Annotated in this window: 42 protein-coding genes and 1 tRNA gene (1 of these 43 running past the window's edge); 30 read left to right on the top strand and 13 right to left on the bottom strand. The window is 63.3% G+C overall.

Going from position 1 to position 46,887, the window contains the following annotated elements; all coding sequences use genetic code 11:
- The 6 genes from MU848_RS10515 to MU848_RS10490 form a co-directional block, all read left to right on the top strand.
- The coding region (locus tag MU848_RS10515) for a beta strand repeat-containing protein (RefSeq protein ID WP_247231634.1) at positions 1 to 3,000 on the top strand (3,000 nt) is incomplete at its 5' end.
- Positions 3,001 to 3,095: 95 nt separating this feature from the next.
- A complete protein-coding gene (locus tag MU848_RS10510; protein ID WP_247231632.1) occupies positions 3,096 to 3,755 on the top strand; it encodes an OmpA family protein in 660 nt (219 codons plus the stop codon).
- A gap of 13 nt (positions 3,756 to 3,768) precedes the next feature.
- Complete coding sequence (locus MU848_RS10505) at positions 3,769 to 5,163, top strand: TolC family protein (RefSeq protein ID WP_247231630.1); 1,395 nt, start codon at positions 3,769 to 3,771, stop codon at positions 5,161 to 5,163.
- A gap of 54 nt (positions 5,164 to 5,217) precedes the next feature.
- A complete protein-coding gene (locus tag MU848_RS10500; protein ID WP_247231628.1) occupies positions 5,218 to 7,377 on the top strand; it encodes a type I secretion system permease/ATPase in 2,160 nt (719 codons plus the stop codon).
- Positions 7,374 to 8,381 (top strand): cell wall hydrolase, encoded by a 1,008-nt coding sequence (locus MU848_RS10495; protein WP_315862455.1) that lies wholly within the window; start codon positions 7,374 to 7,376, stop codon positions 8,379 to 8,381. Before MU848_RS10500 ends, MU848_RS10495 begins: the two co-directional genes overlap by 4 nt.
- Positions 8,378 to 9,652 (top strand): HlyD family type I secretion periplasmic adaptor subunit, encoded by a 1,275-nt coding sequence (locus MU848_RS10490; protein ID WP_097091217.1) that lies wholly within the window; start codon positions 8,378 to 8,380, stop codon positions 9,650 to 9,652. The genes MU848_RS10495 and MU848_RS10490 overlap by 4 nt, the downstream gene beginning before the upstream one ends.
- Before the next feature lie 14 nt (positions 9,653 to 9,666).
- Here MU848_RS10490 and MU848_RS10485 read toward each other — a convergent pair whose 3' ends face one another.
- The 3 genes from MU848_RS10485 to MU848_RS10475 form a co-directional block, all read right to left on the bottom strand.
- Complete coding sequence (locus tag MU848_RS10485; RefSeq protein ID WP_247231626.1) at positions 9,667 to 10,692, bottom strand: transglutaminase-like cysteine peptidase; 1,026 nt, start codon at positions 10,690 to 10,692, stop codon at positions 9,667 to 9,669.
- Between the two features lie 113 nt (positions 10,693 to 10,805).
- The gene (gene parE / locus MU848_RS10480; RefSeq protein WP_247231624.1) at positions 10,806 to 12,779 is read right to left on the bottom strand and encodes a DNA topoisomerase IV subunit B; all 1,974 of its coding nucleotides are present in this window, start codon (positions 12,777 to 12,779) and stop codon (positions 10,806 to 10,808) included.
- 103 nt (positions 12,780 to 12,882) lie between these two features.
- Positions 12,883 to 13,566 carry a GcrA family cell cycle regulator gene (locus MU848_RS10475; protein WP_247231622.1) on the bottom strand — a complete coding sequence of 228 codons (684 nt, stop codon included), beginning with the start codon at positions 13,564 to 13,566 and terminating at the stop codon, positions 12,883 to 12,885.
- A 115-nt stretch (positions 13,567 to 13,681) separates the two neighbouring features.
- Between MU848_RS10475 and MU848_RS10470 the strand changes: the two genes are divergently transcribed.
- Positions 13,682 to 14,530 (top strand): ABC transporter permease, encoded by an 849-nt coding sequence (locus tag MU848_RS10470; protein ID WP_201513480.1) that lies wholly within the window; start codon positions 13,682 to 13,684, stop codon positions 14,528 to 14,530.
- A gap of 140 nt (positions 14,531 to 14,670) precedes the next feature.
- Here the strand turns inward: MU848_RS10470 and MU848_RS10465 are convergent, their stop codons facing one another.
- Positions 14,671 to 15,987 carry a UDP-glucose dehydrogenase family protein gene (locus MU848_RS10465; RefSeq protein WP_097091222.1) on the bottom strand — a complete coding sequence of 439 codons (1,317 nt, stop codon included), beginning with the start codon at positions 15,985 to 15,987 and terminating at the stop codon, positions 14,671 to 14,673.
- Between the two features lie 160 nt (positions 15,988 to 16,147).
- Between MU848_RS10465 and wecB the strand changes: the two genes are divergently transcribed.
- Complete coding sequence (gene wecB, locus MU848_RS10460; RefSeq protein ID WP_247231620.1) at positions 16,148 to 17,293, top strand: non-hydrolyzing UDP-N-acetylglucosamine 2-epimerase; 1,146 nt, start codon at positions 16,148 to 16,150, stop codon at positions 17,291 to 17,293.
- A gap of 32 nt (positions 17,294 to 17,325) precedes the next feature.
- Here the strand turns inward: wecB and MU848_RS10455 are convergent, their stop codons facing one another.
- Entirely contained in the window at positions 17,326 to 18,207 is an 882-nt protein-coding gene (locus MU848_RS10455; RefSeq protein WP_247231618.1) for a metallophosphoesterase family protein, read from the bottom strand.
- A gap of 72 nt (positions 18,208 to 18,279) precedes the next feature.
- Between MU848_RS10455 and MU848_RS10450 the strand changes: the two genes are divergently transcribed.
- Complete coding sequence (locus MU848_RS10450; RefSeq protein ID WP_247231616.1) at positions 18,280 to 19,170, top strand: diacylglycerol/lipid kinase family protein; 891 nt, start codon at positions 18,280 to 18,282, stop codon at positions 19,168 to 19,170.
- Here MU848_RS10450 and MU848_RS10445 read toward each other — a convergent pair.
- Positions 19,167 to 20,333 carry a GNAT family N-acetyltransferase gene (locus tag MU848_RS10445; protein ID WP_247231614.1) on the bottom strand — a complete coding sequence of 389 codons (1,167 nt, stop codon included), beginning with the start codon at positions 20,331 to 20,333 and terminating at the stop codon, positions 19,167 to 19,169. The two genes, MU848_RS10450 and MU848_RS10445, sit on opposite strands and share 4 nt — an antisense overlap.
- A gap of 142 nt (positions 20,334 to 20,475) precedes the next feature.
- Here MU848_RS10445 and MU848_RS10440 point away from each other — a divergent pair, with 142 nt between their 5' ends.
- Positions 20,476 to 21,543, top strand: a complete 1,068-nt coding sequence (locus MU848_RS10440) for a fatty acid desaturase family protein (RefSeq protein WP_201513485.1) — start codon at positions 20,476 to 20,478, stop codon at positions 21,541 to 21,543.
- Between the two features lie 56 nt (positions 21,544 to 21,599).
- On the opposite strand, the gene lptG is transcribed toward MU848_RS10440, so the two are convergent.
- Positions 21,600 to 22,700 (bottom strand): LPS export ABC transporter permease LptG, encoded by a 1,101-nt coding sequence (lptG, locus tag MU848_RS10435; protein WP_247231612.1) that lies wholly within the window; start codon positions 22,698 to 22,700, stop codon positions 21,600 to 21,602.
- Positions 22,701 to 22,703: 3 nt separating this feature from the next.
- Entirely contained in the window at positions 22,704 to 23,915 is a 1,212-nt protein-coding gene (lptF, locus tag MU848_RS10430; protein ID WP_247231610.1) for an LPS export ABC transporter permease LptF, read from the bottom strand.
- A gap of 136 nt (positions 23,916 to 24,051) precedes the next feature.
- Between lptF and MU848_RS10425 the strand changes: the two genes are divergently transcribed.
- A complete protein-coding gene (locus tag MU848_RS10425; RefSeq protein ID WP_097091230.1) occupies positions 24,052 to 24,546 on the top strand; it encodes a DUF2141 domain-containing protein in 495 nt (164 codons plus the stop codon).
- Between the two features lie 6 nt (positions 24,547 to 24,552).
- Positions 24,553 to 25,521, top strand: coding sequence for a diacylglycerol/lipid kinase family protein (locus MU848_RS10420; RefSeq protein WP_201513487.1), 969 nt, complete (start codon positions 24,553 to 24,555; stop codon positions 25,519 to 25,521).
- Positions 25,522 to 25,599: 78 nt separating this feature from the next.
- Here MU848_RS10420 and MU848_RS10415 read toward each other — a convergent pair whose 3' ends face one another.
- On the bottom strand, positions 25,600 to 26,448 hold the full coding sequence (locus tag MU848_RS10415; RefSeq protein WP_247231608.1) for a class I SAM-dependent methyltransferase: 849 nt from the start codon (positions 26,446 to 26,448) through the stop codon (positions 25,600 to 25,602).
- 45 nt (positions 26,449 to 26,493) lie between these two features.
- On the opposite strand from MU848_RS10415, the gene MU848_RS10410 reads away from it, so the two are divergent.
- From MU848_RS10410 to MU848_RS10390, 5 genes are all read left to right on the top strand, one after another.
- Positions 26,494 to 27,243 (top strand): ComF family protein, encoded by a 750-nt coding sequence (locus tag MU848_RS10410; RefSeq protein WP_247231606.1) that lies wholly within the window; start codon positions 26,494 to 26,496, stop codon positions 27,241 to 27,243.
- Between the two features lie 44 nt (positions 27,244 to 27,287).
- On the top strand, positions 27,288 to 27,545 hold the full coding sequence (gene grxC, locus MU848_RS10405) for a glutaredoxin 3 (protein WP_097091234.1): 258 nt from the start codon (positions 27,288 to 27,290) through the stop codon (positions 27,543 to 27,545).
- Positions 27,546 to 27,550: 5 nt separating this feature from the next.
- Positions 27,551 to 28,381, top strand: coding sequence for a carbon-nitrogen hydrolase family protein (locus tag MU848_RS10400; RefSeq protein WP_097091235.1), 831 nt, complete (start codon positions 27,551 to 27,553; stop codon positions 28,379 to 28,381).
- Positions 28,378 to 28,854: a DUF1178 family protein gene (locus tag MU848_RS10395; RefSeq protein ID WP_097091236.1), complete on the top strand. Its 477-nt coding sequence runs from the start codon at positions 28,378 to 28,380 to the stop codon at positions 28,852 to 28,854. The genes MU848_RS10400 and MU848_RS10395 overlap by 4 nt, the downstream gene beginning before the upstream one ends.
- 34 nt (positions 28,855 to 28,888) lie before the next feature.
- A tRNA-Arg gene (locus MU848_RS10390) sits at positions 28,889 to 28,965 on the top strand.
- An 87-nt stretch (positions 28,966 to 29,052) separates the two neighbouring features.
- Here MU848_RS10390 and MU848_RS10385 read toward each other — a convergent pair.
- The 3 genes from MU848_RS10385 to MU848_RS10375 all read right to left on the bottom strand — a co-directional run bounded on the left by MU848_RS10385 (position 29,053) and on the right by MU848_RS10375 (position 32,817).
- Complete coding sequence (locus MU848_RS10385) at positions 29,053 to 29,388, bottom strand: TM2 domain-containing protein (protein WP_247231604.1); 336 nt, start codon at positions 29,386 to 29,388, stop codon at positions 29,053 to 29,055.
- 98 nt (positions 29,389 to 29,486) lie between these two features.
- Positions 29,487 to 31,706, bottom strand: coding sequence for an amylo-alpha-1,6-glucosidase (locus tag MU848_RS10380; RefSeq protein WP_247231602.1), 2,220 nt, complete (start codon positions 31,704 to 31,706; stop codon positions 29,487 to 29,489).
- Positions 31,707 to 31,716: 10 nt separating this feature from the next.
- Positions 31,717 to 32,817: a glycosyltransferase family 4 protein gene (locus tag MU848_RS10375; protein ID WP_247231600.1), complete on the bottom strand. Its 1,101-nt coding sequence runs from the start codon at positions 32,815 to 32,817 to the stop codon at positions 31,717 to 31,719.
- A 264-nt stretch (positions 32,818 to 33,081) separates the two neighbouring features.
- On the opposite strand from MU848_RS10375, the gene MU848_RS10370 reads away from it, so the two are divergent.
- The 8 genes from MU848_RS10370 (at position 33,082) to epsC (ending at position 41,036) form a co-directional block, all read left to right on the top strand.
- A complete protein-coding gene (locus MU848_RS10370; protein ID WP_247231598.1) occupies positions 33,082 to 33,519 on the top strand; it encodes a hypothetical protein in 438 nt (145 codons plus the stop codon).
- Complete coding sequence (locus MU848_RS10365; RefSeq protein ID WP_247231596.1) at positions 33,516 to 34,226, top strand: response regulator; 711 nt, start codon at positions 33,516 to 33,518, stop codon at positions 34,224 to 34,226. Before MU848_RS10370 ends, MU848_RS10365 begins: the two co-directional genes overlap by 4 nt.
- Before the next feature lie 126 nt (positions 34,227 to 34,352).
- Positions 34,353 to 35,051 carry a carbonic anhydrase gene (locus MU848_RS10360; RefSeq protein WP_097091249.1) on the top strand — a complete coding sequence of 233 codons (699 nt, stop codon included), beginning with the start codon at positions 34,353 to 34,355 and terminating at the stop codon, positions 35,049 to 35,051.
- Between the two features lie 3 nt (positions 35,052 to 35,054).
- Positions 35,055 to 36,551, top strand: coding sequence for a SulP family inorganic anion transporter (locus MU848_RS10355; protein ID WP_247231594.1), 1,497 nt, complete (start codon positions 35,055 to 35,057; stop codon positions 36,549 to 36,551).
- Positions 36,552 to 36,840: 289 nt separating this feature from the next.
- Positions 36,841 to 37,683, top strand: a complete 843-nt coding sequence (locus MU848_RS10350; protein WP_247231592.1) for a TorF family putative porin — start codon at positions 36,841 to 36,843, stop codon at positions 37,681 to 37,683.
- A gap of 195 nt (positions 37,684 to 37,878) precedes the next feature.
- Positions 37,879 to 38,589, top strand: coding sequence for a response regulator (locus MU848_RS10345; protein ID WP_097091252.1), 711 nt, complete (start codon positions 37,879 to 37,881; stop codon positions 38,587 to 38,589).
- A gap of 8 nt (positions 38,590 to 38,597) precedes the next feature.
- Positions 38,598 to 39,899, top strand: a complete 1,302-nt coding sequence (locus MU848_RS10340; RefSeq protein WP_247231590.1) for an ATP-binding protein — start codon at positions 38,598 to 38,600, stop codon at positions 39,897 to 39,899.
- 129 nt (positions 39,900 to 40,028) lie between these two features.
- Positions 40,029 to 41,036 (top strand): serine O-acetyltransferase EpsC, encoded by a 1,008-nt coding sequence (gene epsC / locus MU848_RS10335; RefSeq protein ID WP_201513500.1) that lies wholly within the window; start codon positions 40,029 to 40,031, stop codon positions 41,034 to 41,036.
- Between the two features lie 2 nt (positions 41,037 to 41,038).
- Here epsC and MU848_RS10330 read toward each other — a convergent pair whose 3' ends face one another.
- Positions 41,039 to 42,685, bottom strand: a complete 1,647-nt coding sequence (locus tag MU848_RS10330) for an alkaline phosphatase family protein (protein WP_247231588.1) — start codon at positions 42,683 to 42,685, stop codon at positions 41,039 to 41,041.
- Between the two features lie 79 nt (positions 42,686 to 42,764).
- On the opposite strand from MU848_RS10330, the gene MU848_RS10325 reads away from it, so the two are divergent.
- From MU848_RS10325 to MU848_RS10305, 5 genes are all read left to right on the top strand, one after another.
- Positions 42,765 to 44,786 carry a protein-disulfide reductase DsbD family protein gene (locus MU848_RS10325; protein ID WP_247231586.1) on the top strand — a complete coding sequence of 674 codons (2,022 nt, stop codon included), beginning with the start codon at positions 42,765 to 42,767 and terminating at the stop codon, positions 44,784 to 44,786.
- Complete coding sequence (locus MU848_RS10320) at positions 44,786 to 45,523, top strand: TlyA family RNA methyltransferase (protein ID WP_247231584.1); 738 nt, start codon at positions 44,786 to 44,788, stop codon at positions 45,521 to 45,523. The genes MU848_RS10325 and MU848_RS10320 overlap by 1 nt, the downstream gene beginning before the upstream one ends.
- A gap of 164 nt (positions 45,524 to 45,687) precedes the next feature.
- Positions 45,688 to 46,236, top strand: a complete 549-nt coding sequence (locus tag MU848_RS10315) for a TspO/MBR family protein (RefSeq protein ID WP_097092725.1) — start codon at positions 45,688 to 45,690, stop codon at positions 46,234 to 46,236.
- Positions 46,237 to 46,282: 46 nt separating this feature from the next.
- Complete coding sequence (locus tag MU848_RS10310) at positions 46,283 to 46,582, top strand: accessory factor UbiK family protein (RefSeq protein ID WP_247231582.1); 300 nt, start codon at positions 46,283 to 46,285, stop codon at positions 46,580 to 46,582.
- Between the two features lie 108 nt (positions 46,583 to 46,690).
- Positions 46,691 to 46,887, top strand: partial view of a type III secretion system chaperone family protein gene (locus MU848_RS10305; protein ID WP_097092726.1) — the 5' end (the start) only. 310 nt of this gene lie beyond the right edge of the window; 197 of the gene's 507 nt are visible here — the first part of the coding sequence; it begins with the start codon at positions 46,691 to 46,693; the stop codon falls past the right edge of the window.

Below are 46,887 nucleotides of genomic sequence, written 5' to 3'. Positions count from 1 at the left end.
CTGCTCGCTACCATCGACAATGACAACAAGACAGGCGCAACCCTCACCGAGTTCGACGACAGCATCGCGCTGAGCGTCACCGGGATTACCGGCACCAGCGGCAATGACACGCTGGTCGTGCGGATCGTCGATGATGCTCCACAAGCTGCTAATGACGCAGACAGCGTGACGGAAGGCCTTGGCAACAAGGCTGACGGCAATGTGTTCAGCGGGGTTGGGGGCACGGACGCCAACCTGACCGATGGTACGGCTGATACGATCGGAGCGGATGGCGCAGCGCCGGGCGGCGCGGTGACAGGGGCTCGGGTTGGCACGGAGGCAGGTGGCGGCGCGCTGACGGTGGTGAGCGCTGCGGGCACCGTGATCAGCGGGACTTATGGGGACCTGCTGATCAAAGCGGACGGCAGCTATACCTACACGCTGAAGACTGCGTTCATCCCGGCGGGTGTGGGAAGTGAGACCTTCACCTACCAGATCAAGGACGGCGACGGTGACACCGACCTGGCGCAGCTTGTGATCAGCCTGAACCAGGATGGGCGCGTGCCCGATGTAACGGGCGACACGAGCACGGTCTATGAGGATGGCCTGGCCGATGGCGCGCAGCATGGCGCGACCAGTGAGACCGACACCAGCGGCCAGTTCACGGTCAATGCCAATGGCGAGAGCTACACGCTGACGCTCAATGGCGATCTCAACCCAGCGCAGACCATCACGGCCGTAGGCCAGCAGGTGGTGACCAGCAAGGGCGTGCTGACGATCACCTCGATCTCGGCGCCGGACGTGAACGGTATAGTGACCTATGGCTACAGCTATACGCTGGCTCATGCGCTCACGCACAGCGGGCAGGGCGAGATCAACCCGTTGACCGACACGATCAGCATGACCGTGACCGATGCTACCGGCGACAGCAACGCGACGCCGGGATCGATCGTCATCTCCATCGTCGATGATGTGCCGACATTGTCTTCCGTCACCGATTTGTCGGTGGCGAATTCCATTCACACATACAGCGGGAATGACATCAGTTTCACCTATGGCGCCGATCAGGCGGGCAGCATCACACTCACCCATCTGACCGATATCACGGGTATCGTTTATTCAGGTGATGGCACCGGAACGGTGACGGCCAGCGTGAACGGCAATCCCTACTTCACGGTATCCATTGATCAGACGACGGGCGATTACACGGTGGACGTGCTGACTACACGACCAGTGGTGAACACCCCGCTCAGCTTCAGCAATATCGCACCTGGTAATTACACGACGGTCACGCTGCCGGGCGGGCAAGTGTTCGATGGTGTTTCTTACGCCAACGGGACGACGACCGCCCAAGCCTTCACTAACGATGGATCGACGATCAACCCGTCGGGCAACGGCTTCGGTGTGGCGAACAACCTCGTCAATGACAATGAAGGCTTCCTGTTCAGCAATCCGGATTCTTCGTCCCTGAGCTTCGATGTGAATTTCCAGCCGAATACATCTTCGGTGACCGTCACATGGGCCACCTACGCTGGTGGCACACCGACAGGTGGCGCGGCGCCGCTCCAAACCGGGAGCTTTGTCGTCACGAAGGACGCGGACGGGATCACCCATGTCGATATCGACCCGACGCTGGATTTCGACCACATGGTCGTCCGCTTTGATTACAGTGGAAGCGGCAATCCGGCAGCGCGCGTTGAGAATTTCAGCGTGACGCAGCAGGTCATTCCTGACGACCAAGTGCTGCAATTTGCGGTCACGGTGAAAGATGCAGATGGCGACGTCGTCACCGGCACGACGCCTGCCACGACGATCGATATCACTTTCCAGGGCGGTGCGCCGGTTCCGCCGGTGGCGATCGACCTGGATGGCGATGGCCTGGAATTTATCGATCGTTCCGCGGGCGTTACCCATGATTATGGTAGTGGCCTGGTCAGCACCGCCTGGGTTTCGTCCGACGACGGCCTGCTCGCTCATGCGACTGCCGGCTCCTACGATATCGTCTTTGCGGATGACGCGCCGGGAGCGAAGAGCGATCTGGAGGGTCTCCGCCTTGCCTATGACAGCAATGGCGATGCTGTGTTCGACGCCCGTGATGCCGCTTATTCCGAATTCGGTGTGTGGCAGGACCTGAACAGCAACGGGATAGTCGATGGCGGCGAGTTCAAGTCGCTGGCGGACATGGGCATCGCATCGATCAAGCTGACATCGGATGGCCATAGTTATCAGGCGGCGGGCGGCGATGTCACGGTGCTGGGGGAAGCGACCTTCACCCGGACCGACGGCACGACGGGCACTGTCGGGGACGTGGTTTTCGCTACCTCTAAGGATGGCGGCCCGGCCAAGACGGAAAGCACGGCCAGCGGCTTCAATCAGGCGTTGATAGCGGCGAGCCTGGTCGCGGTGGCTGGTGCTGCCGAGACGGTGGAGCAGGCGCCTGCGCCCGCTGTCGCTCAGGCCGAGACCGCGACGGATGCCGTCCCGCTGCCTGCCACGAGCACGGTTGCGGAGCCTGCAAACGACCATGACGCAAGCACGTCGGTATTGAGCGAAAACCAGGAAAGTCATGTCGCGAACCAGCCGGTCGAAAAGACGAGCCATGGCGGCAGCGATGATGCGGCTCAGGATCATTCGACGCTTTCGGGCGGGAATGATGCACCGGCCCCTGCCGTCCATGATGATGGCCAGCCGCAGCCCACATTGGACGATCATCAGGGCTTGCTCGCCCAGACGGTCAATCTGCCGAGCTTCGATGCAAATGCGGCGGCGCTCGTTGCGGCGCATGAGGCGGCTGCGAACACCAATGCGGCGGCGCAGATGGTGGCCGAAGCGCTGGGTGATGCCGGAACGCCAAACATCGACGCTCTGCTGGCCGCGTTGCCAGGGGGCGAGCATGCGCCAGTGCTGCTCAACCCGGTCGCGGTCGAAGCTGCCGATGCCGGGCACATGATGGTGATGGCGGCGACTGTCTTCGATGCGGCGATGGCCGCGCATGAGGCGATGGCGGTCGCTCACGGGTGATCGCCAGGGTTGGGATTTCTCGCGGGTATTTTTGGGGGAGAATGATTATGCGGAACAGGTTGAGAAGCATCGCTTCCTTCGGCCTTGCAGCGGGGATGATGTCTACGGGGGCCTTGGCGGCGCCCGCTTCGCCCCTGCTGCAGATGGGTAGTTCAGAGCTCAAGGGTGCGCTGAAGAGCCGTTATGACACGGCTGTCGCAGCGGCGGGCGACGCAAGCTTGCGGGCAGCGCAGGACAGCCGTTGGACCTGGGCCGTGGAGGCCAAGAACCAGTGCGGCATAGCGCTGGGCTTCATGAAATCCGGCACTAGGGATGCGGACAGCATCAACAAGTGCGACGACTTTGTGGCACGCCTATCGGCGCCGCCACCGCCGCCGGTGCCGGCCGCAGCTTCAGCCCCACCCGCGCTGGACTGTACGGCACCGGCGGTGTCCATTTTCTTTGATTGGAACATGGATACGCCGCTGCCCGAGGGTGCTGCGACGATCAGTCAGGTGACGCAGTCCGCCGCTCAATGTGGTTGGACCCGCTTTGGCATCACCGGCTATACCGACACGTCGGGCAGCAAGGGCTATAATGACGCCTTGTCGCTGCGCCGGGCGCAGAATGTCGCGGGGCTGATGGCCCAGGGCGGCATCGCGATGGATGCGATGACCGCCAGCGGGTTGGGCGAGACCCAACTCAAGATCGAAACAGCCGACAATGTGCGCGAACCGATGAATCGTCGGGTCGAAGTCACTGCCAGCGCGAATTGAGGGGAGCGCGATTATGACAATCCTGCGCAAGACATGCGGCAGCCTGATGGCTCTGTGCGCCGCGACCATGGCAACGAGCAGCTGGGCACAGACCACGGATCTCAAGAGCGCCATTGCCGCCGCGATCGATAGCCATCCGGAAATCAATCAGGCGATCCAGAACAAGGAAGCGATCGAGTTCGAGCGGGAACAGGCCAAGGGCTTGTATCTGCCCCGTGTCAGCGTGGAAGGATCGGCTGGTATTCGCCGGCTGGAGAACAACACGCGGCGGACGCTGGGTATCGGCGACCAGACGCTTTATCCACTGGAAGCGAGCGTCCTGGCGGAGCAGACTCTGTTCGATTCTGGCTACCGCAGCGCCGAAAAGCGGCGTCAGGCCGCCCGGATCGACGGCGCGGCTCTGCGCGTGGGCGAACGGTCGCAGTTCGTTGCGTTGAACGTCACGCGCCAATATCTCGACTATATGCTGCAACAGCGCGTCGTAGCAGCGGCGGAGGATAACATCGCCTTCCACCGCAAGCTGCTCGGCGACCTGGGCGAGGGCGTGTCGAAGGGCTCGATCAGCATCGCCGACCAGCAGCAGGCCGAAGAGCGTCTGCAATCCGCGCTGGTGCGCAAGAGCGAGGCCGAGCAGGACCTGACCAACGCGGCGATCAGCTTCCGGACGCTCACGGGGCTTTCCATCGATCAGGTGTCGATGCCTGATTCAGTGATGAGCGCCGTCCCGCCAACGCTGGACGAAGCAATAGCTGGCGCGCGCACCAACAATCCCCTGATCCGGGAAGCGGAGGCCGACATTCAGGCGGCTCATGCCGTCGTCGACGAGGCGGAGTCCGAACTTGGGCCGAAAGTCGTGCTGGAAGGGCGTGGCCGCATCGGCGAGGATGTCGATGGCTTCCGTGGCAGCACCAATGACGTGCAGGGGCGTGTCGTCCTGCGCTGGCAACTGTTCGACGGCGGAATTAACCGGGCGAAGGTCCAGGAAATGACCCGCCGGGCAAGCGAGGCGCGTTTCCGGCTCAGCCAGCGTCAGCGGGAGGCGGAAGACGATGTCCGCACCGCCTGGAACCGTTGGGACACCGAAAAGAAGCGGCTGACCGACCTGTCGCGCCAGGCAACCGTGTCGGACGCCCTGCTGGTGTCTTACCGCGAGCAGTTCAACGTTGGACGCCGTTCGCTGCTTGACGTGCTGGACAGCCAGAATACGCGTTTCAATACGCAGGTGCGGACGGAAACGGCCCGCTTCTCCGAAATCTTCGCGCAATATCAGATACTGGCGGCGACCAATCAGCTGCTCGACACTCTGGGGATTGCCCAGCCTTCGGGCGCCAATCCTTATGCGCGCAAGAAATATGATGTCCCGGATCTGCCGCCCGCCGAATTGCAGCGGCGGCGCTATCCGGGCTGAGTTTCCATCTTTGGGGGTCACCCCGGCTTCGGCTGGGGTGGCGCGGGGTAAACAATGTTGGAACGAAGCACATTAAGTCTGGCCGAATGGCTGGACCATCAGGGTACGCCCGGCGACGAATTGAGTGAGTGTATCGCCCATGTCGCGCGGCATTTCGATCGATCCCCCGGGATCGTCGCGTTACGGGCGGGCCTTGCCGTTGATGAGTCGGGGCGCTTGCCCTTTCATCAGGCGGAATCCGCACTGGATCAGATCGGCCTGCTGAGCGACCATGTCCGCGGCCGCCTGGAAAAATGGCGGCCTGCCAATCTGCCCGCCATCCTGCCGCTGAGAGGCGAGCGCTTTCTCCTCCTGCTGGATCTGAAGCAGGGCGACGCGCTGATCCAACTGCCTCATGCGAGTGAGCCGGTGTGGGCCCGGCTTTCCGATCTGGAGCCTTATTTTCTTGGCGAGGCGCTGGCGGTCAATGCTGACCACGGCCGCGAGCGGGCCGAGGAACGGCCGTGGGACGAACGGGTACGGCGGCATTGGTTCTGGCGCGAAGTCTGGCGGGCGCGGGGCTCCTTTGGCTATGTCATGCTTGCGGCGGGGATCATCAATCTTCTCGCCTTTGCGCTGCCGCTGTTCACGATGAACGTCTATGACCGGATCATCCCAAACAAGGCGGCGTCCAGCCTTTGGGTGCTGGGCGCAGGCGTCATGCTGGCCTTTGGCCTCGACTTCGCGCTGAGGCTCGCCCGGGCCCGGCTGGTCGATGAGGCTGGGCGGGACATTGACGAGCGCCTGTCGCAGCGATTGTTTGAGAAGGTGATGAATGTGCCGCTCGCCAGTCGGGCGGGCAGCACCGGGGCTCTGGCGCGGCGCGTGTCGGAATTCGAAAGCGTCCGCGAGTTCTTCACATCGACCACCGTGGTGCTGGTGGTGGACCTCAGTTTCCTGTTCGTGTTCGTCGGCATCATCGCGCTGCTGGGTGGTTGGCTCGCGATCGTTCCTGTCGTCATGATCGGGATCATGGCGACGGCGGGCTATTTCCTGCAGCGTTCCATGGCGGCCCTGTCGCGTGACGCGCAAGCGGATGCCAGCCTGCAAAGTGCAGCACTGGTGGAAGCAATCGGGGGCATGGAAACGCTGAAGGCATGCCGCGCGGAAGGACGGATGCTCGACCGGTGGCGCCGTTACGCTCGAATGAGTGCATCGACGCAGGAAAAGCTGCGGCGGCTGAGCTCGACCAGCGTGACGCTCGCATCGCTGTGCCAGCAGGTGACGAGCATCGCGCTGGTGATCGGCGGCTTCTATATGTTCGCGGCTGGCGACATCACCATGGGCGCGATTATCGCGATCGTCATGCTGGCGGGCCGGTCATTGGCGCCAGTCGGTCAGCTGGCCTTCGTGATTGTCCGCGCACGGCAGGCGATGACGACGTTGGGCAGCCTGCAGACGCTGATCGACCAGCCGGACGAGAGGCTGGATGGCGCGCGTGGCATCATTCCCAAGGTGCGCAAGGGTGCGATCGTCGCCAAGGGGCTGGAGTTCAGCTATCCCGGCGCCACCCAACCGAGCCTGAAGGGCATCGATCTGCGTATCGAACCGGGCGAACGGATCGGCATCATCGGGCGCGTGGCATCTGGCAAGTCGACGCTGGGGCGAGTGTTGTGCGGCCTCTATCCGCCAGCCGGTGGCATGCTGACGATCGATGATGTGGACAGCCGCCAATATCATCCGCACGAACTGCGCTCCGCCTTCCGCTATGTCGGGCAGGATGCCGAGCTGTTCAGCGGCTCGGTGCGCGAAAACCTGTTGCTGGGAGCACGGGACGCCGACGACGAGAAGCTGCTGGACGCGCTGGAGCGTTCGGGCGCGTCCCGCTTCTTCGGGCGCGATGCCGCCGGCTTCGACCTGCACATCGGCGAGCGCGGCAGCCGCTTGTCGGGCGGGCAGCGCAGCTTTCTGGTGCTGGCACGGGCATTGGTGGAACCGGCGCGGCTGCTCTTTCTCGATGAGCCGACCGGAGCGATGGACAATCAGACGGAAAACCTCTTCGTCGATCATCTGGCAAAGGCATTGGAGCCGGAGCAGACGCTGATCGTATCGACGCACCGGCATGCGCTGCTGCGCATCGTCGATCGGCTGATCGTGATCGATCAGGGCGTGGTGCTGGCGGATGGGCCACGTGACGAGGTTATCGGGCAGCTTCAGAAGGGAGCGGTGCAATGAGCGCGCTATCCGCACGTGAAGCATCCCTGCTCGGCGTGGCTTGTGCGCTTGTCGCGGTTCTGGGCGCAGGAATGGGCGGCTGGCATAGTGGTCCTGCTCCCCACATGTCGGTCCAGACAAAGATCGTGGACGATGTGCCCGCCATTCCCCGTCAATATCGCGCACTGGTAGACATTACCGAACGCGAAGCCGCGCCCTTGACGACTGGGCAGGAGGCGGAGGCGCAGAATGGCAGGCTCCGGTTTGCGCAGGGGGCTGTTGCGGCAGCGTCGCCTTTTCGGGCCCTTCAATCAGCAGGCGAGGACAGGAGCCGCGCGCTGCAATGCCTGACGCAGGCCATCTATTATGAAGCGGCTGCTGAACCGGAAAGCGGCCAGCGCGCGGTGGCGCAGGTCGTGCTCAACCGTGTGCGTCATCCCGCCTTCGCCAAGACGGTGTGCGGCGTGGTGTATCAGCGCTTCGACGCGTCCGTATGCCAATTCAGTTTCGTGTGTGATGGGTCGATCGCGCGGCGGCCGGTGGCTGTGCTCTGGAACCGGGCACAGCGGATCGCGGCGGCGGCGCTGGCGGGCGAGGTTGAACCCAGTGTGGGCACGGCCACCCATTATCATGCGGATTATGTGTTTCCTGGATGGGCGCCGCACCTGGCAAAGCTGGCGAAGATCGGCGCGCACATCTTCTATCGCTGGCCGGGCACCTGGGGCCTGCCACGCGCCTTTGTCGGACGCTATGCCGGTGGTGAATATATCCCCGCCTTCAATCCGGCGCAGACGGCGGCGGTGAGCGAGCCGGAGATCGATTATCCACCAATCGCGGCGCTGCCGGAACGGCGGGCGGCCAATGATGTGGGCGGACGCATGGACCCGACCAAAGGGTGGAAGCTGTCCATCCCTGATCCTTCGCAAGGTGGCGGTGCGCTCAGCACCATGCTGGCGGCGCAGGAAAAGGCGAAGGCGGTAGCGCTCGCTGCCGATGAACATGCAATGCAAGAGGCAAAACCATGATGGGGCGCTGGATCGACTGGCTGCGGGGGCAGCCGGGCAACAAGCAGGTCATCCTTTATAGCGGCGGGGGCATGCTGGCGTTCCTCTTGTGGGCCAGCCTCGCGCCAGTGGACGAAGTGACGCATGGGCAGGGGCGGGTGATCCCGTCAAGCAAGGCGCAGGTGATCCAGTCCGCCGAACCGACCACGATCGAAGAGATATTGGTCCGGTCGGGGCAGAAGGTCAGCAAGGGACAGCTGCTGGTGCGGCTGGATGACGCGATGTTGGCATCCGAGCTGGGGCAGTTGCAGGCGGAGACGCGATCGCTTGCCGCGCGGGCAGGAAGGCTGGAGAAGGAAGGCACTGGAGCGGGCGAAAATTGCACGACCGGTGGCCCCGAATGTCAGCAGGAGCAGGCGCTCGCGGCCGTCCGTCAATCGGCGCTCCGCAGCAAGCAGGATGGGCTGTCCGCTCAGGTGGAGCAGCGCCGCCGGGAACTGGGCGAGGCGCAGGCCACGATCGACAGCCTGGGTGGCAGCGTCCAACTGGCGCGGCAACGGGTGGCGATGTTGGAGCCACTGGCCGCGAAGTCCATTATCCCGCAGACCGAATTGCTCGATGCCCGGCGTGATCTGGTGGATGCGCAGGGGCGGCTCAACGCGGCGCAGCAGCAGGCGTCACGCGCATCCGCCGCGATCCGCGAGGCGCAGGCGCAGCTGTCGGAAGCCAATTACCAGTTCCGTCAGGATGCTTTGAACGAGCGCAGCCAATTGGAGGCGAAGATCGCCGTCAACAGTGAGTCTCTGCGGGGGGCGAAGGGCCGGGCACAGCGCGCGGAAATTCGCTCGCCAGTCGATGGCGTCGTCAACGATGTGCAAGTGACGACCATCGGCGGCTTCGTGACTGCGGGTCAGAAGATCATGCAGATTGTGCCCATCGGAGACAAGCTGCTGGTAGAGACGCGGGTGAAGCCAAACGACATCGCCTTCATCAAGACCGGTGATCGCGCCGTGGTGAAGGTGACGGCATACGACTTTTCCATCTACGGCGGCCTGAGCGGGACCGTGCAGCAGGTTTCAGCCGACAGCGTCTATGACGAAGCGACGCGGGAGGCCTATTTCACGGTGGTCGTCGAAACGGACCGGGCATGGCTTGGGTCGGGCGCGCACAAACTGCCGATCACACCCGGCATGGTGTGCGATGTCGAGATATTGACGGGCCGCAAATCGGTACTCGCCTACCTGCTGAAGCCGATCATGAAGGCGCGCGCGGAGGCGTTGCGGGAGCGGTAAGGCAGTGGGTCTTGTCAGCGAGCGGCGAACTGGACCGGGTGCGGCGTCGTCACGCGATAGCCGTGGGTCCAGCGGCCATAAGCGTTGAAGCTCATGATCGGCCGATAATCGCTGACGGCAGACGAAGGCAGTACCCTGTCTGTCATATTGTCGAGCACCATCAATTCATGGCCTAAACGTACCGCGAGCACCGCGTGATCGGCCTGCCGTACCAAGTCTCGCGCGATGACTAGGAACATGGCGCGCCGGTCGAAGCCTGCCGCTTCCAGCAGTTGCATCTTTGCGATGGCGTAGTCTTCGCAGTCGCCGACCCCGCGCTGTAGCGACTGGCTGGCCGAAGCCCAGCTGTCGCGCCCCTGCCGGTCATCAGCGAAGCGCAGGCGGTTGTTGACCCAGCGATTCACCATCTCCACCTGTTGAAGCCCGGCGGCGGCGCGGGCCGACCGCAAGAAGCTTGCGGATATGACGGGAGCGGAAGCCGATCGGGCGATTGCCGCCCATTTGTTGTCGAGCGGTGTCCGGCTTACCGCCATCGCCACCGATCCGAAGATATCCGGCTGTCCCGCGCGTGGCGCTGGAGCAGATGGCAGCGGCGTGGCCTTAGGCATGACGAAGGTAGCGGCTGGTGCTGTCATCAGCCCGCGCATGAAGGCCGGGACAAGGTCGGGTTGTTTGTAACTGAGCGAAGACTGGTTCAGCATCAACCGGACGCCTTGCAATTCCCACCCAGGCATCTGCGACAGCATCCGCTCGACCCGGCTGCCGTTGACGACGGCCTGCGGTTCGGCAAGCGGCGACGCCCAGTTCAAGGAAGATCCGCTCCCTTGCTGCGCGCTGATGGCGGTGAGGCGGCTCATGCCGCCCGCGAGCAGGGTGGATGCGAGACGGTCGGCCTGACCGTAGGCTGCACCGCTTGTCGTCGAACTGAGCACGGCGGCCGGAGCAGGGGCTTGGGCGAATGCGGCGCCGCTCTGAAGCGTCAGCAGCAGGATCGGAGCGGCGCGTGGCGCGATGCGAAGGATCGGGGCGAAGCCTGACATGCTTGCCCGTATCGCCCGGAAAATTGAACATCCCGTGGCCCGCCGTGGTTAATGCTGCGGTAGCCACGAAATCGCGACAGGCTCAGTGCCGGGGCGCTGATGCGCGAATAGCGTCAGGCGTCGATCGCTTCTTCGTCCACCGTTGCGGCATTTTCCTGGATGAAGGCGAAGCGGTGCGCGGGATTGGTGCCCATCAGCCGCTCAACCAATTCGCGTACTTGCTGACGATCTTCGACATCATCGGGCAGGGTGATGCGGATGAGGCTACGGGTCTTGGGGTCCATGGTCGTTTCGCGCAGCTGGTTCGGGTTCATTTCGCCAAGACCCTTGAACCGGCTGACCTCTACCTTCTTCCCCTTGAATTCGGTGCGCAGCAGTTCCTCGCGATGGGCGTCGTCGCGCGCGTAGAGGCTCTTGCCCCCGGCGACGAGGCGATAGAGCGGCGGCTGGGCGAGATACAGATGCCCACGCCGCACCAGTTCGGGCATTTCCTGGAAGAAGAAGGTCATGAGCAGCGTCGCGATATGCGCGCCATCGACATCGGCGTCGGTCATGATGACGATGCGCTCATAGCGCAGATTGTCCGGATTGCAGTCCTTCCGCGTGCCGCAGCCAAAGGCCAGGATCATATCCGCGATTTCCTGGTTCGCCAGGATCTTTGCGTTGTTCGCGGAAGCGACGTTCAGGATCTTGCCGCGCAGGGGCAGGATCGCCTGTGTCTTGCGGTCGCGCGCCTGCTTGGCCGATCCGCCTGCCGAGTCGCCTTCGACCAGGAAGATTTCCGTGCCCTCCGGATCGTCGGTCGAACAGTCGGTGAGTTTTCCGGGCAAGCGCAGCTTGCGGGCTGAGGTTGCCGTCTTGCGCTTGACCTCTTTTTCCGCCTTGCGCTTCAGCCGTTCGTCCATGCGATCGACGACATAGGCGAGCAATGCCTTGCCCCTCTCCATATGGTCGGAGAGGAAGTGGTCGAAATGGTCGCGCACCGCGTTTTCGACAAGGCGAGCGGCTTCGGGGCTGGTGAGGCGGTCCTTGGTCTGGCTCTGGAATTGCGGATCTCGGATGAAGACGGACAGCATGATTTCCGACGACGTCACGATGTCGTCGGCGGTGATGTCCTTCGCCTTCTTGTTCCCCACCAGCTCGGCGAACGCGCGGATGCCCTTCACCAGGGCGGCGCGCAGACCGGTCTCGTGCGTGCCGCCATCGGGCGTAGGGATGGTGTTGCAATACCAGCTATAGCTGCCGTCCGACCAAAGCGGCCAAGCGATCGCCCATTCGACGCGGCCGGCAGCGTCTGGGAAATCCTGGCTTCCCGAAAAGAAAGCGCTGGTCGCGCATTCACGCGTGCCGATCTGCTCTTTTAGATGATCGGCAAGACCGCCGGGAAACTGGAACACCGCTTCGGCGGGGGTATCGTCATTGATCAGCTCAGGCGCGCATTTCCAGCGGATTTCGACGCCCGCGAACAGATAGGCCTTGGACCGCGCGAGCCGGTAAAGGCGCGCGGGCTTGAACTTCTGCTCGCCGAAAATCTCATGATCGGGGATGAAGCTGACCGACGTGCCGCGCCGGTTGGGTGCGGCACCGACTTTTTCGAGCCCGCTGGTCGGTAAGCCTTGGGCGAAGCTTTGTCGAAACAGCTCCTTGTTGATTGCGACTTCGACAACGGTGACGACGGAAAGGGCGTTCACGACGCTGATCCCGACGCCGTGCAGGCCGCCGGAGGTCGCATAAGCCTTGTCCGTGAACTTGCCGCCGGAATGAAGTGTGGTGAGGATGACTTCGAGTGCGGACTTGCCCGGAAATTTCGGGTGCATGCCGACTGGGATGCCACGGCCATTGTCAGTGATGGTCAGCTTGTTGCCGGGTTCCAGCGTCACCTCGATCCGGGTGGCGTGCCCCGCGACCGCTTCGTCCATGCTGTTGTCGAGCACTTCGCTGGCAAGGTGATGCAGCGCCCGTTCGTCCGTGCCGCCGATATACATCCCGGGGCGGCGGCGTACTGGCTCCAGCCCTTCCAGCACTTCGATGGAGGAGGCGTCGTAGCCGGAAGAGGAAAGGGGCTGGCTCGCGAACAGATCGGACATGCGCACAAGCTATAGGCGGGTGGGCGGCGGGCGCAAGCAGGAGGAATGAAGAAGGGCCGGTCTCATCGACCGGCCCGGTGATATTCTAGAGGTAAGCGAAGCGTCAGCGTACGCGCGGCCCGCCGAAGGGCAGCGGCGGCGGGGGACGGCGCGTACCGCGCGGCAGTTGAGCCTGATAGGCGCGGCCGCAATGCTCGACGCAATAGGGAAAGCCCGGATTTACGGCTTCACCGCAGAAATGGAAGTCTGGTTCGCCCGGGTGGCCCATAGGCCATTTGCAGATACGCTCGGTCAGGTCGAGCAGCGTCGTCTTGCCTGCGATCTCCGGGCTCGGCTTGGCAGGGACCAAGCGGCGCGGTGGCGCGGGGGGGATCGGAGCCTGCTGGTCGCCGGGGCCCTGGCGCAGGAAGCCACCCGGTCCGACCGATATGATGCGCGGTTGCGGCGCGGGAGCAGGGGCGTCCGCGGAAGGTGCCGCAGCAGATTGCGCGGGAGCGGGCGCGACCGGCGGGGCAGGCCGCGCGGGCGCTGGTGCGCTATGCTGCTGCACGGGCGCGGCAGGCTTGGGCGCTTCGGCCTCCGGCGCAGCTTTCCGGACGGGCGCGGTCTTCTTGGGCGCTTCGTTCGGCTTAACAGGCGATGGGCGCGATTGCAGGCCAAGGCGATGCGCCTTGCCGATCACGGCATTACGGCTCACCCCGCCCAGTTCGTCCGCGATCTGGCTGGCGGTCAGGCCTTTTTCCCACATTGCCTTGAGCTGGTCGATACGCTCGTCGGTCCAGGACAATGAATGACTCCTCAAATTCTCTGGCTAGCGCCCTATATGGGACGCGCCTGCACAGGTTAAAGCCCGTGCACAACGCCCTTGCGGCACAACAGACCAGCCGATAGTCGATCGAAGCATGAACGAACAGCCCCAATTTTCCGTACCCGCCTCTTCGCGGCCTGCTTTTCATGAACCGGGTGAGCTCGTCATCCGCAACGTCAATTGGGCGGGCACGCGTGCGCTATACCGGAAGGAGGTGCGCCGCTTCATGAAGGTGCAGCTCCAGACCATCTGGGCGCCCGCCGTCACGACGCTGATGTTCCTCATCATTTTCTCGATCGCCCTGGGAGGTGCGAACCGGCAGGTGTTGGGCGTTCCTTTCGCGGACTTCATCGCGCCCGGGCTCATGATCATGGGCATGATGAACAATGCGTTCGCCAACAGCAGCTTCTCCCTGCTCGCCGGCAAGATGCAGGGTACGTTGATCGACTATCTGATGCCGCCCTTGTCCAACAGCGAATTGCTGCTGGCTCTGGTCGGTGCGGCAGTGACGCGGGCATTCTGCGTCGGACTGGCCCTGTGGGGAGCGATGGCGCTGTGGCCGGGCGTCCATGTTACGCCTGCACATCCCTGGGCGATCGCCTGGTTTGGCCTGATGGGAGCGGCACTGACGGCGTTCATCGGCGTACTGACATCGATCTGGGCGGAAAAGTTCGATCATGCCGCTGCGATCACCAATTTCGTGATCGGGCCGATGACGCTGCTGTCCGGTACATTCTATTCCATCGATCGACTGGCGCCAGTATTCCAGGCGATCAGCCATGCCAACCCGTTTTTCTATGCAATCTCAGGGTTCCGCTATGGGTTCGTGGCGGCGGCCGATGGAGATGTGGTGGTGGGCAGCATCGTACTTTTGGTGCTCAACATCGCGCTGGCGCTGCTGTGCTATATTCTTCTGAAGCGTGGTTGGAAGCTTAAGGCTTGATATGTGGCGAATGGGTCAGATGAAGCCCGCTATCACTGGGATGACTTGGGTCAGGACGAACAGAGCCGTCGCGGCGGCCAACCAATGACGGAGGCGGGGAAGGCGGGGACCGTCCCAGCCTTCCCCAGAGCGAAAATCCATCAGATCACGCCCTTGCCACCTACCCGGGTAAGGGCGAAGCCTGCTGCCTCTGCTTCGCTGCGCGGATAAATATTGCGCAGGTCGATCAGCAGAGGCGTGTTCATCGAACCGGCAAGGCGCTTTAGATCAAGCGCGCGGAAGATGTCCCATTCAGTGACGAGCACGAGGGCATCGGCGCCTGTTGCCGCTTCATAAGCGTCCTTCGCCATCGATACGCCCGGCATCATTGGCTTGGCGACATCCATGCCTTCGGGATCATAGGCGACGATCCGGGCGCCTGCATCCTCCAACGCCTGCACGATCGCGAGGCTGGGGGCATCACGCATATCATCCGTGTTGGGTTTGAAGGTGAGGCCGAGCAGCGCGACGGTCTTGCCGCGCGCTTCGCCACCCAGCGCCTTCACGATCTTGCGGCCCATCGCTCGCTTGCGCAGGTCATTTACCTGCACCACCGTCTCCACGATGCGGATCGGCGTGTCATAATCCTGCCCGGTCTTCACCAGGGCCAGCGTGTCCTTCGGGAAGCAGGAACCGCCATAGCCGGGACCCGCGTGCAGGAACTTGCTGCCGATCCGGTTGTCGAGACCGATGCCGCGCGACACGTCCTGCACCTCCGCGCCGACCGCTTCGCACAGGTCCGCCATCTCGTTGATGAAGGTGATCTTGGTCGCCAGGAAGGCGTTGGCTGCATATTTGATGAGCTCGGCCGTCCGGCGGCCCGTGAACATCACCGGCGCTTGATTGAGGTTCAATGGCCGATAAATCTGGGCCATCACAGCGGTCGCCCGTTCGTTGCCGGTGGTGCCCACGACAACGCGGTCGGGCCGCTTGAAATCGCTGATCGCGGCGCCCTCGCGCAGGAATTCGGGGTTGGAAACCACCTGAATATCCATGCCTGGGCGGACTTCATGGACGATGCGTTCGACTTCATCGCCTGTGCCAACGGGCACGGTCGACTTCGTGACAATGACGGTGGGGCCGTCTACTGCTTGCGCGATCTCGCGTGCCGCAGCGTAGACGTAGCTGAGGTCCGCATGGCCATCGCCACGGCGCGAAGGCGTGCCGACGGCGATGAAGATAGCATCCGCGCCCTTCACGCCCGCAGCAAGGTCAGTCGTGAAAGTCAATCGCCCCGCCGCGGCGTTATTTGCCACCAGTTGATCGAGGCCGGGTTCGTAGATCGGCATGCGGCCAGACAAGATCGCGTCGATCTTGGCAGCATCCTTGTCGACGCACACCACGTCATGGCCGAAATCGGCGAAGCAGGCACCTGATACCAGGCCGACATATCCCGTGCCGATCATCGTGATCTTCATAAATTACCCACTGCCTCGTTCGAAAAAATGAAGGATTGACCGGGCCCTAGCATAGGACATTGCACCTGCGAAAGCGCGCGTCGGAATTACCCCTTGTTCAGGGGATGGTTACGATTTGCTGGCAGGGGGTAGCCTTAAAGGCTCGCATCAAGGGGCGAATATGAAAGTTGCGGTGGTATTCGGGACACGTCCCGAAGCGATCAAGCTGTTTCCTGTCATCCATGCGTTGAGCGCGCGCGATCATGTCGATGTGCGCGTGATCGTCACGGCGCAGCATAGGGGTTTGCTGGACCAGGTACTCGACATTGCGGGCATAAGGCCGGACATCGACCTGGACGTGATGACGCCGAACCAGACGCTGGATGGACTGACGGCCAAGTTGATCGTCGATCTCGGCAAAGCGTTCGATGCAGAAAGGCCTGACCGCATCATCGTGCATGGCGACACGCTGACGACCATGGTTGCGAGCCTTGCTGCCTATTACCGGCAAATTCCGGTCGCTCATGTGGAGGCCGGGCTGCGCAGCGGAGATATTTATCACCCCTGGCCGGAGGAGGTGAACCGGCGGGTTGTCGCTTGCGTGGCCGATATGAACTTCGCCCCGACCCAGGCTGCGGCTGACGCCCTGTTGCGCGAGAGCCGCGATCCGTCCGGCATCCATGTCACTGGCAATACCGTGATCGATGCTCTGCTTACGACGCGCGAAAGGATCGTCGCAATGCCCGCGCTTGCGTCTGGCCTGGATCAGTTGGCGACGCGATTTGCCGGAAAGCGCATCCTCGCCGTCACCAGCCATCGGCGGGAGAATTTCGGCGGCGGCATGGAGGCGATCGCCCGCTCCATTGCTGACATCGCGGCACGTCCGGACATCGCCGTGATCTTTCCCGTTCACCCCAATCCAAATGTGCGCCCGATCATGGAGGCTGTTCTGGGCGGATTGCAGAACGTCGCGATGATCGAACCACTTGATTATCCCCATTTCGTAAGGCTGCTGGACATGTGCCACCTGGTGCTGACCGACAGCGGTGGCGTGCAGGAGGAGGCTCCGTCGCTCGGCAAGCCGGTGCTCGTCATGCGCGAAACGACGGAACGTCCCGAAGGGATAGCGGCTGGGACCGCCAAGTTGGTGGGCACAGATCGCGTCCGGATAGTTCGCGAGGTCCTGTCGCTGCTTGATGACGAAGCAGCCTACCGGGCAATGGCGCGCGCGCATAATCCATTTGGCGATGGCCGCGCTTCCGAACGGATTGCAGCCATCGTCGCATCAGGCGGCGTGGCGACGGAAGGGCTGGACGAGGCAGCATAGGCTTCACGCGCCGACCTTTCATGCCTCGGCCGTCAGCCGCGGGCGGCTTGCGCCACGCGGACGCCGGGGCGAGCGGAGGGGTCTGCCAGTTCATGCGCCTGCCAACCGGCCGCGTCCCGGCTATATTCGACATGGTGGCCGCGCTGGAAGCTTGCGCCGTCCCAGACGATGACTTGCAGCTCGATCCGGTCGTTGCGGTGGACGTGGAGCCAGTTGAAGCTTTGCGGTTCGGCATTGCGCAGCCGGGTCGATGTGGCGGTGCCGGCCTGAATAACGAGCGCGCCGCCCGCGTCTGCGACCATCTTTTGCGCGGATTCGGCGTAGGTGCGGTGGAAATGGCCCGCGAGCGCGATGTGGATTCCGGCTTCCGCCGCTGCTTCGACCGCGTCATCATGACGGCCGACGGCTTCGCTGAGTTCGCCGCCCTTGCCGATCGGCATGGCGAACAATGGGTGGTGGGTGACGAGGATGCGCGTCTTTTCCGGCGCGACCGGGGCGAAGCGTTTCTTGATCATGTTCATTTGATCATGATTGATGCGCCCATCCTTGATCGTCAGCGACCGGGCGGTGTTGATACCCAGGATCGCGACCTTTTCATCCTCATACCAGGGGCAAAGCTCATTGCTGATATAGCGCTTGTACCGGTGTAGCGGCGCGGCGAAGCGGCGGAAAACGTCATAGAGCGGCACGTCATGATTGCCGGGGATGACGAGTAGGCGCATGCCCGCGGCGCGCAGCCGGTTGAGCCAGGCGGATGCGGCGCGGAACTGCTCGACACGGGCGCGCTGGGTGAAATCGCCGCTGATGATGACGAGGTCGGGCTGGCTGCGTTCCAGCCAGGCTTCGGTGGCGGATACGATCTTGGGATCATTGGCGCCGAAATGAACGTCGGACAGGTGAGCGATGCGAGCCATGGCCTTCCAACGACTGTTCATGCGGATTTGTTGCGGGCAGGAGCCGATCGGCAGTTGGCGAGTTGTTGGGGCATGGAAACGAACTCCCTGCCGCGCGAAGCGGCGCTGATCGTCAATGTCCACAGCCGCAAGGGGGAGGCGCTCTTCGAACAGGCGCGCGAAAAGCTGGAGGCGGCTGGGGTGCGCCTGATCGCCGCCCACGCCGTGCGCGATCCGGCGCGCTTGCAGGATACCGTGCGCCAGGCTGTGAGCAGCAGAGCGCCCATGGTCATCGTGGGCGGCGGAGACGGTTCCCTGTCAGGGACGGTGGATGAGCTGGTGGGCAAGAATTGCGTTTTCGGCGTGCTGCCGCTCGGCACCGCGAACAGCTTTGCACGGACGCTCGGTATCGGGCTGGACCTGGATAGCGCGGTAGAGACGATCGCCCATGGCAGGCGGCGGCGGATCGACCTGGGCATGATCGACGGCGATTATTTCGTGAACGCGGCTTCCTTGGGGCTGTCTCCGATGATCGGGGAGACGGTGCCGCATAAGCTGAAACGCTATCTGGGGCGTGTCGGTTATCTGCTGTGGGCGGTGAAATGTTCGGCCGGGTTCCGGGCGTTCCGCCTGACCATCGATGATGGCAAGGCCGAGCGGCGCATGTGGTCGACCGAGGTGCGGATCTTGAACGGGCCTTATCATGGCGGGGTCGAGCTGTCCGACCGTGCTGATGTGGACAGTGGCGAGATCGTGATTCAGGCGGTCGTAGGGCGCAGCCATGCGCGGCTGGCGTGGGACTGGTACGCCAAATTCTTCAAGTTGCGCGATCGGGATGCCCGAACCGAAGAGTATCGAGGCCAGTCCTTCCGCATCGAGACGCGGCCGCGGCAGCGCATCTCGATCGACGGGGAAGTCGTCGCCAGGACGCCCGCGACGGTGAAGATTGCGCCGGGCGCGATCGACGTGGCGGTGCCGCGTTAGGGCGTGACGAGGTCTTTCTCGTAGATCTGGTAGACTTTGTTCACCTTGCTGTCGATCGCGTCGGCGATGGCGTTCATGCCCTGATTGTCGTCCAGCACCCAGCCAATCTCACCCCGCGTCGCGCCATAGCGGGTGATGGCGTTGCGCCGGATATATTCGATCATCATGAAGGCAAGCTGGCTCGCGAGGCGCGATGATTGCAGCCGCTGAACCACCCCCATGAGGGGCACGCGCATGGTGCGAACCTGTGGCTTGCGCAGCCACCAAAGGAGCTTTGCCCAACCGAAGGGAAGCAGCGAGCCATTGAGCGGCGCGGTGGCTTCGTTGAGGTCGGGCAGGGTCATCATGAAGGCGACCGGTTCGCCATCCAGTTCGGCGATCATGATCAGATCCTCGAACACGATGGGCTTGAGCTTCTTGCCGGTGTGGGCGACTTCGGCGTCGGTGATGGGGACAAAGCCCCAATTCTTGCCCCAGGCGTCGTTGAGGATGCCGAGCAGGATCGCCGCTTCCGCATCGAATTTCGACTTGTCGACAGGGCGAATGCGGATGCGGTCGCTCTTTTCGCCCGACGATACGATGCGCTGGATGAGGGGCGGGAAGGGGTGAGTGATGTCGAGCTCATAGGTTTTGAGCTGCTTGATGGGCTGATAGCCCGCGCCCTCGATCATCGCCTGATATGCGGGGCTGTTGTGGCCCATCATCACCGTCGGCGGATGGTCGTGGCCTTGGATCAGCAGGCCGGGTTCTTCCCAGATCGACAGGGAAATCGGCCCCAAAACCCGGGTCATGCCCTTGGCGCGGAGCCAGTCTTCAGCCGCTTCGATCAGCGCCTTGCCGCTTTGCGCGTCCTCCGCTTCGAAAAAGCCGAAGTTTCCGGTGCCGGGGCCCATTCCCTGTTCGACTGGCTGGGCGAGCGCCAGATGATCGATATGGGCAGAGATGCGGCCAACGACGCGATTGTCGCGGCGGGCGAGGAAATATTGCGCCTCGGCATGGCCGAAAAAGGGGTTCTTGGCCGGCTCTATGACGCCGTACACTTCACTTTTGAGAGGCGGCACCCAATTGGGATCATTGGCATAGAGGCGCCACGGCAAGTCCACGAAGGCCTTTTTGTCGGCCTTGGATGTGACGGGGGTGATTACCAGATCGGAATGAGCCACGGCAGAGCTTTCGCTAAAGGACCGCAGCAGTTCGGCGCTTGTTTCGCGATTGTCAATCCGGAGCGCGCCTGATGACCCACCAAGGCGGATATGTCATGCCGCTGCCACGATTTCAGCGCATTTACCATTTAGGAGCGCATGCATGACTGTGCATGATCCCATCAGAGCGGACGCGGCCGTCAAGCGCGTCGCCATTGCCGATGACGCCGCGATGCTGCGCGCCGCTGCGGAATTGTCGCGCGAATTTGCAGTGGCGAACCCACGGATTTACTGGCCCGACCTGCTGGCATCGGCGCTGATCGGCTATGCGGCGCTTGCCGGAGCGATCCTTGCGAGCAATGTCGCGCTGGCGCTGGTTTGCGGGCTGGTTGCGATGCTGGCGCTCTATCGCGCGGCGAGCTTCATCCATGAGCTGACGCATATCCGCAAGGACGCCCTTCCCGGATTTCGGCTGGGCTGGAACCTGCTGGTCGGCATTCCGCTGATGATCCCGTCCTTCATGTATGAGGAAGTGCATACGCAGCATCATGCGCGCACCCGCTATGGTACGGCGAATGATCCGGAATATCTCCCGCTGGCGCTGATGAAGCCGTGGTCGCTGCCTTTGTTCATCCTGATCGCGTCGCTTGCGCCCGTGGGCCTGATCCTGCGCTATGGCGTGCTGGCCCCGCTCAGCATCTTCGTGCCCGCGCTGCGGCGGAAGGTCGTCGCTGAATTTTCCGCGCTGTCGATCAACCCGGCCTATCGCCGCCGCCCGCCGGAGGGCGCGTTCCGCCGCCGCTGGCTGTGGCAGGAGGCGGGCGCATCGCTGTTCGCGCTTGCCCTGATCGGCAGCGTGTTTGCCTTCGGATGGAAACCGTTGCTCGTCTATATGGCGGTGCACTCGGCGATGACCGTCATCAACCAGTTGCGCACGCTGGTCGCGCATCTGTGGGAGAATGAGGGCGACGCGATGACCGTGACGGCGCAATATCTGGATTCAGTGAATGTGCCGCCTCCTTCGCCGCTGGCCGCCATCTGGGCCCCGGTAGGCCTGCGCTATCATGCGCTGCACCATCTGCTGCCGAGCGTGCCCTATCATGCGCTGGGCAAGGCGCACGCCCGGCTGATTGCGGCGCTGGGCGAGGAGTCGCCTTATCATCGCGGCAATTATGCGGGCATGTGGCCGCTCGTCGGGAAGATCGCGCGGAGCACGATGGTTCGGCGTTGAGCACTCTTAAACGCCTGAGACCCCAGCGTTCGCTGGGGTGACGGGTGTAACTGGATTTATTCCTCCGTTCGGAACAGCACTGTTTCGCCTACCAGCAGGAACAGGAAGAAGGGCGCCCAGGCCGCGAGGATGGGCGGGTAAGCGCCGAGATTGCCCATGGCGAGCGAGAAATTGTCCGCTACGAAATAGGCAAAGCCGAGCGCCATGCCGATCACAGCACGGACGAACAACTGGCCGGAGCGCGCAAGGCCGAAGGCGGCGACCGATCCCAGGATGGGCATGAGCAGGGCTGACAGCGGCCCCGACAGCTTGTGCCAGAGGCTGCCTTCCAATTCGGCCGTCGGGCGGCCCGCGTCGCGCAAATCGCCGATAGCGGCCTGCAATTCGGCGAAGGTCATGGCGTCTGGATCGACCTTCGCCAGTGTGAACTGGTCGGGCCGGATCGCATGGCCGAACCGGACGGTGCCGATCTGCCGCTCCGTGCCGCGCGCTACGTCGAACTGCCGCGCATCCTCCAGCACCCAACTCTTGCTGGCCGTATCATAATGGCCGCGCGGCGCCTGAATGATGGTGGTGAGGCCATTGTTCACCCGATTGAAAATCTCGACCTTACGCAGCTGCACCGCAGTGCCGCGGCCCGCCACAATTGCGGCGGTAACGAGATTGTTGCCATCGCGCACCCAAGGGTTGGTCTTGATGCCGCTGTCGGTGGGAACCGGGCCATAATCGACCGCTTGCCATGCGCTGAGCGCAGCCGTCGCGCGGGCGACGACGCGTTCGTTGAAGGCATAGCTGATGACGGCGACACCAAGCGCGGCGGCGATCAGCGGTGCTAATATCTGATGCGCGGACAGGCCCGCCGCCTTCATCGAGATGATCTCGCTATTCTGGTTGAGGCTGGCGAGCATGATCAGCGTGCCGAGCAGCACCGAGAAGGGCAGGAATCGGGCGATGATCTGCGGTACGCGCAGGCCGACATAATGCCATAGCTGCGCATCGCCATTGCCCGCATAGGACAGGATGTCGCCGGATTCGCCGAGCAGGTCGAGCGTTTGCAGCACGACCACCAGCAGCGCCAGCACCGCAAAAGTGCGCGTCAGGAACAGCCGCGCCATGTACCAGCTGAGCTGGCGGGAGGGGAAGAAGTCGAACTGCATGGGTCAGGCTGCTCCCTGCGCGGTGGCCGTCCGCTTTCGCCCGAAGCGAAGCAGTTTGGCGACCTGCTTGCCCAGCTTGGCAAAGGCATATTCCAGCGCGCCGATCGGCTGACCGCCGGGGCGGTGCGCGACGACATGATACATCCAGAGGATCAGCCCTGCGGTCAGCAGGAACGGCGTCCAGAGCGCGATGATGGGGTCGATCCTGCCTAATGCGCCGACGCCTTGGCCATATTCGTTGATCTTGTGATAGGTCACGATGAAGACGATCGAGAGGAACACGCCCAGCGCGGAGGTCGATCGCTTGGGCGGGATGGCGAAGGCGAGCGCGGCCAGCGGCAGCAACAGCATCATCGCCACCTCCACCAGGCGAAAGTGGAAATTGGCGCGGATTTCGTTGCGCAGCTTTTCCGGCGTCGCGGGGTCATGACCCATGACGGCCAATTCTGGAATGGTCTTTTCCCGGTCCACGCTGCGTCCACGGAACCGCTCGATCTGCGGAAGGTCGATCGGCAGGTCATGGCTGGAGAAGGACAGGATGCGGGGCGACTTGTATTTCGGGGCATCGTTGACCAGCACGCCGTCGCGCAGGCGGAAGATGATGGTGTCCGGGTCATCCGTCGCCAGGAAGCTTCCTTGCGCGGCGGTCACGGCGACGGTCTGCCCGTCCTTGCCAGCGGCGCGGACGAATATGCCCTGGAGGTTGCGCCCCTCATCCAGGCTGCGTTCGATGCGCAGCGTCATGCGCTTGCCGAGGCTGGTGAATTCGCCGACCTTGATCGAAGCGCCAAGCGCGCCTGATCGCAGTTCGAAGCGCAACGCTTCATAGGCGTGGCGGGAGAGGGGCTGGACGAAACCGACGATGCCAAAGTTGAGCAATGCAAGCGCGATCGCATACATATAGGGTACGCGCAGCAGGCGTCCGTAGGACAGGCCGACCGCGCGCATCACGTCCAGTTCCGACGACAGGGCAAGCTTGCGAAACGCCAGCAATATGCCGAGCATCAGGCCGATCGGGATGCCGAGCGACAGATATTCCGGCATCATGTTGGCGAGCATGCGCCACACGACGCTGACTGGGCCGCCCTCCGCCGCGACGAAATCGAACAGGCTGAGCATCTTGTCGAGCACCAGCAGCATCGCGGAAATGACCAGCGTGCCGAGCATGGGCAGCGCTATCAGACGGGCGAGATATCGGTCGGTGGCGGTCAGCATTCTCTATGTGGTCGTCCCATCACCATGATTTGGCCGCAAACCCCGCTCATAGCAGAATCACGGAAATGAAGTTCGCGGGGGCGAACAGGGGCTCGCCGTCCGGTTTCCTCGGGCGGCTATAGCTTCACGGAGTTGGATGGTCATGTTCAAAGTTGCGATGGGTCTTCTGCCGGTGGCGGCCATATTTGCGGCTGCCCCAGCGCTGGCTCACAGCGAGGTCATTGCAAACGACCTTGCTCGTTGCGGCGAGTCCGCCAAGGGACCGGCGCTGCTGGTCGATGTCCGGGGTTTCGCGGCGGCGACCGGCAAGGTTCGCGTTCAATCCTATCCCGCCACCAAGAATGCGTGGCTGTCGAAGGGCGCATGGCTCAACCGGATCGATACCGTAGTACGTCCCAGCAATGGCGGTATGCGCTTTTGCATGCCGGTGCCGGAGCCGGGCCGCTATGCCATCGCGGTGCGTCATGATCGCGACGGCGACGGGAAAACCAGCATTTCGCGCGATGGCGGCGGCTTTTCCAACAATCCGTCCATCAGCATCTTCAACCTGGGCAAGCCGTCGGTCGAAAAGGCCGCCGTCAAGGTCGGGCCTGGTGTGACGCGGATCACCATTAAACTTCAATATATGTGAGTTCCGATGGTCCGGGTCGCGCTTCTGTCCAATCCCAAGTCGACGGGCAACCGGCAGACGCTACCGCGCGTGCGGAGCTATTGCGCCAGCAACCCGGACATCTTTCACTATGAGGTCGAGCATGTGGACCAGATCGGCCGCGCGCTGCAGACCATCGCACGGGTCGATCCGGTCGTCATCGTTATCAACGGCGGTGACGGCACGGTGCAGGCTGCGCTGACGGAGTTGTACCAGGGCGAGCATTTCACAGGGCGCGTGCCGCCCATTGCGGTGCTGCCCAACGGCAAGACCAATCTGATCGCGCTCGACCTTGGCATCCATGGCGATCCGATCAAGGCGCTGGAGCGGATCGTCCAGATCGCCAAGGCAGGCGTCGATGATCATGTGGTTGCGCGCGAGCTGATCGCCCTTTCGGACGGCCGGGCGGAATCGCGGCCGGTGCTGGGCATGTTCCTGGGCGGCGCGGGGCTTGCGGACTATATGCTTTACTGCCGCAATCAGATTTATCCTTTGGGGCTATCCAACGGCATCAGCCATTTCCTGACCGTCATCGCCGTGCTGGTGTCGTTGATCTTCGGCATTCGCGCCCGTTTCCTGCCGCAATCCAGCCATCCGGTGCGTATTTCGCTGATCCGGGAAGGGCAGCTGGCGGGCCGCTTTGCCGTGTTGATCGTGACGACGCTCGACCGGCTGCTGCTGGGCGTGCAGGCGGGGGACAGCCGTCGCGGCAACATGAAGTTGATGGCGGTGGACCAGAGCCTGGCAGCGCTCATGCGGCTGGCCTGGGCAAGCATCACGCGCCGGGTCGGCAAGTCGCAGGTGCAGGGCGTGCATCTGGAGCAGGGCGACATCATTCGGATTGAGGGCGACCATAGCAGCGTCATCCTGGACGGCGAGCTGTTCGAAGCGTCGGAGGGCAAGCCGATCGTGCTGCGGTCGACGGAGCCGGTGCCTTTCCTGCGGTTGGCGGCGTAGAGCTACGCGACTTGCTTAAGAGTTCTTATCACTGTTCGACGCTCAGCCCGAACGGAGTTGAGAGGCGCTGAAAGGGCCTTAATCCTTCCGCTTGAGCGCTTCAGCCAGCGAAACGGTCGCGCTGCCCCGCTTGGCAGGCTTGGCCTGGCTCGGATCCGGCTTCCACCCGCTTAGATAGACTATCGCCATGTCCTCTGCCGTGCGGCCATCCGGGTCCGCCGCGGAGGCGAAATGCTGGCTTGCCCCTATCAATGTGTCCCTGCGCAGGGCCGGAGGATGCGACGCCAGCACATTGCCCGCACCCATCCCGCGCAAGTCATGCATCAGGCGCACTATGTCGCCATAGCGCACGGTCAGCGTCTCGCTATCGGCGACCGGCATGGCGAAACCCGCGCGGCTCAAAAGGTCGCCTGCCGCGCGCACGTCCACTTGCGGGTGGATATGCTGGGCGGGCCGATCGCCCTCCCCGGTCATCAGCGCGGCGCGCAGGCGCGGAAGGCTGCCCGCGCCGGCGAAGGCCGCGAGCAGCAGGCCATCGGGCCTCAGGATGCGCCGCATCAGGATAAGCGCGCCGGGCAGGTCGTTGACGCTGTCGAGCGTGCCGCAGGCGATGATGAGGTCGAAACTGTCGTCGGCGAAGGGCAGCGCGTCCTCTTCCGCCTGCACCCCGCCTTGCGCGCGGGCTGCGGCAAATCCGGGGTCGGCGCACACCACTTTCTTGCCCCTCGCTTCCAGGGCGGCGCGAGCGCTGCCATCCGGGCAGCCGATGACAAGGGTTTCGGGAAGTTCGCGCTGCACATCGGCGAGCCGGTCGAGCAATTCGTCCAGCATCGCGCGGTAAAGGAAGTCATGCTCGGAAAAGCGCGGCATCATCCGGTCCCGCCGCCGGGCGCGCAATTGGCGATCGAAGATGTCGGGCTGGGTCATTGGCGGGCCTTGTGCATTGGAGCGGGAGCGGGAACAAGGGAGATCATGCATCTCGCCTCCCTTCTCAAGGGCGCTGTCCGCCCGGCGCTCGATTATGCGCTGCCGCCGCGTTGTCCCGGATGCGGTGTCATTGTCGAGGCTGACGACGCCTTTTGCCTGACCTGCTGGAGCGGGATGCGTTTCTTGGGTGAGCCATGCTGCGCGCGATGTGGTGTGCCGTTCGAGCATGACCGGGGCAGCGACGCGGCATGCGGCGCTTGCCTGGCCGAGCCGCCGCCGTTCGACAGCGCGCGGGCGGTGCTGGCCTATGGCGACATTGCGCGGAATGTGGCGCTTAAGCTCAAATATGGGCGGCGTATCGGCCTCGCGCGGCTGGTCGCGCGGCATATGGCGCGGCGCTTGCCCGCTTTCGAAGCGCCACCCGTAATCGTCCCGGTGCCGCTGCATCGCTGGCGGTTGTGGTGGCGCGGCTTCAACCAGTCGGCGCTGATTGCGGACCATCTTGGCAAGGCGTCGGGGATCGTCGTGGACAAGCATGCGCTGCTCCGCGTCCGGGCGACGCAGCCCCTGCGCGGCATGCATGCACGGCAGCGGACCAAGGCGGTCGCGGGTGCCTTCGCGCTGGCGAAGGGGCATGGCGTCAAGGGCAGGGCGGTTCTGCTGATCGACGATGTCCATACCAGCGGTGCGACCGCCGCCGCCTGCGCGCGCGCGTTGAAACGCGGCGGCGCGTCCAGCGTTCACCTGTTGTGCTGGGCGCGGGCTTTGCCGGAAGGCGCCGAAGGCACTGATTGACAAAGGCTTGCCCAGCCACAATTTCAGCGCGCAAGGAGTATCGAATGGCGAAGGTCGAAATCTACACGAAGGCATGGTGCGGCTATTGCGCGCGGGCCAAGGCGCTGCTGGAAGGCAAGGGCGTCGCCTTTGACGAATATGACATCACGATGGGTGGGCCCAAGCGCAGCGAAATGCTGGATCGCGCCAATGGCGGGACCACGGTGCCGCAGATCTTCATCGACGGCAGGCATATCGGCGGCAGCGACGACATGGCGGCGCTGGATCGTCAGGGCAAGCTCGACCCGCTGCTGGGCGTGTAAGCCACATGCGCGCGGCCGTCCTTCAGATGACGAGCGGGATCGATCCCGCGGCGAATGCGGCGGCCATCGTCGAAGCTGTCCGCCAAGCGGCCGAGCAAGGCGCGGATATGCTGTTTACCCCGGAAATGGCGGGCTATCTTGACCGCAACCGCGCGCGGGCGGCGGAAACATTGCGGAGCGAAGCCGACGATCCGGTGTTGGCGACCGTGCGCGAAGCTGCGGCCCGGCACGGCCTTTGGGTGCATCTTGGTTCATTGCCGCTCAGGCAAGAGGATGGCGACGAGCGCTGGGTCAATCGCAGCTTCGTGATCGACAACAAGGGTGAGATCCGCGCCCGTTATGACAAGATCCACCTGTTTGACGTCGATCTGGCGACAGGGGAAAGCTGGCGCGAGTCAGCGGTCTACCGCCCAGGCGAAAAGGTTGTGGCAGTTGATACGCCATGGGGCCGGATGGGCTTGTCGGTCTGTTACGACCTGCGGTTCCCGGACTTGTACCGCGCCCTCACCAATTCGGGCGTGACGATGCTGCTCGTGCCCGCGGCCTTCACCGTGCCGACCGGCCAGGCGCATTGGCATGTCCTGCTCCGCGCCCGTGCGATCGAGGCGGGCTGCTTCGTGATCGCGCCTGCGCAAACGGGCCGCCATGAGGATGGACGCGAGACATATGGTCATAGCCTGGTCATCGACCCTTGGGGCGACATCCTGCTGGACATGGAGGAGAAGGCGGGACTGGCTCTTGCCGACATCGACCTGTCGCGCGTAGAGGAGGTTCGCGGGCGGGTGCCTGCGATCGCCAACCGGCGAAATATTCCAGTGGACGTGACCCTTTCGTGATTGTCTTCGACCTCAAATGCAATTCCCATGGCCATGTGTTCGAAGCTTGGTTCGGGTCCAGCGCGGACTATGAGGATCAGTTGGCCCGCGGTTTGCTGGCGTGCCCGATGTGCGGCGATCCGGAGGTGTCGAAAGCGCTGATGGCGCCCGCCGTCGCAGCAAAAGGGAACAGCAGGAAGCCGGAAATGATGCCTGCGGACGCGCCGACCGCTCCGGTCGCCATGGCAGGAGACGAGGCGCGGATGCGCGAAATGGTGCAGGCGCTGGCACAGGCGCAAGCAAAGGTCCTGGAAGATTCGACCTGGGTCGGCCGGGGCTTTGCCGAACATGCCCGCGCCATGCATTATGGCGAGAAGGAGCGGTCGAGCATTCACGGCGAAGTCGCCCCCGACGAAGCGCGCGCGCTGGTTTCGGAAGGCGTCGAGGTCGCGCCGCTGTTGTTTCCTGTCGTGCCGCCCGAAGCGAAGAATTGACCCCGCTGCATCGGCAGCATAGAGCCACTAGCGGGCGCCCATAGCTCAGCAGGATAGAGCGTCGGATTCCTAATCCGAAGGCCACAGGTTCGAATCCTGTTGGGCGCACCACTTCTTCAAACAACGGGGAAAATGGCGGTAGGCGCTACCCAACGGGATGTGGAGAGCCGCGCTGCCATGGCAGGCGGCCCCCTTCATTCACGCCATGGCTTCGATCGTCATGCGGTGGCGCAGCGTGTCGACGCGCTCCCGGATGATACCCGGAATGAGGAACAGGTCGATGAACGCCCAAAGGCCTGAGATGATGAGACCGATGATTGTGAGGCCAAGGATCAGCATCACGGCACCGGTGCCCTTTTGACCTAGATAAAATCGGTGGATGCCAAAGCCGCCAAGAAAGAAGCAGAGCAGATAGGCCGCTCCCGTCGATGGCTTTTCATTGGTGATCCGCTGCTCGATAAGCATGCGCTGCGTATCGGTAAGACGGCCCGCATGTGGCTGTTCGACAGCTGAAGCCGTTGCTTCGATGGTCATCATTCCCCCCTGATCTTCGCTCCCCAAGCGAAGCCGCCATATACCGCGATTTCCGGACGTTACGTCAACGCAAATCTCACCGCTTCACCCGGCGGACGTCAGGATATGGTCACGACCCGCGCAGGTCCGGTCCGGTCGAGCGGCTTGACGACCACCTTGTCGTCCATCCGGTCAAAGGCGATGTCGACCGACGCTTCCCCGACGCGCAGGCCATATAGCCTCAGTTCGTCAAGGAAACGGGGAAGGGCGGGTTCGCGCAGGGAGATTTCCGGCCCGGCCACATCGAAGCCGATGCCGAGGCTCGACTGGATGAGGGAGAGAGGCGCGGCGGCTGACCATGCCTGCGGGCTGCAGGCGACGGGGTAGAAGGTCGGGCCCTGTGCACGGCGGCGCGGGAATCCGCAGAACAGTTCAGGCAGGCGCATGAGATCGACATAGGTGGCCGCCGCGAACAGCCCCTCGAATATCTGGGCCGCCTCCCGCTTGTAGCCGTAGCGTGAAAAGCCCGCCGCGATGAGGGCATTGTCGTGCGGCCAGATCGACCCGTTATGATAGCTCATCGGATTGTACCGCGCTTCGGTGGAGGCGATGGTGCGCACCCCCCATCCGGAAAAGGAGGCTGGCGCCATCAGCGTCCGGACCACGGACTCCACCCTGTTTTCCTTTGCCAGGCCAGTGAAGAGCACATGGCCAGCGTTCGACGAACGCACACGGCATGGCCGCTTTTCCCCGTCGAGCGCGAGCACATAGGTGCCAAGTTGCGCGTCGAAAAAGGCATCGTCAAAATGGTCGCGCAGGCGATCCGCCCTCGACCCATAATCCAGGCCGCGCGCAGCATCGCCGAGCGCGACGTAGATGACTTCGGCGGCTTTCCAGGCCCCGTAGATATAGGCCTGAACCTCGGCAAGGGCGATGGGTCCACGGGCGATCGAACCGTCTTCGTGGAAAACGGAATCATGGCTGTCCTTCCAGCCCTGATTGGTAAGGCCCTGGTCCGTCAGGCGGCCATATTCGACGAAGCCGTCCTTGTCCCGATCGCCATGATCGTCGATCCACAGCAGTGCCGCTTCGATATTAGAGAGCAGGCTCGTGACGAAGGAGACGTCCCCGGTGCGCTCCAGATACGCGCCCGCGAGCATGATGAACAAGGGAGTGGAATCGATGCTGCCATAATAGTGGCGGAAGGGCACTTCGCCCAGTTCCGCCATTTCGCCATGGCGCACCTCATGCAGGATCTTACCGGGTTCCGCATCGGCAGCGGGATCAAACTGCGTCGCTTGATGCTTGGCGAGATAGCCCAGCACGCCACGGCTCATCGCCGGATCAAGCCAAAGCGTCTCCAGCGCCGTGATGATCGCGTCGCGGCCAAACACGGTGCTGAACCATGGGATGCCGGCATAAGGGTAGGGGCCATATTCGGTATCGGTGGACAGCATCGTGATGTCCGCGACGGATCGGCGCGTGACCTCATCGAACAGCGGGTTGGACGATCGCACCGTCGCGCCACGCGCCCGCGCCTGTTTCAGCGACTGCATGGATTCGCGAAGGGCTTTCAGGAACTGACGCGAGAAGGGTTCGGGCGCGAGTTCCACACGTTCGCAAGCGATCCGCATGTACAAGGTGCGCCGTTCACCGGCTGGCACGACGATTTCGAAGGCGGCGTGGCTTTCGGTAAGCTCCTGGGGCTGTGGATCGAAGCAGATATGGGTTTCGCGCGTCTTTGCGTCTCGCCCCTCATAGGCGAGCAGCACGTCTGCGGGACCGAGCACCGGCGGCTTCATCGATCCTTTCCGCAGCCGCGTCATGCCACGTATCTCGAACAGGTCGGCAAAGTCGGCGGCAAAGCCCACGTCGACCCGCACGGTTCGCGCTTCGGCATCGAAATTGCGGATAGTGATCCGCTCGTGAATCGCGGATTCCCAGAGAAACCGTGTGCGGCGGAAATGGATCAGGTCATGTTCCACCGCGACCCTGCCATCGTCGCCCGGAAAATCCGGGTTGGTGAGGTCGCATGTCAGGATGGCATTGTCATCACGCAGCGCTGAACTCAGCAGGATCGGCCGCTGCCCATTGATCGTCAGGTACAGGTGCGACAGGTGCCGGGTGTCCCGGTGGTACAGCCCCTCCGGACTGCCGGGCCCGGCAATCGCGTCGCCGCTATGATCGAACACCGCAAAGCTGTCGCCATGCTTCAACGTTCGCGGCCTCCGCTCGTGCAGGGAAGCTGTGGCCGGAATGAAGAATTGGGTCTGCTGCTGGGACAGGGACTTTGCCGGTTCGGCTGCCAAGGCTTCTGGCTGCAACTGGCTCACTGTCATGCAACGCTCCTTATCCGACTACCTGCAAATGAAGTTCCGCTTCGTCCCCGCGCTCGCGGCGGAGCCTTGCGGCATCGGTTCGTGCGCCGGGCAGAGCATGGTAGAGCGAGACATAGCCTGCCGCCATCCGGTCTGCCGTGAAGCGTGCGTCAAAGGCGGCGCGCACGGCGCTGCGATCAAGTTCGCCGAGCCGGGACACGGCTTCCACTGCCTGATCCTCGGTATCGACGATGAAGCCGGACACACCATGGTCGATGATCTCCGGCACCGAACCGCAGCGGAAGGCGATAACGGGCGTGGCGCAGGCCATCGCCTCGATCATCACGAGGCCGAACGGCTCTGGCCAGTCGATCGGGAACAGAAGTGCGCTGGCGCCTCCAAGGAATTCCGCTTTTTGCGTTTCGTTGATCTCTCCGATGAAATCGATGTTGGGATAGAGGCTGAGGAGCGGCGCAATCTCCGCTTCCCAATATCCCTTGTCCACATTGTCGATCTTTGCGGCGATCTTGAGCGGCTTGCCTGAGCGGGCGGCGATGCGGATCGCGCGATCGGGCCGCTTTTCAGGCGATATGCGCCCCAGGAAAGCGAGATAGCCATCGTCGCAGGCGATCTTGGGCGGCAGCAGATCGGCGGGAAGACCGTGATAGACCGTCCCCGCCCAGTTCACCGGCGGCATCGGCAGCCTTTGATGATCGGAAATGGACACCAGGCTGTGGTTGGGGAAGGTCTGGTAGAAGGGGACCAGATCGGGAAGGTCCAGCCGCCCATGCAGAGTGGTGATGCACCGGCCGATGATGTCTTGGAACATCGGCATGTGGACGAGATCGATATGAAAATGCAGCGCATCGAATTCGTCGGCGCGCTGACGCACGGCATCGAGCAGCATCATGTGATAGGGGATGGGATCGCGGACATGGGGATTGAGCCGCAACGCCATGTCCGTCACCGGAACCAGTTCCGCGCGCGTGATGGAATCTCCGCTGGCGAACAAGGTCACGTCATGGCCCTGGTCGATCAGGGCTTCGGTCAGGTAGGAAACGATACGCTCGGTTCCGCCATAGAGCTTTGGCGGCACGCTTTCGGCCAGTGGAGCGATTTGCGCGATTTTCATTCGGTAACCCCATCATTGGACTTGAAAGCCGCCACGGCGCGGAGCCGTTGACGTGGGTTAAAAACTTAAATGTTGGTTCGGTTGCATAGGATTGTACGGCTAGTCGCGGTTCAGGGGCGTACCGTGGAACGGTGCGCCGTCAGCAATGCGGCACATGCCTTTCAAAGCCCTCCAGCAACAATTTGTAACATTCGGCAAATTTCAGAGACATTTGCGCCTCCTATGCGTGAGCCGGTTGCCTTTCGTCGGCAGGAGTTGGTTCGGATGTTTCCCATCATTGTGTCAGCCGCAGCCTTGACCTTGACTGCACCCGTCCACAGCGCGGACATCAGCCACGCCGCCACGCGATATCGCGCCAGCTACGAGACGATATCGACGGTTCATTTCCAGCAAGTGGAGCCGCGCTTTGCCACGCGTTCCGCGACGCCCGTTTGCCGTTGGCAAGCGGATGTCGGCGTCGCTCGCACGGTCAATTCGGAAGGGCGTGCTGTTTCCGCCTTGGGCAAAGCCATCTACCGCTTCACGCCGCTGTCGGGCAGCTATGCTGGCGCCTGCGCAAGTGCGCGCAGCCAAATAGATGCAGAGATGTATCGCTATGCCCGGTCGAACGCGGCCGAGGCGCTGATGGTAGCACAGCAGGACAGCGCAGCCATTTCAGGAGAACTCCAAGCCCTCCACAGCCTGTCAGTGAAGGGTGGATGAGCGCACCCCTGATCCTGATTGCCGAGGAAAAAGCGGACCTACGCCAGCAGGTGCGCGAATATCTGGAACAGAGCGGCTTTCGTGCACTGCCCGTTGGGTCGGCAGCGGACATATTCAATGCGATCAAGGCCGTGCCGGTAGGCGCGTTGGTGCTGGATGCGGCTTTGCGCGGTCCCGATGGCCTTGACCTTTGCCGGGACGTCCGGGAACGGAGCGACATTCCGATCATATTGGTAGGCGCGGGTGGCAGCGAGGTCGATCGGGTCGTCGGGCTGGAACTGGGCGCGGACGACTATATGGCCAAGCCCTATTCGAACCGGGAACTCGCCGCCCGGCTGCGCGCGGTGCTGCGCCGCAGCAAGAAAGACCGGCTCATCGGCCTGCGAGCCAGCACGCTTGCGCAGTTCGATGGATGGCAGGTCGATTTCGCCCGGCGTGAGGTGCGGGACGGGGAGGGCGCGCTGATCGCACTCACGGCGGCTGAATTCGCATTGCTGCAAGTGTTGCTGGATCACCCGCAGACGGTGATCCCGCGCCTTAGGTTGATGGAATTGGCTGGAGTTCGCGACGCGCCGTCGTCTGACCGCAGCATAGATGTGCTGGTCAGTCGCGTTCGCCGGAAGCTCAGCGTTGGCGGCAGGCCAGCACCGATCGTCACTGTCCGGGGCGCCGGATATATGCTGAGCGCCGCCGTTGAACGGCAGTGACGACAGAAAATCCAGTCAGACATAATATTTAACAAAAGCGCTGCGACGCAGCAAAGGGCCGTTCCTATCCTTCAAACTACGCCGGTCTGTCCCCCTGACCGGCAACCAGTAAAGAGGATAGAAGCGATGAACGAGCTAATCGGTCGCGTCTTCAGTTTCGAAAGCCAGGTCTTTTCGAAGAAGAGCGCGCTCTACAACCAGCTTGCCAGCCATGGGCAGAGCCCCAAGGCGCTGATGATATCCTGCGCCGATTCCCGCATCGTGCCGGAACATATCATGCAGGCCGATCCGGGCGATCTGTTCGTGTGCCGCAACGCGGGCAACATCGTTCCCCCGCATGCGAGTCAGCTGGGCGGCGTCACCGCGACGGTCGAATATGCCGTCATGGTTCTGGGCGTGCGCGACATCATCGTATGCGGTCACAGCGATTGCGGCGCGATGAAGGCGCTGGCGACTGACGCCGACCTGACGTCGATGCCCAATGTCGCCGCTTGGCTGCGCCATTCGCACGCCGCGCAGAAGGTGTGCCGGGAAAGCTACCCGTCCGACCTCAGCGACGCTGAAAAGCTGCGCAACATGGCGCTTGAAAATGTCGTGGTGCAGCTGAACCATCTGCGCACCCATCCGTCGGTGGCGTCGGGCATGGCGCGCGGGGAAATCGCGCTGCACGGCTGGTATGTCGATATCCATGCGGGTCAGGTGCTTGGGCTCGATGGCGAAACCGGGCGGTTCGTCGCCATGCGTGAAGGCCAGCCGCTTCCCGTCGCTCAGGCGCAGTCGCGCCGCCTTGCTGGCGAAACCAGCATCGCCGTGGCTGCGGAGTAAACCATGTTGAAAGCTCTTTCCGGCGGCACTTTCAGCCGCGACTTGACTGCTTCCATCGTCGTGTTCCTGGTGGCGATGCCGCTCTGCATGGGCATTGCGGTCGCATCCGGCGTTCCACCGGAAAAGGGCCTGATCACCGGCATCATCGGCGGCATCGTCGTTGGTCTGCTGGCCGGTTCTCCCCTGCAGGTCAGCGGCCCTGCGGCAGGCCTTGCCGTCATCGTCTTCGAAATCGTGCGCGAACAGGGGCTGTCCGCCCTCGGCCCGATCCTGATCCTTGCGGGCGCGATCCAGGTCGTCGCCGGCCTCCTGCGCGTCGGCGGATGGTTTCGCGCCATTTCGCCTGCGGTCGTGCACGGCATGCTGGCGGGGATCGGCGTCCTCATCGTCGTCGGTCAGTTCCACGTCCTGTTCGATGACAAGCCGTTGTCGAGCGGCCTTGCCAACCTGGTTGCGATGCCGGGCCAGATATTCGGCCTCAGCAATCAGGACGCAGCGACTGCCTTTGCCATCGGTCTTGTCACAATCGGCGGAATGTTGGGTTGGGAAAAGATCCGCCCCGCTTCCATGAAGCTGCTGCCCGGCGCATTGGTCGGCGTCGTGCTGGCGACGCTCGTGGCATTCCTGTTCAGCCTGCCGGTGGCACGCGTCGTGGTGCCCGAATCCATCGTGGCGGCGGTGACCTTGCCGGGCGAGGGTCTGCTTCAGCAGTTGATGAACCCGACGATCATCACCACTGCCGTCGCGATCGCCTTCATCGCGAGCGCGGAAACGCTGTTGTCGGCGGCTGCGGTGGACCGGATGCATAATGGCGTGCGAACCAACTATAACAAGGAACTGAGCGCCCAGGGTGTCGGCAACCTGCTGTGCGGCGTGGCCGGTGCCTTGCCGATGACCGGCGTTATCGTCCGCAGCTCCGCCAACGTACAGGCTGGCGCGAAGACCCGGCTTTCCGCGATCATGCATGGCTTCTGGATACTCGGCTTCGTCGCGTTGCTGCCTTGGCTGCTGCGCGAAATCCCGATGGCTGCGCTCGCGGGCATATTGGTGGTGACGGGTGTCCGGCTGGTCAGCCTGGATCATGCCAAGCACCTGCTGCACCGTTATGGCCCGCTACCGGTGGTCGTCTGGGCCGCGACGTTGATCATGGTCGTTGCTACCGACCTGCTGACCGGCGTGCTGGTAGGCATCGGCCTGTCGCTTCTGGAACTGCTGCCCCATGCCCGCCGCCTGAAGCTTGGCGTGGACGACGAGCAGCGCGGCGATACGCATGAGCTGGCCCTGCATGGCACCGCGACCTTCCTGACCTTGCCGAAATTGTCGGCGAAGCTGGAAGCGGTTCCTGCCGAGCGCCCTGTCATCCTGAATGTCGAGCGATTGCTGCACATCGACCATACCTGTGCCGAAATGGTGCGGGAATGGATGGATCGGCGTCGGGGTGCCGGGACCAGTGTCGAACTGTCAGGTGCCGCAGGGCGCCTGCGTAATCTCGCCGCCTGAACTGTCACCCCCGTCAGGCGACGTTGCCGCCGCGCCCCTTCCGAGGCGCGGCGGCATTTTTATATCCATGTGCGATGTAGAAACGAAGCAGACATATTCAGAATGAATATGGACAATAACCGTGCCTTTTGCGGCACGCTTTTGCTGTTGCCTTCGCAGGTGCAGTAAAATGCCATTCCGCTTTCGGGCGGCGCGACATAGCCTGCTGTCAATCCGCCGGTAATCGCAGGCAAGACGACCTAAGAACCAGCGCGGACGCAGGACGGAACATTCTTACCGAAAAAGGGGAATGTTCATGAAATACCAGATCGCCTGTGCGGCTCTCGCCCTCTTGTCGAGTGCCCCGGCCTTTGCCCAGGAAGAAGCCGAAGGACCCGTCACCGTATCGGGCAGCGTCGCGCTCGTTTCCGATTATCGTTTCCGCGGCGTGTCTCAGACTGACCAGGGGATGGCCATTCAGGGCGGCATCACCGCCACGCACGAAAGCGGCGCCTATGCCGGCGCATGGGCTTCGAACCTTGCTGGCTGGGGCCAGTTCGGCGGCGCCAACATGGAACTCGATCTGTTCGCGGGCTACGCCATTCCGCTCGGCGGCGCGACGCTGGACGTTGGCCTTACCTGGTACATGTATCCGTCGGGCGCGGACAAGACCGACTTCGCTGAGCCCTATGTGAAGCTCTCGAGCCAGCTTGGTCCGGTCAAGGGTCTGCTCGGCGTCGCCTATGCGCCCAAGCAGCAGGCTCTGGGCAACTGGTGCAGCGACGCGGCCTGCACGGTCGCAAATCCGGGTGACAAGGAGGACAATCTCTACATCTGGGGCGATATCAGCGGTTCCATCCCCGAAACCCCGCTCACGCTGAAGGCGCATCTGGGCTATTCGGACGGCAACCCCGGCCTTGGCCCGAACGGCACGTCGATCGCGCCTACGGGCAAGTATCTCGACTGGCTGGTCGGCGCTGACCTCGCGATCGCCGGCACCCCGCTGACGCTGGGCGTTGCTTATGTCGATACCGACATCAAGCGTTCGGAAGAAAACTACATCCGCCCGAACTTCATGGTTCAGGACGGCGACAATTTCGGCAAGTCGATCGCCCGCAGCCAGGTGGTCTTCTCCCTTACGGCCGCCTTCTGACGGAAGCATGCCGGGCCCTCACATGCGGGCCCGGCATGATAATCTGCATGATGTCCGGGGAAGAATGTCCCTGCCATGACAAAATATTGCTGAACCTGTTTCCAAGGGTTTCTGGGACAAGCATCGGTTGACCCCCTTGGCAGCGCTCTCTATCCCGAACGCCATGAGCCGTTCCCGTTGCGCACCCTTTCCGGCATGACCGCTCCCACGATCATACTTGTCGAAGACGATCCGCCGCTGCGTACGCTGACCGCGCGCGCGCTTCAGGAACATGGCTATCAGGTCCGCCCTGCCTCTTCGGGTCCGGAAATGTGGGTCGCCTTTGACGCGGGGCCGGTCGATCTGGTCGTGCTCGACGTCATGCTGCCCGGCACCAACGGCATCGATCTTTGCCGCCAGATCCGCCGAAAGAGCGACGTTCCCATCATCTTCATCAGCGCGAAAGGCAGCGAGACCGATCGCATCGTCGGGCTGGAACTGGGCGCGGACGACTATCTGCCCAAGCCGTTCGGCACCCGCGAGCTAATCGCGCGGATCAGGGCGATCCTGCGCCGTGTCGGCGTTGAGCGCGGCCCTGACGAACATCGGGAAAATGAAGCGCGCTTCGACGGCTGGATCGTGAACTTCCCCCGCCGCGAACTGCGTTCGCCCACTGGCGCGATCGTAGACCTGACCGGCGCCGAATTCGACCTGCTCGGATCGTTCCTCAGCCATCCGCAGCGTGTCATCGCGCGCGAGCGCTTGATCGAATTGTCGCGCACCCGCATGGGCGACAGTTCCGACCGCAGCATCGACGTGCTCGTCAGCCGGTTGCGGCGCAAGCTTTCGACCGAAGGCGCGGCAGCGCCCATCACTACGGTGCGTGGCGTGGGCTATATGTTCAACGCGGAAGTCAGTAGGGCTTGAGGCTGCATGTGAGCCGGTCGGTAGGCCTGGTTGGACGGCTTCTGGCAATCCTGCTGCTGGCGCTGACGCTCGAATTCGCCGTCGGGACTCTGATTTACGAGCGGGCAGGGCACCTGTCCCTGCAGGATGACGAAGCCCGGCGGTTGGCCGAGCATCTGGTGATCGCGCGCAAGCTGGTGACGGAGCAGCCGCCGGGCGAGCGGCACGCCATGGCCATCCAACTCACCACCGACCGCTACGACGTGCACTGGACACCCGCATCCCCGCCGCCACCAGCGCTCGCACCGGAGCTGGAGCGCATGCGGCGCCAGATCATCGCGTGGGAACCAAGCCTTGAGCAGTCCAGCCTGTGGCTGCGCCTGGCGTCACCGGGCCGCAGTTCGCAGATCAATGGCGGCTTGCAGCTGCCTGATGGCAGCTGGCTCTATTTCGGCATGCGCCACACCGGGGGCCAATGGACCTTCACTATCGGCCGGATGGGGCTAGCGCTCATCCCGCTCGTGGCCTTGATGGTGGCGGGCGCAATGATGATCCGGCGGACGCTGGCGCCGCTCAAGGACCTCACCAAGGCGACGGAGCATATCGGCCTCAGCGACGAGGTCGTGGTTGCGGAGGGTGGCACCAGTGACGTGCGGGACCTGATCCGCGCGTTCAACGCGATGCAAAAGCGCATCCACCGTCTGATCACTGAACGGACCGAGACATTGGCGGCGGTCGGACATGATCTGCGCACGCCGCTCGCCCGCCTGCAACTGCGTCTTGAGGCCATTCAGGATGACGAAGCGCGCGACGCCATGGCCGAAGATCTGGCGGAAATGGGTGCGATGATCGAATCCCTGCTCGCATTCCTGGGCGGAGAAAAGAATGGCGAGGCCGTGGTGCGGGCCGATGTCGCCGTCACCGTGGCGACCGTGGTCGACGCTTTTCAGGATCAGGGCGCGGATGTCAGCTATGAAGGACCCGATCATCTGGAGATGAATGCCCGGCCGCTCCACTTGCGCCGCGCGGTCATGAACCTGGTGGAAAATGCGCTTCATTATGGGCGGCGGGCTTATGTCACCGTTGAGCGCCGCACCGGCCAAGTGCTGATCCGGGTGGAAGATGACGGCCCCGGCATCCCGGAAGACAAGATGGAAGAGGTGCTGAAGCCCTTTGCCCGGCTGGACGAGGCGCGCGGGCGCAACACAAGGGGCCTGGGTCTGGGCCTGGCGATCGTCGCGAAGGCGGTGGAACAGGAGGGTGGCGAGCTCATCCTGGCCAACCGGCCGACCGGCGGATTGAGCGCCGAAATCCGCCTGCCTCTGGAGTAAGCGGCTCCCTTCCACTGCAGCAAGTAGCCCCCGCCGGCGAAAAGAGAAGCTTCGGGGCTGCAAGCAAAACTCGTTTACCGAACAGCCCGATCGCGGTCTATGCCACCCCTTGTGGAACAAGAGGCGTATATGACGGCAGAAGGCGAAGAAGATCCGGTGGTGGAAGGCTATTGGGACCTCGACCGGCTCGTGAGCGATCTTGGGGCGGTGCGCACCCGTTGGCGGGAAGCGCAGCAGCATCATGCCGAATATGGCGCGGAAGGTTTTCCCTCGCGCGCTAATCTCGCCAAGATCATGAGCTCGCTCTGCGGCGCACTCTTCCCGCTCCGCCTGGGGCCGAGCTTCGTGCGCATCCACAATGAAGATGCCTTTGTGGCGCAGACGTTGCAGACGGCGCTCAGCCGCCTCTACGGCCAGATCCGCCTTGAACTGCTCTACGCCATGCATGGCAGCCCTGCGGCGGAGATCGATCGTGAAGCGTCGCAGATCATCGGCAACTTCGCCCAAAGCCTGCCGGGTCTGCGCGAATTGCTGGACACGGACGTGGAAGCCGCGTTTCTGGGTGATCCCGCCGCGCGCAGCGTTGATGAGGTGCTGATCTGCTACCCGTCGATGCTGGCCATCATCCATCACCGGCTCGCGCACCGCCTCTATGATCTGGGCGCGCCCTTGGTAGCGCGCATCATCTCGGAAATCGCCCATTCGCGCACCGGCATCGACATTCATCCGGGCGCGACGATCGGCCGCAGCTTCTTCATCGACCATGGGACCGGCGTGGTCATCGGCGAAACGGCGATCGTGGGAGACCGGGTGCGGCTATATCAAGGCGTGACGCTGGGCGCGCGCAGCTTCCCCGCTGACGAAAGGGGCGCGCTTGCCAAGGCATTGCCCCGGCACCCGATCATAGAGGATGACGTGGTGATCTATGCAGGTGCAACGATCCTCGGCCGCATCATCATCGGCAGCCGCTCCGTCATCGGCGGCAATGTCTGGCTGACCGACAGCGTGCCCGCGAACAGCAATGTTCGCCAGGCAAAGGCCCAATATGAAGTGACCAGCCGGGTCGAAGTCTCCGCCCCGCACCGCGTCCATGCCCTGGTAGACGCGGAGCGGGATGGGTTCGCGGAGAATATCTGACCTTATCTCCCGGCGCAGCTATCCTCTGGCCCGGCGATCAGGTCCAGGCACCGGCCGTCAATCTCGCTCCGGGGTACGGGCAAGCCGATCAGCGCGGCAAGCGTCGGCATGATGTCGACCGTCTCGACCCCCAGCGGTTGTTCGAAGGAGCGCATCCCCTTGCGCCAGAACAGGATAGGGACGCGGCGATCCGTGTCCCAAGGGGAGCCGTGGGTGGCGACGGAGCCGTGCGAAGGATCGGTGATCGGCGTTATCCGGGGTTTCAGCAGCAACAGAAGGTCGCCCGACCGCTCCGGATCGAAACTGGCGCGTGCTTCCTGAATCAGGCTCCAGCTTTCCGGCGGCCCCGAAGGCGAGGGAGTGGCCGCAAGCTGCGCCTTGGTGAACACGGCTTCCACCTGGGGATGCGCGCGGAGCAGCGCGAGGGTCGCTGCTTCCACCTTGGCGCGCTGGCCGGGCGTCAGCCCACGGTTGAAATAAAGGTCGCCTGAGGGCCCATCGCCCAGGATCAGCCCCTTTGCCTCCATTCCGGTACGCGCGGCCACGGCCTTTGCAAGCGCGCCGGGCAGCAGCGCCGCGTCGACGCGCTGCTCCATCGGCATGGCATTTTGCTGGTGGCGTTCGGGAAGGTCATGGCCGCCATGGTCCGCCGTCAGGACCACCACATAGTCCAGACCCTGCTGATCGAGCCGGCCGAAGAAGGCGCCCAGTTCGCGGTCCAGCCGATCGACCTGGATGCAGCTTTCCGTTCCTTCCGTGCCATAGGCGTGACCGATGACGTCCGTTGCCGAAAGTCCGATGGAGATGATGTCGGTCTGGGGCTGCTTGCCAAGGCCCATCGCCTCGATCGCCGCCGCCGCGAAGGCGAGCGTCATCGCGTCCTGTTCAGGCGACGCGCGGAACGCATCATAGCGGCCTGCGGGCCTTTCGAAGCGTCCTGTACCCACCGTGCGATCCGGCGCCACCCGCACCGGAAAGTCCTTCGCGGCGCATTGCGCAGGCAGTTCGAACCCGGCATTGGGCTCGGCCAAACGCTGCTGGAATATCTCATTGACCCGCGCGACCAGGGGCGGCGTGGCGATGCCGGGATAGCTGACATAGCCCTTGGAACTCAGCCACCAGATATGGTCCGCCTTTGCGCCGCCCATCATGATGGCAGCGCGATCCTTTCCAGCGATGGCGATGTTGCGGGTTGCCGGATTTGCCGCTTTCATGCGCTCGCCCAGCGTGGGCACGCGGAGATGGATGGGGGAGGCAACATAGTTGGAGCTGCTGCTGCCCGCCTGGCTCTCATCCTCCGCGCAATAGATCGTCTTGTCGGCCCGGCCAGCCTTCTGATCGATCCAGCTATTGGCGATGATACCCGTGCGGGAAGGGCGGCTGCCCGTCAGGATGGTGCTGTGGCCAGGGCAGGTTTCGGTCGCGGCATGGCTTTGATAGCCGCGCGGAAAAACTGCGCCTCCACTCAACCGCTTCAGGCCGCCCGTATAATAAGGGCGATATTCGCTGAAGAGATCAGCGGAAAACTGGTCGACGGAGATGGCGATGATCAGGCGGGGCGGCGTGCCGGAACCCGTCGGCGCTGCCGGTTGCGCCAGCACGGGCAGGGGCGCCAGCAGCAGGAGGGTATGAAGCACTTTCCCTAACATCTTTTCCAATCCCTTCAGGCGCCTTGACGGCGCAACCCTGCGGACCTAGCCCGCTGTGATCTACGCGAACAGAGGCCCGATGCGGATTTTCCATGTCCTCTTGATGACGCTGGCGCTGTTTGTCGCGCCGGCCGCCAGCGCCCAGGGCGCATTCGGATCGGGCAGGCCGCACATCGCCCTGCAACTCGTTCCCGAAAGCCCAGCGCCTGCCCCTGGATCGGCGAGCATGATCGCCTTCGCCATGACGCCCGAAGTCGGCTGGCACGGCTATTGGCAAAATCCGGGCGATGCGGGCTTGGGCATGACGGTGAAATGGTCGTTGCCAAAGGGCGTCAGCGTCGGCCCGCTCCGTTACCCCGTGCCAGAAACGCTGCTGATCTCCGGCCTCATGAACCATGTCTATGAGGGCCCTTACGCGCTTCTCGCGCCGCTGCGTGTCGCGCCAGAGGTGGCCAAGGGCATGCGACTGCCGATCCGTGGCAAGGCGGAGTGGCTGGCCTGCACTGACAAGATCTGCGTGCCCGAAAGCGCGGACATTGCCCTTGATCTGATCGTAGGTGACGGCACTGTGTCGCCTGCCGTTCAGTCGCGGTTCGATACATGGCGCGCGCGCCTGCCCCGGCCGCTGGGGAGCGAGGCGGCCTATGCTGTTGCCGATGGCAAGTTGCTTGTGTCCATTCCCTTCCCCCGGGAAGCCGCGGCGGCCGATGTCCATCTTTTCCCGCTGGCGGATGGCGTTGTCCGCTATGCCGCCCCGCAAAAGGTGCAGCGCGAGGGCGATCGGCTGCTGATCGAAACCGAAGCAGGGCAGGGCTTGAAGGAAGGCGCGGTCGAGGCGGTTGTTCGCACCGGCGATCATGTGGGCTTCCTGCTGACCGCGCGGCCGGGTGAGGTCGCCAGGCCAGCTTCCGGCCTGTTGTCCACAGCCATGCTGGCACTGGGCGGAGCGATATTGGGCGGGCTTCTGCTCAACATCATGCCCTGCGTATTCCCGATCCTGGGGTTGAAGGCGCTCAAGCTGGCCCGAGCGGGGGGCGACGAAGCGGCGGTTCGGCGGGAAGCGCTTGGCTATGCCGCTGGCGTCATCCTCACCTGCCTGGCGCTCGGGGGCTTGCTGCTCGCGGTCCGGGCGGCAGGTATCGCGGCGGGCTGGGCATTCCAGTTGCAGGACCCGCGCATCATATTGCTGCTGTTGCTGCTGGTCACTGCGGTGGCGTTCAATCTTGCCGGGCTTTTCGAACTCAGCGCCTTTGGCGGCGGCGGGAAGCTGGCGGGCAAGGCTGGCGTTGCCGGTTCTTTCTGGACCGGCGCGCTGGTCGCCTTTGTGGCCACGCCATGCACCGGCCCCTTCATGGGCGTCGCGATGGGCGCGGCGCTGGTGTTGCCGCTGGCGGCGGCGCTCGCGGTTTTCGCTGGGCTCGGGCTTGGGCTCGCTCTCCCCTTCCTGCTGCTTGCTTATGTGCCTGCCTTGCGGGAACGTCTGCCCCGGCCTGGCCCATGGATGCGTACCTTCCAGAGGATCCTGTCGGTCCCGATGTTCGTGACTGCCTTGGGGCTCACCTGGCTGCTGGGGCAGCAGCGGGGCGTGCTCGCCATGACGATCGGCCTCGGCACGGCGTTGCTGCTGGCGTTGCTGCTATGGTGGCTTGGAGAGCGCCAACATCATGGCAAGCGTGGAGGCTTTGTCGTCGCAGCCGCAGCGCTGTTGCTGCTGGGCGCGGGTGCTACGGCCTTGCCTGCGCGCGCGGATGGCATTGCACAGGCGGAGAATGGCAGCGTCGCCTTCGATGAGGCGCGCCTCGCAAGCCTGCGCGCATCGGGCAAGCCTGTGTTTCTCTATTTCACCGCCGATTGGTGTCTGACCTGCAAGGCCAATGAGGCGGCAGCCATCGACCGTTCCGCTACGCGGGAGGCCTTCAGAAAGGCAGGCGTAACAGTGATGGTGGGAGACTGGACGAACGCCGACCCCGCAATCACGCGCTTCCTGGAGAAGCAGGGGCGATCGGGCGTGCCGCTCTACCTCTTTTATGCGCCGGGCCAGCCGGGGCGGACCTTGCCGCAATTGCTGACCATATCCACTTTGACGGGGCTTGTACGCTGATGGCGAAGGTGCGGGCCGACCAGTTGCTCGTCGATCGCGGCCTGGCGGAGAGCCGGGCCCGCGCGCAGGCGCTCATTCTTGCCGGCCTTGTCTTCCTGGGCGACCGGAAGATCGACAAGGCCGGGCAACAGGTCGCCGAGGATGCCGCGCTGGAGGTGAAGGGCCGCGATCACCCCTGGGTGTCGCGCGGCGGCATCAAACTCGCCCATGCGCTCAAGCATTTCGCGCTCGACGTCAGTGGCATGGTTGCCATCGACGTCGGAAGCTCCACCGGCGGCTTCACCGACGTGCTGCTGACCAACGGAGCGGCGCGCGTCTATGCTGTGGACAGCGGCACGAACCAGCTTGCCTGGAAGCTGAGGTCTGACCCCCGCGTCATCGTGCATGAACAGACGAGCGCCCGCATCCTGACCGCCGACCATATCCCCGAGCCCATCGACATCATCGTATGTGATGCGAGCTTCATCTCGCTCGCCAAGGTGCTGGAAAGGCCACTCTGCTTCGCGCGGCCGGGGGCGCATCTCGTCGCCCTCATCAAGCCGCAATTCGAAGCGGGGCGGGAAGAAGTCGGCAAGGGCGGCGTTGTCCGCGATCCTGCCATCCATGCGCGTGTCTGCCAGGACGTGCATGGCTGGCTGACATCGAACGGATGGAGCGTGCTGGGCGTGACGGCCAGCCCGATCACCGGACCACAGGGCAATGTCGAGTTCCTGATATGCGCCCAGCGGGAGGGATGACCGGGGACCGGGCGTTTGATTTTGTGACAGATGCTGAAACCCGGCCTTCATTCGCGGGTTGCGGGATGAAGTGTTTCACCGCAAACCATCGCCATACGGCTTGACAGCATTTTCAAGGGATTCGCTGGCGGCCGCGAAAGAGGATGAGTGGAGCTGCGCCGCCGATGAACGAAATCGCGTCCCCGGGTCAACTGCGCCTGGCCTATCTGCGCTGGGCACTTGTCACCGTCCCGGCCATCGTCTTCCTTGGCTTCCTGTCGGGCAAGCTCGCCAACAGCGGCTATGGCAACCGCTGGTTCGACGCGCTGGTGAAGCCAGATTTCATGCCGCCGGGTTGGGCGTTCGGCGTTGCCTGGACCATCCTCTACATTCTTATGGGGCTCGCGCTCGCCATCGTCATCCATGCGCGGGGGGCAAGGGGCAGGGGAGCAGCGATCATCCTTTTCCTGGTCCAGCTCGCACTGAACCTCGTCTGGTCGCCGCTTTTCTTCCGGGCGCATCAGGTCGACAATGCGCTGGCGCTCATCATTGTGCTGTTCGTCGTGGTGGCGGTGACGGCATGGCTTTTCTGGCGCATCCGGCGCCTCGCGGGATTGCTGTTGTTGCCTTATCTGGCGTGGCTGGCCTTTGCCTCGACGCTGAATTATGAGATCGGCCGCTTGAACCCCGGGGCCGAGACCCTTGTCGCACCGGCGCTCAAGACCCAAATATGATTTCGTGACGCGAAGGACGCGTCGGCAAACAAGGACATTTAAGATCATGCAGAGCGAAAACCGCTTTTTCGACGACCTTGCCAAGCTGGTGAACGGCGCTGCGGGAACAGTCGCTGGCATGACCCGCGAGTTCGAAACCAACGCCCGCGAAAAGGCGAAGGAATGGATCGGCGGCATGGATTTCGTGAGCCGCGACGAATTCGATGCGGTGAAGGCGCTGGCTGCCGCTGCCCGTGAAGAGATCGAACTGCTGAAAGCACGGATCGATGCTCTTGAAGGGCGTTCGGCTGAGCCGGTCACGAAAACCGTCCGCTCCCCCAAAACCAAGCCGGACGACGCGGAATAAGCAAGCTTCGCCGCCTGTCCGTTGGATTTGGGCAACGATCGGCTATTTTGATGCGTTTCCCTCAGTCGGTGGTTTCCTTGCCGCCGGGAAATGCTCTATGGCCCACATATGATGGACAGCGACGAATTTGAAAATGGCGGCCAGGAAGCCGCTCCGATCGACATGCTGGCCGCCTATTTCGAAGCGAATGGGTGGAGTTTCGATCAGGTCGGCGAGGATGAGATCGTCGCGAGCACCCAGGGCAGCTGGGCGCAATATGAACTGCGCGGCATCTGGCGCGATGAGGATCAGGTCCTGCAATTGCT

It is taken from the genome of Sphingobium agri (assembly GCF_023051225.1).
Classification (GTDB): Bacteria; Pseudomonadota; Alphaproteobacteria; order Sphingomonadales; family Sphingomonadaceae; genus Sphingobium; species Sphingobium agri.
This window is presented reverse-complemented; position numbering and strand designations above follow the sequence as displayed.

Bases quoted from the DNA above. Each gene is read 5' to 3' on its own strand.
- MU848_RS10510 (WP_247231632.1), top strand. From the start codon at position 3,096: ATGATGTCTACGGGGGCCTTGGCGGCGCCCGCTTCGCCCCTGCTGCAG.
- MU848_RS10505 (WP_247231630.1), top strand. From the start codon at position 3,769: ATGACAATCCTGCGCAAGACATGCGGCAGCCTGATGGCTCTGTGCGCC.
- MU848_RS10500 (WP_247231628.1), top strand. From the start codon at position 5,218: ATGTTGGAACGAAGCACATTAAGTCTGGCCGAATGGCTGGACCATCAG.
- MU848_RS10495 (WP_315862455.1), top strand. From the start codon at position 7,374: ATGAGCGCGCTATCCGCACGTGAAGCATCCCTGCTCGGCGTGGCTTGT.
- MU848_RS10490 (WP_097091217.1), top strand. From the start codon at position 8,378: ATGATGGGGCGCTGGATCGACTGGCTGCGGGGGCAGCCGGGCAACAAG.
- MU848_RS10485 (WP_247231626.1), bottom strand. From the start codon at position 10,692: ATGTCAGGCTTCGCCCCGATCCTTCGCATCGCGCCACGCGCCGCTCCG.
- parE (WP_247231624.1), bottom strand. From the start codon at position 12,779: ATGTCCGATCTGTTCGCGAGCCAGCCCCTTTCCTCTTCCGGCTACGAC.
- MU848_RS10470 (WP_201513480.1), top strand. From the start codon at position 13,682: ATGAACGAACAGCCCCAATTTTCCGTACCCGCCTCTTCGCGGCCTGCT.
- MU848_RS10465 (WP_097091222.1), bottom strand. From the start codon at position 15,987: ATGAAGATCACGATGATCGGCACGGGATATGTCGGCCTGGTATCAGGT.
- wecB (WP_247231620.1), top strand. From the start codon at position 16,148: ATGAAAGTTGCGGTGGTATTCGGGACACGTCCCGAAGCGATCAAGCTG.
- MU848_RS10455 (WP_247231618.1), bottom strand. From the start codon at position 18,207: ATGGCTCGCATCGCTCACCTGTCCGACGTTCATTTCGGCGCCAATGAT.
- MU848_RS10450 (WP_247231616.1), top strand. From the start codon at position 18,280: ATGGAAACGAACTCCCTGCCGCGCGAAGCGGCGCTGATCGTCAATGTC.
- MU848_RS10440 (WP_201513485.1), top strand. From the start codon at position 20,476: ATGACTGTGCATGATCCCATCAGAGCGGACGCGGCCGTCAAGCGCGTC.
- lptG (WP_247231612.1), bottom strand. From the start codon at position 22,700: ATGCAGTTCGACTTCTTCCCCTCCCGCCAGCTCAGCTGGTACATGGCG.
- lptF (WP_247231610.1), bottom strand. From the start codon at position 23,915: ATGCTGACCGCCACCGACCGATATCTCGCCCGTCTGATAGCGCTGCCC.
- MU848_RS10425 (WP_097091230.1), top strand. From the start codon at position 24,052: ATGGTCATGTTCAAAGTTGCGATGGGTCTTCTGCCGGTGGCGGCCATA.
- MU848_RS10420 (WP_201513487.1), top strand. From the start codon at position 24,553: ATGGTCCGGGTCGCGCTTCTGTCCAATCCCAAGTCGACGGGCAACCGG.
- MU848_RS10415 (WP_247231608.1), bottom strand. From the start codon at position 26,448: ATGACCCAGCCCGACATCTTCGATCGCCAATTGCGCGCCCGGCGGCGG.
- MU848_RS10410 (WP_247231606.1), top strand. From the start codon at position 26,494: ATGCATCTCGCCTCCCTTCTCAAGGGCGCTGTCCGCCCGGCGCTCGAT.
- grxC (WP_097091234.1), top strand. From the start codon at position 27,288: ATGGCGAAGGTCGAAATCTACACGAAGGCATGGTGCGGCTATTGCGCG.
- MU848_RS10400 (WP_097091235.1), top strand. From the start codon at position 27,551: ATGCGCGCGGCCGTCCTTCAGATGACGAGCGGGATCGATCCCGCGGCG.
- MU848_RS10385 (WP_247231604.1), bottom strand. From the start codon at position 29,388: ATGACCATCGAAGCAACGGCTTCAGCTGTCGAACAGCCACATGCGGGC.
- MU848_RS10380 (WP_247231602.1), bottom strand. From the start codon at position 31,706: ATGACAGTGAGCCAGTTGCAGCCAGAAGCCTTGGCAGCCGAACCGGCA.
- MU848_RS10375 (WP_247231600.1), bottom strand. From the start codon at position 32,817: ATGAAAATCGCGCAAATCGCTCCACTGGCCGAAAGCGTGCCGCCAAAG.
- MU848_RS10370 (WP_247231598.1), top strand. From the start codon at position 33,082: ATGTTTCCCATCATTGTGTCAGCCGCAGCCTTGACCTTGACTGCACCC.
- MU848_RS10365 (WP_247231596.1), top strand. From the start codon at position 33,516: ATGAGCGCACCCCTGATCCTGATTGCCGAGGAAAAAGCGGACCTACGC.
- MU848_RS10360 (WP_097091249.1), top strand. From the start codon at position 34,353: ATGAACGAGCTAATCGGTCGCGTCTTCAGTTTCGAAAGCCAGGTCTTT.
- MU848_RS10355 (WP_247231594.1), top strand. From the start codon at position 35,055: ATGTTGAAAGCTCTTTCCGGCGGCACTTTCAGCCGCGACTTGACTGCT.
- MU848_RS10350 (WP_247231592.1), top strand. From the start codon at position 36,841: ATGTTCATGAAATACCAGATCGCCTGTGCGGCTCTCGCCCTCTTGTCG.
- MU848_RS10345 (WP_097091252.1), top strand. From the start codon at position 37,879: ATGACCGCTCCCACGATCATACTTGTCGAAGACGATCCGCCGCTGCGT.
- epsC (WP_201513500.1), top strand. From the start codon at position 40,029: ATGACGGCAGAAGGCGAAGAAGATCCGGTGGTGGAAGGCTATTGGGAC.
- MU848_RS10330 (WP_247231588.1), bottom strand. From the start codon at position 42,685: ATGTTAGGGAAAGTGCTTCATACCCTCCTGCTGCTGGCGCCCCTGCCC.
- MU848_RS10325 (WP_247231586.1), top strand. From the start codon at position 42,765: ATGCGGATTTTCCATGTCCTCTTGATGACGCTGGCGCTGTTTGTCGCG.
- MU848_RS10320 (WP_247231584.1), top strand. From the start codon at position 44,786: ATGGCGAAGGTGCGGGCCGACCAGTTGCTCGTCGATCGCGGCCTGGCG.
- MU848_RS10315 (WP_097092725.1), top strand. From the start codon at position 45,688: ATGAACGAAATCGCGTCCCCGGGTCAACTGCGCCTGGCCTATCTGCGC.
- MU848_RS10310 (WP_247231582.1), top strand. From the start codon at position 46,283: ATGCAGAGCGAAAACCGCTTTTTCGACGACCTTGCCAAGCTGGTGAAC.